Origin of the sequence: Pseudomonas sp. zjy_15 (assembly GCF_043101865.1) — a bacterium.
Taxonomy (GTDB): Bacteria; Pseudomonadota; Gammaproteobacteria; order Pseudomonadales; family Pseudomonadaceae; genus Aquipseudomonas; species Aquipseudomonas putida_Y.
Window position 1 is genome coordinate 1 of the sequence record NZ_JBICII010000060.1, and the last position, 57,671, is coordinate 57,671.

The window sequence follows — 57,671 nt, forward strand, 5'->3', positions numbered from 1 at the left end:
CTGAGGCCCTATCTTTTAGAAGGTGGGGTTCATGGATCGCACTCACCACGCGGTGGTCGGCGTTGTACTGCACTTCCAGCTCGCGGCCGAGCACGTCGGTGGCCCAGCTGGTGCGGCTATCGAGATCGTAGCGGAAGTGGTAGTGCTCGCCGTCGCTGGTCCAGTGTTCGACCACGCGCGGCTTGTCGCCCAGGGTTTGCCAACGGTAGTGGCAGCCCAGCCCCAGCGCGTTGCTGTGGGTCACCATCAGGCCGTCTGCGTAGCTGAAGCTGCGCACGGTGTCGCCGTTGCGGTTGATCACCGCGCTCAGCTGGCCCTGTTCGTCGTAGCGGTACTGGGTAAGCGTTTCCACCGCTTCGTTGTTCACCACACGTTTGATGCCGGTCAGGCGCCCCAGCGGGTTGTCGTAGTGCAGGTGCACGCGGGTACAGCCGGTGATTCATTGCAGCGGCACTTCGCTGTTGGTGTCCGGTACTTCACCGAAGTAGAAAAAGAGAAAGAACAGGCTGTCGCGGTTTTGGGGGTGTAGTGGCTGCCCTCCGAGCTGACTGCACTTATACAATACTCTTAAGCACAACCTAGGGACTCCATGTTAACAAGAGGCTGGCTCTACCAATATCTAGCAGAGCCAGATAAACCTGCATACTATTAAACAGCCGGCACTGACGCAACGTCCACCCGAAAGGCAATGTTCGAAACATTATTATGGCCAAGATCAAAAAAATCGCACCCTTCAATATTCGCCATATTTCGATTGAATCGATGCCACCCCATCACCACCCACCTCAGTTTTCTTCCATCATTTCAACGTCATCGGGCAGCGACGCTAAAATCAAAGAATAAAAATCATCGAAACCTTCTGCTATTTTATAAAGATGACCGCTATCACCTTGCTCCGCTATATCATATTTATTAATGGAGTCAGATTCGTGCAAGTGGGTTCTATCCCAATAATAAACCCCTTCTCGCCCAGGCTCAGTAACTATCACGTAAGGGTTCCCCCCCCCATCTTCCCCAATCGCCAAAGCGCCATTAACAAATGCCAACTCAGAAATAAATTCTTGATTAAAGCTAATAATATCGTTGCATTCCTCTCCCGGTATAACCCCAAACAAACGATCAAAACTCACCTCCCCGTCTTGAACAGACTTCAACGGCAACTGCCCAAAATCAGGATCAGTCAAATAAAAACCATTCATGCGTACCAGTATGTTTCTATACGCACTAGGCAAAGTAACATTAACTGCTGCCTCAAGTGAGTTTATCTCAGCATCAGTCAAACCAGCTTTGTAAACTATAGGCATTTTTCGACCCTATTAACAGCTTGACTTCATATTCTTAACACCACCCGAATGGGTGAACCTGTTGTGAATTTTTTTAGGAACTTCCTGCATCGTCTTCATATTCTCGTGATGATGCCAAGTATTTTTCGAATAGTCTGCCTTACCCTGAGGTGCAAGTGCATCTGCCTTGCCAAAATCACCACCAGGATTTTTACCGTGATTCCCCTTCAAGTCAGGAACATCAACTTGCTGTCGTTCAAAAGGAGTAAAGTCAGGATGGCCGTCGGGATACCTTACTACATTACCCTCCCAATCTTTATAGACCCATGTTCGCCCGTCAATCTCCATATGCACAGAACCACCTTTATCTAGCCATTTGGCAACATCAGGGGAATGTGAAGGCTTTGCACTCCATCCCCAAGGATCAATCCAAGATATCGGATTGACTCCATAGCTATACAGGTTAGCTCCTCCCAATAATCCAATTGGGTCTTGATTCACAAATCGTCCAACTTCTGGATCGTAGAATCGAAAAGTATTGTAGTGCAGGCTCGATTCGCAATCAAAATATTGACCTTGGAATCGTATATTCTGCTCCACCTCACTAACTACTAGCTGCTCTACCGAGCCCCACGAGCGATAGGTCGCCTGCCAAACGATCTCACCCTCGCTATTGGTCAGCTCGATCGGCGTACCGATCTGATCGGTATGGAAGTAATAAAGCTTTTGCTCCTCCCCTTCAGCCTGATCGACTCGCGCCAGCGGCGCATAGCTACCCGGCTCATACAGGTACAAACTGCTCTGTCCCGGCACCTCCTCCTGCAACATCCGCAGCCCTTGCCAAAGAAAGCGTTTCTGCTCGGCCTTGCCATTGATCTCCGACTGCTTGGCCACCCGCCGTCCGAGGCTGTCGTACCGGTACTCGCCTCGGCTTTCCAGCTTGCCGTTAACCAACGTCTCCGCCCGCACCAGCCGGTTCTCGCAGTCATAGCTGAAGTGCTGCAGCTTGCTGTGCCCCGAGCGCTTCTCGATCAGGTTGCCCCACGGGTCGTAGCGGTACTCCTGATCCCGCCACTGTTTGATCCGGTTGTCCTTGACCTTGTCGAACTGCCGCGCATTGAAGTCCAGGCGGTTGGCTGCCGGGTCGTAGCGGAATTCCTCGCTGCCGATCAACGAGCCGGTATCGCGACTGCGCAACTGGCCGTTGGCTTCGTACTCGTACTTGATCTCGCCGCGTAGCTTGTCGAGGGTACGCAGCAGTTCACCGGCCGGGTCGTACTGGTAACGGCGGTGGATCGGGTTGTAGGCGTGCTCGACCAGCAACGAGGTATTGATGCCAGTGTTATGCACCTGCGAAAGCTTGTCGGCCGGCAAGGTCGAGGCAAACTGCCAGGCCTTGCGCCCCATGGCGTCATAACCGAAGCAACTGGTGAGCTTGCCCTGGGTCCGGTACACCTCGCGATGCAGGTCATCGCGCTCCATGTCGCTGATCACCTGGCCGTCCAGGTTCATCTGGTGCAGGTGGCCGCTGCCGTAATACAGGTGATTGACCTTGCGCCCATCCGGGAGGGTCAGCGTGGTCAGGTTGCTGAGCGGGTCGTACTCGTAGCCAAGCGTGCCGTCAGGGCTGATTTCTTTGGTCAGACGGCCGAGCAGATCGTAGGTGTACTTAAGCTTTTCTTCTGTGATCCCAAGCTGCTTGCCGATCCCGGTCGGTTGCCGCTCGATGCTCAGCAGTCGGTCGCCGTCGTCGTAGACGAAGTCTTGCCGCGCATCGCTATTGAGCTTGGCAATCAAACGGCCAATGGCATCACGCTCAAAGAGCGTATGGCGCTCTGGCCGCTCGGCATTCTCGCCATAGCCAATCTCATCCAGTCGTGTGAGATGGCCACCGACGTTGTAGCTGAAACGCCGGGTCAGGTTATCCACCCGCACTTCTTCGCTCAGCCGGTCCGACACGTCGTAGGCAAAGCTGTACGTGGCGTTGTTCTCGTTGACCAGCGCGGTCAGGCGAATGGCCTTGTCGTACTCGTAGCGAACCCGCTGGCCCTTGGCATCCTGGCGGCTGCTCGGCAGGCCGCGGGCCGTGCGCATCAGGCGAGTGGTCTGGCCCTTGCCGTCGGTGTGGCTGAGCACCTGACCGTAGACGTTGTAGGTGAAGGTTTCCGTGGTGCCGTCCGGGTGACTGATGCGCAGCACTTCGCCGTCGGGCTTGCGCGCGAGCGTGGTGGTCTGGTTCAGCGCGTCCGTTACTGCGACCAGGTGCTGGCGTTCGTCATAGCGGTAGTACGTGCTCTTGCCCGAGCAGTCCTGATAGCGTTCGACCTGGGCCAGGGTGTTCCACCACAGGTACTTGGACTTGTAGGTCGCATCGATGATGGTGTGCGGCAGGCCGTCATCGCTGTTCAGGTACTCGGTCATCTGGCCGAGGGCATCGAATTCGGCGAGCAGGTTGCCCTTGTCGTCGTAGCGCGCTCGCCAGGTGCTGCCATCCGGGTAGCTGACCTGGGTCACCAGCGTGGTCAGGTGGTGATATTCGTACTGGGTCTTGCGGCCGAGCGGATCGGTTTCTTCGAGCAGGCGGGAGAACTCGTCGTACTTGAATTGCAGGCGGTTACCGTCCGGCAAGGTCAGGCCGACCATGTTGCCGTGTTCGTCCAGCTCGATGGCGTAACACTCGCCGCCATAGTCGCGGCTGGCGACCACGCGGTGGTCGGCGTTGTACTGCACTTCCAGCTCGCGGCCGAGCACGTCGGTGGCCCAGCTGGTGCGGCTATCGAGATCGTAGCGGAAGTGGTAGTGCTCGCCGTCGCTGGTCCAGTGTTCGACCACGCGTGGCTTGTCGCCCTGGGTTTGCCAACGGTAGTGGCAGCCCAGCCCCAGCGCGTTGCTGTGGGTCACCATCAGGCCGTCGGCGTAGCTGAAGCTGCGCACGGTGTCGCCGTTGCGGTTGATCACCGCGCTCAGCTGGCCGTGTTCGTCGTAGCGGTACTGGGTAAGCGTTTCCACCGCTTCGTTGTTCACCACGCGCTTGATGTCGGTCAGGCGACCCAGCGGGTTGTCGTAGTGCAGGTGCACGCGGGTGCCGCCGGTGGCGCTGATGTCGGTCAGTGTGCCGTCGGGCGTGCGGGTGAAGTGCAGGAAGTGGCCGAGGACGTTCTCGATACGCTGCAGCGGCACTTCGGTGTTGGTGTCTGGCACTTCGCCGAAGTAGAAGAACAGGTTGTCGAGGGTCTGCAGGATGTAGTGGCCGCCCTCGGTGCACACCAGGTACACCTGCTCGTGCGGGTTGTAGATGCGCTGCCCCGGTTGCAGGGTCACGAACGGGACTTCGCGGCCCTGGTTGTCGGTGAGGTAGATGAATGCCCCCTGGCGGCGCAGGCTCTGCTCCCAGGGCAGCACCCAGCCGCGGCCGAGTACGCTGTCGACCGTCAGGTCGCTGGCGTAGAAGCGCGACCACTCGATCGGCATCAGGCCCGGCAGGCTGAAGTCGATTTCATCGGGGATCAGCTTGCGGCCCGTCGTGAGGTCGACGGGGTTGCCGACCAGGCCGCCGATAGCCTTGCGGGCCACGGGCTCGACCACGTAACGGCTGGCCACCTCACCGGCGACGAAGCCGGCCGTGAACTTCAGGGCGCAAGGCATGACGGCTTTCATGCCGGCCTGGGTACCCGCCTTGATCAGTTGGGCGATACCGCCTGCGGCACCGGCGATGGCCATCAGCACATCCACGGTGGTGCGCAGCCACTCCGGGACTTCATCGTCCACGGGCAGGTAACGGTAGGTGCCGCCGCCGATGATGACGTTGTCCGAACCACCGGAAATGGTGGCGCCGCAGGTCAGCTTGTCGCCCTTGCGCGCGGCGGCGACGCTGTTGATGAAGACGTTGGTCGAGCCTTCGGCAATCTGCACCGGCCCTGGGTGCTTGTCGCAGGCACCGATGCTTTTTTCGACGCGGGCGGCCTTGCGGCTGTTGATGAACACGTTGGGTGAGGCAGTGGTTATCGTCCCTGAGGGGGACGAGAACATACTGCCTATCGCCTCTCCGGCGGCGGTCAGCAAGCTGCCCCCGATGCCGGCTGCGAGGCCGGCCAGCAAGGCCACGCCGAACCCGCAGGTGAACGTGGCGATGGCCACCGTGGCCACCAGCGCAATCCCCAGGGCGGCCCCGATCAGGAAGCCCCCCAGCGCGCTGGTGTGCGATATCTCGTCGCCGAACCTGGCCGCTTCGAACATGAGGGGTTACTCCTGTTCGCCGGACTCGGCGCTGGTTTCGGACGGGGCACGCGGGGTGAAGCTGGCCAACAGGTTGTCCCAGTCCTGGTTCTGCTGGGCACTGAAGTCGGCCTGTGCAGTGGTGGAGAAGATCAGGGCACGCCCGGGGCTGATGATGAAGGCGGCCTGGCGCTGGTACAGCGGGCGGCCCTGGTTCATGTAATAGGCGTCGATCTGGATGCCGGCAATGGGTGCGGTAACCGAGAGCGTGACGGCCCTGTTGCCCATGCGGGTGTAGCCGCGCAGCTTGGAGGTGAGCAGCTTGACCTGGCGATCGACATAGGCCTGCAGCGCTTCGTCCGGCAGCAAGGTGTCACGCGAGATGGTGATGCTCAAGGGTGCTGGAACACTGGCACCCAAGACGAACATGTTGACCGTGCGGTCCTCGAAACCTGCCGGCAGCGCAATGCCGCCTTCCTGTAATTCGTAATCCATGCAATGAAAATTCCTGATAGCGAAAAAATCGGGGTCAGCCCTGCGCGAAGCCATCGAGCATGCGGTCGAACTCGGCCAGCCACTGGCTCAGGCCGGGCTTGCTGGGGTCGATCACGCTGGAGATATCCAGCCATTGCAGCGAATCGCTGCCGGCGATGGGCACCAGTGCGCCGACCAGGCGACCGTGCCGAGGCTCGTGGCCGGCATTGAAGTGAAAGTCCACGACCTTGGCCGGGTTCCCAGCCAGGAGGCAGTCACGTTGGCGAATCACGCGCAGTTGCGGGTTCAATTCGCGCAAAGCCTCGACTGCGCTCTGGAACAGTTGCTCCAGCGGCTGCCTGGCGCGTACATCACGGCGGCGGATGCTGAGGCTGACCGGCTCGCCTTCATGCTCGAGGGTGGTCTGGATGTCGCGAAAACGAAAGCCGAGCGGAAACTGCAAGGAGAACCCTGCGAAGGTGAAAGCGCTGGCTACATCCTGCAACACGGCTGGCACCGTTTTCGGCTCGGGCACAGGCTCCGGCACATGAGCAGCTTCCGCCAGACTGGCCAGCCGCACAGCCTCCTCTTGCGCTGCGCGCCTGGCGGAGAGACGGTCGTAGATCGAGGGCTTGTACATGAACCTTGCCTCAGTCGTTGATCCGCACTGCGGCGCCAGTGATCTGGGTGGTGTCGGTACTGGTGGTCACGATGACCTTGCCTTTGATCTCGATGCCTTCCGGGGTCAGCGTGATGCTGCTGTCGCCCACCTGCAGGATGATGTGCTGCTTGGCGGCCACCTGGATGAACTGGTTATCGACCTGCAGGGTGTAGGAACCTTCGGTCACTTGCACCACGGTGTCTTTCTTGACCGTTTCGGTGTGCGTACCGCCAACAGTAATCGAGCGGTTATTCCCCACATCATGGGTCTCATCCAGCTCGATCTCGGTATCCATGTTGCGCTCGGCATGCATGATGATCTGCTCGGCGCCGGCCTTGTCCTCGAAGCGGAAGAAGTTGGCGGTACCGCCGTCGCCCTTCATCGACCGCGTCAGGAACCCACTCTGGGTCTTGTTCGCCGGCAGCGACCATGGCGGGGTGTTGGTGCTGTTGTACAGGCTGCCCATGATCAGCGGCCGGTCCGGGTTGCCGTCCAGGAACACCACCACCACTTCGTCGCCTACACGTGGGATCTGGATGCTGCCGAAGCCACCGCTGGCGCCGGACTGGGCGACACGTACCCAGCAGGAGCTGTGATCGTTGTATTTGCCATTGCGGTCCCAGTGGAACTGGACTTTCACCCGGCCCAGTTCGTCGGTGAAGATCTCCTCACCCGGTGGGCCGACGATGATCGCGGTCTGCGGGCCGGCAATGGTCGGTTTGGGCGTACTCAGCTGCGGGCGGAACGGGATCTTCTTGCGCACGCAACTGAAGGTGTTGAAGTAGCTGGCCTGCTGGCCGGTAAGGTAGTTGTTGTGGCCTTCGCTTTCCACGCTCATCAGCAGGAACTGACGGTCTTCTACCGGCCCCTGGTCGTGGATGTAGTGCTGCAGCAGTTCGAAGGTGTAGCCCGGCTTCATGGCCCGGCAGTTGCTGGCACCTTCGAACTTCTTGCCGCGCAGCTCCAGCGCCTCGATGCGCAGGCGCAGCAGGGTTTCGCCTTCGTCATAGGTACCGTGGGTGTACTGGCCGGGGAAGTCGTAGATCTCGAAGTTCTCGACATCGCCCTGATTGTTCACGCTGTTCAGCGCCACCGGCAGGCGGTTGTTCGGTTGGCGGTAGTCAAAGGTTTGCGTGGCCATCTTGCCGGATTGCAGTTGACGGTTGCCGCTCCACTGGGTGATAGAGTCGGCGGTCTCGGTGACCGAGGCGCTGTGGAAGCGGATTTGCGGTTGCTCGGGGATGGCCACCAGCGTGCTGGAGTCATCGCAGATGATCATGGTGTGGCCTTCGGCGGTGTGCTCGAAGTAGTAGAACATCCCCTCTTCCTCCAGCAGGCGCTGGACGAAGTTGAAGTCGGTTTCGCGGTACTGGGTGATGTACGTGTAGCGCTTCTGTGGCCGGGTCAGGCGAAACTCGTGGCGGGAAAACGCCGGGCATAGGGCGAACACTTCGGTAACCACTTCCTCGACCGTGTTGCCCTGGAAGATCCGCGTGTCGAAGCGGTTCTTCAGCATCGAGAACCAAGGGTTGAGGGTAGCGGTATAGCGCGCCATGCCGCCGTCGCTCCCGATGCTGGCAAAGCGTGTGAGGTAGCCGGTTATGTACCGCGGGCCGCCTTCGGCCAGTTCGATCTCGATGCTGACGTGCTGGCCCATCATGGATTTGAGCGGCACGCCGGAGTCTTCGCAGACCAGCAGCAGTTCGTAGTTGAACGCCCGCGACAGGGCTTCGGTGCCCTTGAAGGTTTCCAGCAGCAGCTCCTGCTCGGGGTTGGCCAGGTTGTGAAACTTGAACAGGCGGCGGTTCTGTGGCGACAGCAGCGCGGAGGCCAAGTCCATGATCATGCGAAATCTCCTTGAAAACACGGCCAGCACGCGCTTGCGATGCTCAGCTGCAACCCTGATCTTGCGGGCGTATTCTGCATGCGCGCATAACGCGCGTGCTTGCGGAATCATGCGACTGCCTACAGAAAGGAAAGTGCCATCATGCATTGAAATAAATGCGACAGGGTTCACATTCCCGAATGCCAGGCAGGCAGAAAGGCCCAAAGGAAACACCGGCAAAAGCTGCCCTGTCAACTCACTACAGGCCTAGGAAAACCGGGCAATACCGCCCTGCAAGGCAATGTCATATCGCCATCCTTCATCCTCCTCACTGGCGCCCGGAAGCGCCCCCGGCAATCGCCGAACGGCCCGTCGCAGAAGGTTCTTGAGGTGTCAATCAGCGCCCATGCCTGACAGCTCCCACTCGAACTGTCTCGCTACCTGACGCATCAACTCCACTGGCGGAGAAAAATGTTTCATAACGTGGATTGGTTCAAACTTTTTGCCACTGGCCAATTCCGCCAAATGGCCATCGCGAACGCGGCCGTAATGGCACTTGCGGGATGCGGTCAGCCACAAAGCCGTGCAGCGATGCTCAATTGCCATCATTGCCGCGCACGCCTGTCATGAGAACAATGGGCTCTCCGCCGGACTTCGCCCCCATCCTGAGGTCTGAAGCGACATGCTGCGCTCGCCGCCGAGCGCCGCCACTTCCATGGACAGTGAAGCGAAAATGGATCTTTTAGCCAACATCCCCAGTTGGGGAGACATCGAACGCAATCTCGAGCAGAAATTCAGCGAGCTCAACCAGAGCGTCGATAGCGGCCTGAACAGCGCCCATGAGGCCTGGGACGGTTTCAGCCGGCGAGTGAGCAATGGCGCCAACCAGGCCTATGGCTACCTCAGTGGCCAGCGTATCGACAACGTGCGCCAGGCCATGGCCCTGTCCTACCCGATCATTCAGGACAACCTCAAGCGCAAGTGGTCCTCGATAGGTATCGAGCAAATCCTGCCGGTGCTGCTGCAACTGGTCAAAGAGGTGTCGATGATCCTCGGTGGCAGTGTGGCGGTTGGCTCGCTCGCCGGTGGCGTGGCCGGGGCGTTCGCCTTTGGCGTCGGCGCGGCGCCGGGCGCGGTGGCCGGCGCCGGCATTGGCCTGCAGGTCGGCAACCTGATCCTCATGGGCCTGGGGCTGTCCGCCATCGCCGAGTATTTTTATCAGGGCCTGCCGGCCTGCCTGTCGACCCTTCAGCAAGGCATGGCCACGGCCTGGTTCGCCGAGGATGGCCTCAAGCCCGCTGGCCTGGACCCGAGCGGCGGTTCCGCGGCGCAGGCCCAGGAGCGTGTCGAGCGTGCGGCGCGCCAACTGGCCCGCGGCCAGGAGCAACTGGTGTTGCTGCTGCTGACGGCCATTGTAACCTACCTGACCCGCGGGCAGATAAAGGCGGGCATTCAGAGGAATATGGAAACGCCCGCCATACGCAGTGCCCGGCTGCAGGCGGAAATGTCCAACAAGCAACTGGCCGCCTGGCTGGCAAAGAACGAGCAAAAGCTGCTGGCACATGCTGAACTTCAAGCACGTGACGCCACACCATTCAAGCGTGCAGAGACTGAACCACTACCTGCCAACGGACGCTCTCGCGAGCTATCGCAGAAGGCTGTTGAGCCGCCAAAACCCAAATACAAACCTGGATTCACCGAAGAAGATATTCTTGCAATCGCCAAAGGCGAAAGGCCCGACCCCACCACTTATCTAGACCCAGATTATGTCGCGCAACACTTGGCCCAATTCGAAAATGGCGCCTCACGCTTCATGACCCAGACCAACCTTGAGAAATACGGCATCGCACAGAGAGATGGTACGTCGTTCATCATGCCAGGCCACGAAGCAACCGAACTACTTGCCAAGACAGCAGGTGACAAGCGCGCGTTGGAGCAAGCCCTTGGCTTGCCTGAGAATTTTCTTGATACCAATGCACTGGTCCGGGTAGACATCCCTGATCCGAAGCAGTTGAATCTACGGATTCCATCAGGAAATGAAGCCGGTGCAAACGAATTCTGGATCCCTGGTGGCAAGCTACCTGACGGCAACAGTGAAGCCGTCATAGACGCGGCGGGTATTTCCGCCAAGATGTTCAGCACCTCTCCCCTTTTTTGAAGGCCCCCTATGAAATTCAAAGATCTTTTCATCAGTCGTCAACACATGTACTCAATCGGCATCGAAGAAGACGCTGGCCAGTATTACGTTTCGTTCCCCGTCAGCAACGGCATGGTTGACTACGAAGAATATTACGCCATCGCTCCAGCTACATTTGATGCCTTCATGGATGACCCTGATTCGGCGCTGGCTTTCGTGATAAAATGCCGCAAAAGACAACTCGATGAATTACTAATCATCAAGCCAGGAAAAAATCGGGGCACGGCCATCTAGTGCCACATAGATAAATGCTGACTAAATCCGACATTGCATGAACGTTTGACCCTGCCAACAAATGAGTGGCGCCCTCTTACGTTGCGGTGAAGTGGTGCATTTCCTTACCCCAATCAGGACTGACCATGAACACCGAAACACTCAAGCAAAAATTACTCAAGCTTCGCTTGATCATCGACAGCCTGATGGCGCAAGACCCTGCCGCGATGAAGCTGAGCGTCGAACTGGAGCCACTGCTGAAAGCCGCAGGTGCGTCCAGGTCGATGGGCGGTGAGTTGCCTACCTTGGTCAGGCTCAAAGCGAGTACGGCGGAGAAAACCGACAAGGTGACAGTTGATAAGCCGCAGCAACTTGGAGACGGGGCGACGTGGACGTACAGCGGCGCCCCTCTGGACTATGCATACTCGGGCATTAAATGGACAAGCACACACTGAAAATTACAGCCAGAGCGCTTCGCGAAAAGCTTGAAACTATCAAGGACCAGAATCCTGACGCCATGACCATGCTCAACCTACTTCGCGACCTTCTGTTGAAATCTGAGAACGGTGAAATCCACGCCCCTTTAGAGGCGCGAGACATCTCCTGGTATCGTTATCTACAGGAAACAAACTTACAAGACGACCATGAACTTAGCGAGGCTTTTGCCAAATTCTATATGGCGTTAATCAATGGACAAGAATGGAGTTCATTTAAAAAATTCCAGGCTAAAAGCCACCGAGCATAAACTGACCTGTTAACGCTCGAACTACTGCGATTTTGCCGGGCTGCAGTTGACGCGTTGAGAGCCATTACCTGATCAAAGGTGCTATCACTCACTGCCAGATAGCAGCTCGTCCATTTCATCCCCCTGAGGCGCGAGTTCAAACAACCGGCTTGCCAGTTCACAAATGTGCCGCGACCAGGCAACCTTGGCCACCCATTCCGGCGGCATGCCCGACACCCCATACAAGGCGCCCGCAATCTGCCCTGCCGTCGCCGCCACGCTGTCGGCATCATCGGCAAGGTTGGCAGCCAACAGAATCGCATCCCTGAAATTGTCCGTATTCCACACAGCCCAGAGAGCTGCTTCCAAGGTATCGACCACATACCCTGACGAGCGAATCTGCTCACGGGTTTTGTGCTTGTACTCCCCGGCATTGATGATCAAGGCCCGGGGCTGCAGGGGGCGCACCTTCGGCGACAACGCCTCTTCCTTGTCCGCGCCATTGAGCGCCAAATGCAGCTGTGCACCGAACAACTTGCAGCACTCCGAGACCTCAATCGCGCGATGGGTCACGCTGCTCTGCGTCACACTCTCCCACCAGGTTGCCGACAGCGAGTGGCGTCGGAAAATGGCCGTAGGCGCGAGCCGTATCAACGAACCGTTGCCCGCTGTCGAGGCCTCGAGATTGCCCATCCACGCAAGCCCTTGGGCCTCCCACCCTTCCAGGGCTCGGCGGGTGACATTGCCGATGTCGAAGCAGCGGCCATTGGCGCTGTTTTCGCCCTGCCGGTACCAGCGCACCATGGCATCGGCAAAGGTCGCGAAATCGAACTTGCCTTGGCTTGCGTAGGTGTCTGCCAGGCACAGGGCCATGCTGGTATCGTCGGTCCACTCACCTGGCGCGAGGCGGAACGGCCCACCGCCGACCATGTCGCTGACCTGCCCCTGATCGCGGCGCCGGAACTCCAGGGTAGTGCCTACCGCATCACCAATCGCCAGGCCCAGCAATGCACCCTGCGCGCGGTCTATCGCCTGGCCTGGTGTCAACGTGCAGGATAGGTCGCTCAGCCAGGCGGGCTTTGTCCGCGGCAGCCTCGGTGCATCGGGCTCCGGCATGTAGGCCATGCGCTGTTGCAACTGCGGCGATAGTTCGGGGAGCAAATGGGCGTAACGCTTTGCGTAGTCGCTCAGGATTGCATCCGGGCTTCTCAGGTCGATCATGCTGATTCCTTGCAGTAGGTTGCTCTCGTCCATGCGCTCATTTTGCTTGACCTGCACTACCCCGGCAATGACCCGAGCAGGCCGCCGACCATGAGGATGGCACCGGCTACGCCGGTGTTCGCGGGCGTGCCCGCTCCCACAGTGATCGCGCACGTTTTCAAGGTTTTCGGTGGGACCGTTGCCTCTGCAGGTGCGGCACAGGCCCGGGGGGCGACGCTATTTCCGAGGGAGCGCGCGAGCTTTCAAAAGTCACCATCCAAACGGATGGATCACGCTTGATAACACTCTTTCCGCGCGGCACATTCCGTCGCATTGCCATCATCCTGAGGCGCCTCGCCAACACCTCCGCGAGAAAGCGGACAGCGCAAAAAATGAGACCGGATTCACTTTTTGCAAAAAACTTTTGCCAAGGATTTTTATCGCTTTCCCGCCCCTCGCACACCCACGTTTTCGGGCCTGAACCCCGATTTCTCGCGCCCGAAACCCTCAGTCAATATCACGACGCCATCATTGCGTCACATCACAAAACAGGGAAAAAATCGCCCCCCCTCGCGGGAACTTCTTCCGCAGCGAAGTGCCCTACTCGACATTGCTGGCAACACGATATTCATGTGCCAGCACTCAAGTTTGCCGCCGTCGAGAGGCGCAATTTCAGGTCCACGCCACCGGCGTTTCAGGACGATCAAGCAGGCACATGGACGATGCACCAATGACACAGACATTCGATGTCGAAGCACTGATCAAGCTGCGTAGCCAGACGCGGGTGATCTCCGATGCGCTGAAGGCGCAGGCGGCGGATTACCTTGCCACCGTGGCACCGCTGATCCGTCCGCAAACCCTGTTTGGCGAATACCTGCAAGGCGCACAGCGCAGCAGCGGGCGCGAAACCCAGGGTCACTTCCAGGCCCTGGTCGAACTCTACGAACGCATCGGCTCGGCTGCGCCGTTCCAGTTGGTCACCGAGCTGGAAGTACCGCTCAACCTGATCAGCACCACCCCCGCACTGTTCCCGCTGGAATACGACAAAACCCTGGAACACAGCGGCCAGGTCATCCGCATCACCAGCCCGACCCGCTGGGTAGTGGGCTTCCACGCCTTCGACCTGGCGCGGTTTCGCAACGTCATCAAAGACCCCAACCGCAGCAGCGCCGAGCTGTACCGCTTCGTGGTGCACTACCTGGTGCTGTTCTACTGCTTGAGCAAGTCGCCTGGCCTTGGCCGGCTGTTCGAGGGCCTGCGCTACAGCCTCAGCTTCGAACGCCTCAAGGGCTTTGGCGACCTGCCGTTCTGCGTCATCAGCTCGCCGGTGCGCTCGGAACTGCCCGACGACTCGGTCATCCGCAGCAGCACGCAGATTGCCGGCAACACCAGCTTCGAAGAACTGGTGGGCCGCGACAACATTCTGGAAATGAACGACGAAATCCGTCAGCGCCTGCTGCTGACGATCGAAGGACTGTAACGCGCAGCGCCCGGCACCGGGCCGCGCAATGATTCGCAGCGAATTGCTCGCACTGGAGAACACGATGGCGAAGAAGGAAAGCACTCAGCACAAACTCGACCGCGTTCGCGCGCCTCGGGTCCATATCACCTACGACGTGGACATCGGCGATGCCATCGAGAAAAAGGAGCTGCCCTTCGTCGTCGGCGTACTGGGTGACTTCTCCGGCAACCCGCTGGAGCCGCTGCCCAAGCTCAAGGACCGCAAGTTCGTGTACATCGACCGCGACAACTTCAACGGTGTACTCAAGGGCATCAAGCCACGCCTGACCTACCGCGTCGACAACACCCTGGCCAAGAACGGTACCCAGCTGGGCGTGGAGCTGAACTTCAACAGCCTCGAAGACTTCGAGCCACAGAACGTGGTCAAGCAGGTCGAGCCGCTGCGCAAGCTGCTGGAAGTGCGCAACAAGCTGGCCGACCTGCGCAACAAGATGGGCGGCAACGACAAGCTCGAAGAGCTGCTGATGGACGTGCTGCAGAACACCGAAAAGCTCAAGACCTTGGGCAAGGAATTCGGCCGTGAAGCCGAAGTGAAAGACCCGTCCAGCGACGATCGCGCCTGAGCAGGAGCCCGAACATGACCGACAAGCAAACCGCACCGCAACAGGCCGGCGACCTGGTCGAAGTGGAAAACTTCGCACCACAGCCCTCGCTGCTCGACAGCATCATTTCGCAAAGCCGCGTGGCCCGCTCCGACACCGAGCGCAACCGCACCCGCGACCTGATTGGCGAACTGGTGAACCAGGTGCTCGAGGGTGAGATGACCCCGAGCAAGGACCTGATCGCCGTGCTCGATTCGCGCATCGCCGAGATCGACGCGATGCTCTCCGAGCAGATGAACGAGATCATGCACGCCCGCGAGTTCCAGCAGTTGGAAGCCTCCTGGCGCGGCCTGAAATACCAGGTAGACCAGACCGAGACCAGCACCACGCTGAAGATCCACCTGCTCAATGCCTCGAAGAAAGACCTGGTACGCGACCTGAAGGCCGCCAGCGAATTCGACCAGAGCGCGCTGTTCAAGAAGGTCTACGAAGAAGAGTACGGCACCTTCGGTGGCGCGCCTTTCGGCATGTTGATCGGTGACTACGAGTTCAACCGCAACCCCGAAGACATGTACCTGCTCGAAGAAATCTCGCACGTCGCGGCGGCGGCGCACGCGCCGTTTATCTCGGCCGCTTCGTCCGAGCTGTTCGGCTGGGACTCGTTCACCGAGATGTCCGGCCCGCGTGACCTGGCGAAGATCTTCGACACTGTGGAATATGCCAAGTGGAAGTCGTTCCGCGCCTCGGAAGACTCGCGTTACGTCGGCCTCACCCTGCCCCACGTGCTCGGTCGTCTGCCGTATGGCCCGGATACCACCCCGGTGGAAGAGTTCAACTTCGTCGAAAGCGTCGATGGCCGCGACCACAACAAATACCTGTGGATGAACGCCGCCTACGCCCTCGGCACCCGCGTCACCGATGCCTTCGCCCGCTACGGCTGGTGCGTGGCCATCCGCGGCGTGGAAGGTGGCGGCCTGGTCGAAGGCCTGCCAACCCATACCTTCAAGACCGACGACGGCGAAATCGCCCTCAAGTGCCCGACCGAAATCGCCATCACCGACCGCCGCGAAAAAGAGCTGTCGGACCTGGGCTTCATCCCCCTGGTGCACTGCAAGGGCACCGACTATGCCGCGTTCTTCGGCACCCAGTCGGCGCAGAAACAGAAGCAGTACAACACCGACATCGCCAACGCCAACGCACGCCTGTCGGCCCAGCTGCAATACATCTTCGCCACTTCGCGCATCGCCCATTACATGAAGGCGATCATGCGCGACAAGATCGGCAGCTTCGCCTCGCGCATGGATGTCGAGCGCTTCCTCAACCAGTGGCTGGCCAGCTACGTGCTGCTCGACGATACCGCCAGCCAGGAGGCCAAGGCCAAGTTCCCGCTGCGCGAAGCCCGCGCCGAGGTGTTCGAAGTGCCCGGCAAGCCAGGCGTGTACAAGGCCGTCACCTATCTGCGCCCGCACTACCAGCTGGATGAACTGACCGCCTCGCTGCGGCTGGTTGCCGAGCTGCCACAGGGCGCGCGCGGCTGACAGGCCGTTGTGTACAGGGATGACACATGAGTAACCAGGCCCGCCTGCTGCCCTCGCTGCTCGACCGACTGCTGGACGACCGTCCCTACCAGTCGGCCGAGCCCGCAGCGCAGCGCACCTGCTCGCTGGCCGAGTACAAGGCCAGCATCGTCCGCGACCTCGAAGTACTGGTGAACACCCGCCAGTCCCTGGTCGCCGAAGAGCTCGACGGCTTCAGCCAGCTCGGTGGTTCCATCCTTGAATACGGCATGCCGGACTTCATCAGCCGCAGCGTGCTCGACCCGCACGATCGTCGCCTGATCCAGCAACAGCTGGAGCGGGCGATCAGCACCGGAGACCGGCGCTTTCGCCGGGTCCGTGTTCAGCTGTTGGCCCAGCAGAACGGCCACCGCATGTTGACCTTCCGCGTGGACGCCGTGTTGCGTCTGCAGGACATCAGCCGCCAGGTGTCATTCGACGCCGTGCTGCAGGTCAACACCCAGGAATACAAAGTGCAGAACCTCAACTGATGCTCGACGAACTGCTGCCCTACTACGAAAAGGAACTGTCGCACCTGCGCTTTCTCGGCCAGGAGTTTGCCGCGCAGTACCCGAAGATCGCTTCGCGGTTGCTGATCGAGGGCGACAACTGCGAAGACCCGCACACCGAGCGCCTGATCGAGGCGTTCTCGTTCCTGTCTGCGCGGGTGCACAAGAAGCTCGATGACGAGTTTCCGGAAATCGTCGAATCCTTCCTCGAGGTGCTGTACCCCCACTACCTGCGCCCTACTCCGTCGATGTCGATTGTCGAACTGAGCCTGGGCAGGCACGAGAAAGTCACCGAAGCCTACCGCGTGGCGCGCCATACCGAGATGCATGCCAATCCCGTGGAAGGCGTGGTGTGCAAGTTCCGCACCTGCTACCCGGTAGAGCTGTGGCCGATTGCCGTGCAGCAGGCCTCGTTCACAGAAATGGAACGTTCGGCCTTCAACGGGCACAGCGCCGACCTGGTCGCTCGTCTGCGCATCCGCCTGGCAGCCACTGGTGATGCCCTGTTCGGGCAGATGGACATGAACCGTCTGCGGTTCTTCCTCGACGGCGAAGCGACGCTGATGCTGCAGCTGTACGAACTGCTGTTCAACAACCTCGCCAAGGCCACGCTGAGCTTCGATGACCAGGGCCGCAGCCGCGAGGTAGCGCTGCCGGCCGATGCCCTGAAAGCCGTGGGCTACGCCCGCGACGAAGGCCTGGTGGACTACTCCGAACGCTCATTCCTGGGCTACCGCCTGCTGCACGAGTATTTCACCTTCCCCGACAAGTTCATGTTCTTCGACCTCAGTGGATTTGCCCGCATCCTGCAGGGCAAGGCCATCGAGCAGGTAGAGCTCAACTTCTATTTCTCCGACTACGACCTCAGCGAGCGCCTGGCGCGGCTGACCCAGAACATCGGGCGCAACAACTTCAAGCTCAACTGCACGCCGATCATCAACCTGTTCCGCCAGCAGGCCGAGCCGATCAAGCTGACCCACACCCAGCACGAATACCCGGTCACCCCTGATACACGGCTGCACAACGCGGCAGAAGTGGTCTCGATCGACCGGGTACGGCGGGTGCGCAAACTCGGCGGTATCGACCAGGTCGCCACCTGCCAGCCGTTTTTCGAACCCCGGGGCGAGCAAGACCCACACAGCAGCTTCTGGGTCGCGCGTCGGCGAAATCAGGGTGACGCCACTGCCATGAGCATCCGCGTGGTCGACCGCGATCTGGAGCTGATCGATGCCAGCAGCGACACCCTCAGTATCGGCCTTACCTGCAGCAACCGCGACGTGCCGCTGATGCTGCCGTTCGGTGGCGAACGGGGCGATTTCACCATTCCCGCCAACTCGGTGATCAAGGATATCCGCTGCCTGCGCAAGCCCACCGCCACGGTGCGTGTGCCCTTGGGCAAGGGCCTGATCTGGCGGTTGATCGCCCACTTGTCGCTGAACCATCTGTCGCTGGTCAGCCAAGGCCGCGAAGTGCTGCTGGAGCTGTTGTCGCTGTACAACTACCGCAATGTCTCCGCCATTCGCAAACAGATCAACGGCATCAAGGCGATCAGCAGCGAACCGGTGGTCGCGCGCATCGGCCACCCGCGGCCTAATTTCGTGCGCGGCGTCGGCATCACCCTGACCCTGGATGAAAGCCAGTTCATCGGCAGCGGCGTGTTTCTGTTCGGCAAGGTGCTGGATCACTTCTTCGGCCAGTACTGCTCGATGAACAGCTTCACCCAACTGACCCTGCGCACCCAACAACGAGAAAAGAGAGTCGTACAATGGCCAGCACGCACCGGCGATCAGCCCCTGGTCTGATCGATCAGGCCCGAGCCGAGCCGCACCGATTCGAATTCTTCCAATTGGTGCGCCTGCTCCGCCTGCACTACAGCCGCACCGGGCGCATGGACCTGGCAACCCGGCCGCACGAAGACCCGCTGCGTTTCCGTACCCAGCTGTCGCTGGCGTTCCCGGCCAGCGAGGTCAGCGACCTGCACTTCGAGCGCGAAGGCAAGGTGTCGCCAGCAGGCTTACCGCTGTCGGAAGTGCAGGTCACCTTCATGGGCCTGGTCGGGCCGTCAGGCGTGCTGCCGCGCCCTTACACCGAGCTGCTGCTCGAGCGCCACGTGCAGTATCGCGACGATGCCGCCCATGCGTTTCTCGACATCTTCTCGCACCGCATGACCACGCTGTTCTACGAGGCCTGGCAAAAATACAAATTCCACATCGAGCACGAGCGCAATGGCACATCGGGCTTCGATGGCTACCTGCTCAACCTGGTTGGCCTCGGGCCGCGCGCCCAGAAACTGAAGTTCGAAGAGCAACCGTCAGCATTGCGTCGTGAGCTGTTCAGCTATTTTGCCGGCCTGCTCAGCCAGAAGCCGCGCAATGCGTTGAACCTTGAACGCATGCTCGGCTTCTATTTCTCGCTGCCGATCAAGGTCCAGCCGTTCGCCGGGCGCTGGCTGCACCTGCATCCCGAACAATGCACCCAGCTCGGCCGCCGCAATGCCCAGCTTGGCCAAAGCGCCGTCGCCGGCAACCGGGTCTGGGACTACCAGTCATGCATCCGTATCGAGCTGGGCCCGCTGAACCTGGCCGACTACCAGCGCTTCCAGCCGGGCACCGCCTGCTACCGCAAGCTGGTCGAGCTGGTGCGCTTCTATATAGGTGCCGAACTGGATTTCGAAATTGCCCCGCGCCTCAAGCGCGAGGCGATGCCACGCGCCCAACTGGGCCGCAGCGGCAATGTCGCCCTGGGCTGGCTGGGTTGGCTCAAACGCCCTGGTCGCGACGCGGAGCCTTCGCGTTGCGCCGTCTTCCACATTCCTTACGATGGGGTCGCCTTGTGAACCTGAAGTCTCTGTTCGCCAAGCTCAACGAAACCAGCCGCACGGCCACCGAAAGCGCGGCGGCCCTGTGCCTGTCGGAGCACCACTACGACGTGGAAGTGGAGCACCTGCTGCTGCAATTGCTCGACAACAACGACAGCGACCTGGCGCCGATCCTGCGCCACTACGAAGTCGTCGCCGAACGCCTGCAGGCGCAGTTGGTCACCGCCCTGGGCACCTTCAAGAAAGGTAATACCCGCACCCCGGCGCTGTCGCCACACATTACCCGCATGATCGAGCAAGCCTGGTTGCTGGCCTCGATCGAATACGGCGTAGGCCAGGTGCGCAGCGCCCACCTGCTGCAGGCGCTGCTTGACGATGCTGAACTGCGTCGCGTGGTGATCGCCTCGGCGCCAGAGCTGGAAAAAATCAACGCCGATGACCTGCGCCTGAACCTTTCCGCGCTGGTGGAGGGTAGCGCCGAATCCAGGCAGGCCAGCCCACTGGCCAGCCCAGCGGCGCCAGTGAGCACGTCGGGCAAGGCCAGCGGCAAGACCCCGGCACTGGACCAGTACACGGTCAACCTTACCCAAAGCGCCCGCGAAGGCCGCATCGACCCGGTGCTGGGCCGTGAGTTCGAAGTACGGCAGATGGTCGACATCCTCACCCGCCGCCGGCAGAACAACCCGATCCTCACGGGCGAAGCCGGGGTCGGAAAAACCGCCGTGGTCGAAGGCCTGGCGCTGCGCATTGCCCAGGGTGACGTGCCGGCGGTGCTCAAGGACGTTGCCCTGCACACCCTCGACCTGGGCCTGTTACAGGCCGGCGCCGGGGTCAAGGGCGAGTTCGAGAACCGCCTCAAGGCAGTGATCGAAGAGGTCAAGCGCAGCCTGCACCCGATCATCCTGTTCATCGACGAAGCCCACACCCTGATCGGCTCCGGCGGCCAGGCCGGGCAGAACGACGCCGCCAACCTGCTGAAACCGGCCCTGGCCCGTGGCGAGTTGCGTACCATCGCTGCCACGACCTGGGCCGAATACAAGAAGTACTTCGAGAAGGACGCCGCCCTCGCCCGCCGCTTCCAGGTGGTCAAAGTGGAAGAGCCCGATGAAGACAAGGCCATTCACATGCTGCGCGGCCTGCTCGGCAAGATGCGCGAGCACCACAAGGTGGCGGTGATGGACGAAGCGCTGGTGCAGGCGGTACGCCTGTCCAACCGCTACATCACCGGCCGCCAGCTGCCCGACAAGGCGGTCAGCGTGCTCGACACGGCCTGTGCACGCATTGCCCTGGCGCAATCTTCGCTGCCCGGCGCACTGGAAGACTGCCGCAGACAGATCGACAACCTGCAGGCGGAAATCGGCGTGCTCGGCCACGAAGCCGGCAAGGGGCACGACCATGCCCGCCGCCTGGAAGCGCTGCAGGCTGCCCTGCAGGCCGAGCAGCAGCAGGAACAGCAGCTCAATGCCCAGTGGCAGCAAGAGCTGGAGCTGGTCGAACAGCTCAAGGCACTGGACGCCGCCAACGATGCCGACGCCCAACAGCTCAATACCCTGCGTGCCGAGCTGGCGCGCGTGCAAGGCGAGCAGCCACTGGTCCACGCGCTGGTCGACAGCGGCGCCATCGCCCAGGTCATCAGTGGCTGGACCGGCATCCCGCTGGGCAAGATGCTGCGTGACGAAATCGATACCGTGCAGCGCCTGCCGGCCCTGCTAGGTGAACGCGTGCTGGGCCAGGACCACGCCCTGCATGAGATCGGCAAGCGCATCAAGATTTCCCGAGCGCGCATGGAAGACCCGAACAAGCCGATTGGCGTGTTCCTGCTGCTAGGCCCCAGCGGTGTCGGCAAGACCGAAACCGCCCTGGCCCTGGCCGACACTTTGTACGGCGGCGAGCGCAACCTGATCACCATCAACATGTCCGAGTACCAAGAGGCCCACACCGTGTCGAGCCTCAAGGGTTCGCCACCCGGCTACGTCGGCTACGGCGAAGGCGGCGTGCTGACCGAAGCGGTGCGCCGCAAGCCGTACAGTGTGGTGCTGCTCGACGAGGTGGAAAAAGCCCATCCCGACGTGCTGGAACTGTTCTTCCAGGTGTTCGACAAGGGCGTGCTGGACGATGGCGAAGGCCGCGAGATCAATTTCCGCAACACGGTGATCATCCTCACCTCCAACACCGGCACCGAGCGCATCATGCAGACCTGCCTGAACGCCACCGAGCTGCCGACGCCCGAGGCGATCGTGGAAGACCTGCGCGACCAGCTCAACCATGTGTTCAAGCCAGCCTTCCTCGGTCGCCTGAACATCGTGCCGTTCTACCCGGTGCAGGACCAGATCCTCGAGCGCATCGTCGCCCTCAAGCTCGAACGCATCGCCAAGCGCTTCGCCCGCAACCACCAGGCCGAGCTCAGCTATGACCAGGCACTGGTCAAGGCCATCGCCGCCCGCTGCACCGAGGTCGACAGCGGCGCACGCAACATCGACAACATCCTGTCCCAGACCCTGATGCCCGAACTCGCCCAGCGCGTGCTCGAGCGCATGGCCCAGGACGCGCCGATCCAGCACCTTGCGATCGAGCTGGGCAGCGATGGCGATTTTGCCTATCGCCTGGCCTGACCAGTACCCGGAGGTTTTGCCGTGATGCAACACAAGCACATCGTCCTCAAACGCCTGACTGCAGCCGCCTTGCTGGTAGCGCTGGCCGGCTGCGGGGTCACCGACCGTATCGGCAAACGCATGGAAGACAGTTGGGCGGCCGACATGCTGGCCGACAGCGAAAAGGTCATCCTGACCTCCGACGGCGGCAACCAGCTCAACCCCGATGCCGAGGGCAACCCGCTGTCGGTGGTGATGCGCGTGTACCAGCTGACCGACCTCGAGCGCTTCGCGGCTACCGATGCCGAGACCCTGTGGGACGCCCCGCAGAAAGCCTTGGGCAGCACCCTGGTGGAGACCCGCGAGATTACCCTGTTGCCTGGCATCGGCCAGATCGACCAGTGGCCGCTGGCCAAGAGCGCGCGCTACGTCGGCGTGGCGGCGTTCTTCCGCGATGAGCAGGACGCGCGCTGGAAAGTCGCCTTCGACGCCAATTCGCTGCGCAAGGACGGTATCTGGTTCTCCTCCGACGGCCTGCGGGTGCTGGTGGACAACACCGAAATCAGCGCCATGCGGGGCGTGGACGTACTGAACAAACCGCCGACCGCCGACCAGCTTGCCGCTGCGCAGAAGGCCAAGGATGCCGAGGCGACCCTTAGCGACAAGGTGCAGGACGCGGTCGTCGACAAAGCCACCGACGCCGCCAGCCAGTCGGCCAGCAACGCCATGGATTCAACCTTCAATTCTTTAGTGGATAGCGTCAAATGAGCAAGCAGAGCCGGGTGATGTGGTCGGAAGGCATGTTCCTGCTGCCCCAACACTTCCAGTATCAGGACGAATTCCATCAGCACCAGTTGGCTGAGGCGACCCTGCGCAGCACTCCTTTCCATTGGGGAGTTCAGGCGCTGCAGGTGGACGAGGACGCCCTGGCCACTGGTTCACTGCAGCTCAAGCGCCTGAAGCTGGTGTTCCCCGATGGCAGCCTCTACGACGCGCCGCAGCACGATCCGCTGCCGGCCGCGCGCGACCTCAAGGATCTGCTCAAGGCCAACGACCTGAAGGTGTATGCTGCGCTCAAGCTGCCCGAGCCATTCGGCCGCAACTACGTCGAGGATGGCCACGAACACAAGGCTGCTCGGCGCTTTCGCAAGCAGTTCGACACCCTGCCCGACCTTAATGAAGGCGAGCTGGAGAACGAAATCACCAGCTTGCGCCTGAACGTCGTACTGCTGGTCGACGGTGACAGCCTCGACGGTTACAGCCACTGCCCCCTGGCCAAGCTGACACGCAACAGCATGGGCGGTTTCAACCTTGACCCGCATTTCGTCCACCCCACCTTGCACCTGGGCAGCCACGAGACCATTGCCGGCATCGGCAAGCGCCTGCTCGGCGCCCTGCAGGCCAAGAGCAAGGCGCTTTCCGGCCGGCGCCGCGAGCGCGCCGACCAGATCGCCGAGTTCGGCTCCAGCGATGTCACCCTGTTCTGGCTGCTGAACACGGTCAACCGTGCCCACCCGCAGCTGGCTCATCTACTGGCCCACCCGCGCCTGCACCCGGAGCGCCTGTACCTGTTCCTGGCCGACCTGGCCGGCGGCCTGCTGACCTTCACCCTGGACACCCAGCTCTGCGACATCCCCGAGTACGACCACCACGACCCGGCCGCGTCGCTGGTCAAGCTCGACGAAATGATCCGGGTGATGCTCGACAACGTCGTGCCCAACCAGTGCATTGTCATCAACCTGACCCAGACCAAGCCATCGCACTGGCAAGGCCAACTGCACGACCCGCGGCTGGCCGAAGCCGACTTCTATATCGCCGTGCACGCCGACATGCCCGGCGCCAGCCTGCTGGAGCTGGTGCCCCGCGCGTTCAAGGTCGGTTCGCCGGAAGACATTGAAGTGGTGGTCAACAGCGCCATGCCGGGTGTCACCCTCAATCATGCCGCGCGGCTGCCAAACGCGATTCCGGTGCGCCTGGACAACCAGTACTTCGCCATCGAGCCACACGGCACTGTGTATGAGCGAATGATCAGCGCCCAGGCCATCTGCTTCTATGCGCCCAGCGCCTTTACCAACCTCAAGCTTGAACTGATGGCGGTGCTCAAATGACCGAAGCCGTACTGCAACAGGGCGCCGTCCCGGCTGCCAGCGACAAACCGACGCTCAAGGACCTGGTCCAGGACTTCATCAGCATGGCGTTGATCGTACGTCGCGGCCGCCAGGTCACCTCGGTGCAGGCCTTCGAAGGTAGCGTCGAACGCTTCTTCGCCAACCTGGAACGTGATGCCCGTGCCGCCAACTACAGCGTCGAGCAGGTCAAGGACAGCCAATACGCGTTGTGCGCCTTCCTCGACGAAAGCGTACTGCGCTCGGACGACAACGCGCTGCGTCGGCACTTCGAGCTGCAGCCGTTGCAGTTCCGCTATTTCGGCGTGCACCTGGCCGGCGAAGGCTTCTTCGAGAAGGTCGAGGCGCTGCGCGCCGACGTCAAGCAGAACATCGACGTACTCGAGGTTTACCACCTGTGCCTGGCACTGGGCTTCGAGGGCAAGTTCAGCCTCGGGCAGAAAGACCAACTGCGTTACCTGGCCAATACCCTGGGCCAGGATATTGCCCGCTACCGCAAGGCGCCCAAAGCCCTGTCACCGGACTGGGCACTGCCCGACCCGGTGTCGCAGATGCTGCGCCATGAAGTACCGCTGTGGGTGTATCTGGCGCTGATCGCGTTGGTCTGCGTCGCCGTGTACCTGACGCTGGACTGGTTGCTGGACAAGGACGTCGCCGCCCTGTCCGAACAAATCCGCCAGCTGTTCAGTGCCTGAGCACATACCAGGTAGCCGAGTCAGGAAGACATGAAAACATTACTGCGTCTGTTGAAAAGTTTCTGGGTGCTGCTGCCACTGCTGTGGCTGGCTAGCCTGTTGATTTGCTGGCTGGCCGCGCCGCTGGTGCCTTGGCTGCGTCATCACGTGCCTGAAGCGCTGGCAATCATCAGTGCCTGCTTCCTGCTGGTAATCGTGCTGCGCCAATACCAGCGCATTCGCGCCGAACACAACCTGGAGAACCTGCTGCAGATCGAGGTCGACCGCTCGTGGAATGCCACTGGCGAGTTCCGTGACCAGCAGGTGCTGCGTGAGCGCCTGAAGCACGCCATCGCCATGCTGCGCACCGACCGCTCCGCGGGTGGCGGCGGCAAGGCGGCGCTGTCCGACCTGCCCTGGTACCTGGTGGTCGGCATGTCGGCGGCCGGCAAGACCTCGCTGCTGACCCATTCCGGTCTGTCGGCCAGTATCGCTACGGCCAACGACAGTGAAAGCGGTACCCAGCACTGCGACTGGTACTTCAGCCCCGACGCCGTGATGATCGACACCGCCGGGCGCTACCTGCGCGACGACCAGTCGGCCAGCGAGTTCTCGGCCTTTCTGCGCATGCTGCGTAAGCAACGCGGCAAAGCGGCGATCAATGGCCTGGTCCTGGTGGTCAGCCTGCCCGAGCTGCTGGCGGCTAACAGCGATGAGCGCAATGCCCTCGCGGCCCAGCTGGTGGCCCGGGTGGAAGAATACGCCGAATGTCTCGATGCCAACCCGCCGGTTTACCTGATGCTGAGCAAGACCGACCAGTTGCCGGGCTTCAGCCAGGCTTTCGACGGCCTCGACCTGCACGATCGCCAGCAGCCGCTGGGCATGACCTTTGGCCTTTCGGAAATCCGCACCAACGGCCTGCACGCGGTGCTGCAGACGCGCCTGAAGAAGCTGCAAGCTCATATTCGCCAGCACGTCGACGCGCAGATGATCGCCCTCGGTGCCGAAGCCGACAGCACCCTGCTGAATTTCCCACAGTACTTCGCGGCCCTCAGCGGTGTGCTCGAGCAATTCCTCGAACACTTCACCCGCGGCCATCGCGGCGGTGCCCCGCTGCTGCTGCGTGGCCTGTACTTCACCAGTGCACTGCAGAACGGGCAGCAACTGGGGCAGGTCTATGAAGACGTCATCGCCGACGAATTCGCCCTGCAGGCCGCCTACGATGAGCAGGCCGGGCACGTCGGCAAGGCCCTGGGCAACCGCAGCTACTTCATCACCGACACTTTCCGCCAGGTGATCTTCCCCGACCGCGATCTGATCCTTTACCAGTCGCGCCTGGGCCGCCAGGCTGCGTTCAGCCCACTGCTACTGGGCCTGGCCGCCGCCACCGGGTTGCTGTTCATCGGTTGGCAAGCGCTGTCGTTCGCCAATAACCGTCAGTGGCTGGACAGCCTGCGCGGGCAGCTGGCGCACATCGAGCAGGCAGCAGACCGCGAGCAGCAGCTGGCCGCAGGCAAGGGCCTGGAAGTGCTGCGTGAACAGATGGCCAACGTCGAAGCCCATCGCCTGCAGGGAGTGCCCTTGCAGCTGGGTGGTGGCCTGTACCAGGGTGAGGCGATTCACAAGGTGACCCGCAGCGCCTACCTGGCGCAGTTGCGCAGCCAGGCGCTGGAACCGATCGCACGCAACCTGCAAGTGCAGATGCGGGCGTTCAACACCTTCGCCAACGGTATCAACCAGGAGCTGGAATTCACCCCGGCCCCGCTGCCGAAGAAACGCACTGGCAAGCCGCTGGCCCCTGCCGTTGCAGCCAGGGCAAAGGCCGCGCTGGGCAACACCCGTGCTGGCGCCTATGCCGCCAAGGTCAACCTCGCCACTGCCAGCGATGGCGCCGAGCTGTCCGCCGCCACCGGTGGGCTGTCACTGTCCGAAGAAATGCTCGGACGCCTCGACGAGCAGCAGGTGGCGTCGATCATCGAGGCCTACAACACCCTCAAGCTATACCTGTTGCTGACCGAGCCCCAGGGCCATCCAGACCCGGCCTTCGTCGCTGCCAGCCTGCCCCAGGCCTGGGCCAGCGCCGCCGCCGAAGGCACCGCGGCCGACGAAGGCGTGATCGCGGAAAATGCCCCGCTGTACGTGCAGTTGCTGGAACAGGGCCAGGCGCCGTCGTTGCCGCGCAACGAACAGCTGATCAACGAAACCCGGCAGAACCTCAAGTCGTTCATGATTTCCAGCTCGCTGGTCGATCGCGAGTACCTGCGCCTGCAGCTCGAGTCGAGCCGACAGTTCCCGGCACTGAACCTCAACGACCTGGTCCCGCAACCGGGCCGCGCGCTGTTGTATGGAACCGCTGGCGTGCCGGCGATCTACACCCGCCAGGGCTGGGACACCTTCGTCAAGCCCGAGCTGATCAAGCTGGTGTCGGGCAACCTGCGCAACGAATCGGACTGGGTGCTGGACGGCGAAGGTGGCGATGCCATCGTGCAGAAGGCCAACTTCGTGCGCGAGTTCATGACCCGCTACAAGCGCGACTACACCCAGGCCTGGTACAAGATGGTCAGCAGCGTTGGCGTGCGCCACTTCGCCGACCTAGCCTCGGCGACCCGGCAATTGGGGCTGCTGAGCGACGTGCAGAACTCACCCGTGAAGAACCTGTTGCAGGCGGTCAACGACAATACCCGGTGGGACCTGCCGGTCAAGCAAGCCATCCCGGCCCCCGGCAACACCCGCGATGATGGTTTCTGGAGCAAGGTCACCGGTCTGTTCGACGCCAACGACACCCTGCCCGCCAACGTCGCCCCGGTCCTGCCGGCGGTGGACGACGGTAGCCTGGCCAAGCGCTTCGAGCCGGTGGCGCGGGTGTTCGCCGAAAACAACGCCGAAGGCGCCGACAGCACCATCATGGACCGCTACCTGGCCGCCTTGCGCAAGCTCAAGGTACGCATGAACAACATCCAGCGCTCGCAGGATGTGGGCAAGAGCAGCAAACAGTTGATCAGCGAGACCCTGGAAGGCCAGCCGAGCGAAATCACTACCGTGCGCAACTACGTGGAAAGCAGCGTCGACACCAGCCAGGATGGCCTGTCGCGCTCGCTGCAGGGGCTGTTCAGCCTGCCCATCCAGTATGCCTGGGCGACCCTGCGCGATCCGGCCGGCCAGCAGATCGCCAAGGCCTGGGCGCAGCAGATCGCCAAGCCCTGGGAGCAGGTGATGGCACACCGTTACCCGATTGCCGGCAGCAGCCGCAACGAGGCTTCGGTGAAAGACCTGCAACGCTTCGTGGATCCCGACAGCGGGCTGCTGCCGGCCTTCAAGCGCAACGAAATCGGCAACCTGGCCGGTGGCGAAGGTCTGGGTGTGGGCGATGGCAAGGGGCCGGCGCTGGTCAACCCTGGCATGCTCAACAGCATCGACAAGGCCAGCTCCGTGGGCCAGGTAATCGCCAGCCTGTCGGACCGTGACAACGGCTTCGAAATCATGCTGGAGCCTTCAGCCAACTTCACCGACATCGTCTTCACCCTCGATGGCCAGGAGCAGCACTACCGCAACGGCCGCAGCAGCTGGAACCGCTTCGCCTGGCCGGGCAACAGCAACGCTCCGGGCGCGCGCCTGGACGTCGTCACCCTGAGCGGCACACGGGTCACCGTGTTCGACTTCCCTGGGCGGTGGGGCCTGCTGCGCATGAACGAGAGCGCTCGGGTCGACGACCTTGACGGCATTCAGCAACGCTTCAGCTGGAACACCGCCAGCGGCCGCGTAAGCCTTGTCGTGCGCAATTTCGGTGGGGTCAAGCTGACCGATCTGGGTGACGTCAAGGCCCTGAGCGCCCTCAACAGCAGGGGCGCGCAATGATCGGTTGCTTCGGCAAGCTGCCGTCGAGCGCAGATTTCGTCAGCCTGCATGGGGCGGCGGAAGAAGTCTGCGAGTTCGACGCCTGGTTGCAGTCATCGCTGGCAGCCATGCGCTACCGCGATGACTGGCAGGCGTTGTTCGACGCGCTGCCGATGTGTTTTTTCACCTACCGCGCACGCAACGGCAACTGGCTACTGGGTGGCCTGCTCAGCTCACGCGATGCCAGCCAGCGGCGCTACCCGTTCTTCATCTTCCAGTTGCTCAAGGGCGATGACAATACTGGGCTGGTCAACCCGTTCACGCTTGGCGAGCTGTTCAGCGCGCAGATCAAGCCGATGCTGCACCAGGCCGTGCAAGGCGCCGACTGCACCCGCCTGTTCGAACGGATCAAGGCCTTGCGCCCGCTGCAGCGCCAGGACCTGGACCTGTTCCGCCGGGTGCACGCCAAGTTCCTGCATGATTTCAGCTTCGCGGATGTGGCCCGTGCCCTTCATGGGTCCTGGCCTGGTTTCGACAGTGCCACTGCCCTCGCCCACCTGCAGCTCGGCCGTGCCTCGCTGCAGGGCGACTTTGCAGGCGGCATCGAATTGCCGTTGCCGGCCGAACGTGGCCTTAAAAACCCCACTGCCGACCTGTGGCTGACCTGGTTGGCCCGCATGAGCGAACACCGAGAGCTGCCGGCAGTGAGCCTGTTGGCCGACGACTTCATGCACCCGCAGCTGTATTGCTTCCCGGCGCGCCACGCCAGTTGTGCCTACCGCCTGCTCAGTGGCTGTGCCGACCCGCGCCAGCACCTGGAGTTGCTCAGCCCGCTGACAACGGTGCCACGGCTGCACGATTACGACCGCCCCCTTGAACATGTCATCGACCAGTTCGTCGATGCACTGGATGCGACGCCTGTATGAACAAGCTCAAGTACTACTGCCTGCGCTACCAACCCTACCTGCTGGGCGTGGCGTTCTTCCTGGCGATCTTCCTGGTCTGGGCCATCGGCCGAGCCTTCGGCTTCGCCTCGCTGCACAGCCTGCTGGCCGGGATCGGCGTGTTTCTGCTGCTGTCGGCGGGCTATGTACTGCTGCTGTACCGCGGAGTGGGTCAGCACCACAACCTTGAAGGCCTGCTGCGCGACGACGCCGACCAGGCCGTACTCAGTGCAGCCCCGGCCGACCGGGAAGAAGTCAGCCTGTTGCGCGAGCGCCTGCTGCAGAGCATCGAGCGCCTGCACAGCAACAAGCCGCGCGGTACCTCGACCAAGGATGCGTTGTATGCCCTGCCCTGGTACCTGGTCATTGGCCAGCCTGCCGCCGGCAAGAGCACGATGATCCTGCAGTCGGGCCTGAACTTCCCCTATGCCGAGCGCGAAGGCGTGCGGGTCGCGGGCCTGGGCGGCACGCGCAACTGCGACTGGTTCTTCAGCTCTGAAGCGGTACTGCTGGACACTGCCGGGCGTTACATGAACAGCCCCGAGGAAGCCGGCAAGTGGCGCGGCTTTTTGCAACTGCTGCGCCAGCACCGCCAGCGCCGTCCCCTTAACGGCTTGATCGTCAGCGTCAGCATCGCCGATATCCTGCATGGCTCGGTCGAAGACCAGGAGCGCGTGGCCAAGCGCCTGCGCGAACGCATTCAGGAAAGCTGCGCGCTGCTGGAAGTGCGCCTGCCAATCTACCTGGTGTTCACCAAGTGCGACCTGATCCCTGGTTTCACCGCGTTCTATCGCCAACTGGACGACGCGGCTCGTGGTGAAGTGATGGGTAAAACCTTCTCTCACAAGGGTTACGAGCAAGCCGACTGGGGCCAGCGCTTCAGCATTGCGATGGACGAGCTGACCCGTTACTGGGGGCAGATGGCGAGCCAGCAGCTGGTGCAGCAGGACATACAAGTCACCCGGCGGAACGACGCTGCCTACCGCTTCCCGCTGGAGCTGGCCGCGCTCAAGCCGCGCCTGCATCAGTTCGTCGACAGCCTGCTGCGTGCCAACCCTTACCAGAATGCCGAAATGCTGCGCGGTTTCTATTTCACCGCGGCGCTGCAGGCAGACGAGGCTCAGTGGGGTTGCCACGGCCAGCATGTGGCCGAACGCTTCGCGCTCGAACACGCAGAAGGTACGGGCACTGCCGGCAGCCAGCCAGCGCCGCTGTTCATCAACAGCCTGTTCCGCAAAGTGATCATTCCCGACCAGCATTTGGTGGCGCTTTACACCAGCAACCACCGTGAACGCCGGCGCAAGGCCGGGTGGGTTGGCGCAGCCGGCCTCGCGGCACTGGTGCTGTGCAGCCTGTGGGGCTGGTCGTACCTGAACAACCGCGCCACCCTGGCCAGCATTGCCGGCGAACTAGCCCAGGCCAAGGCCGACGACCAGGCGTCCAGCGGCCAGTATACCGCCTGGCGAAGCCTCGACCGCTTGCGCTTCTGGGCTGCTCAATACCATGAGCAACACCACGCAAAGGGCGTGCCCCTCGGCATGCGCCTGGGCCTGTACCAGGGCCATGAGGTCGAGCCGCTGCTGCGCGACCGCTACTTCGCCACGTTGCAGAATGTGATGCTAAAGCCCACGGCCGATAATCTGACCCGTACCCTGTACCTGCTGACCACGCTCAAGGTCTACCAGCGCAACACCCGTGAACTGCAGCCAGTGAGCGGCATTGACAGCGTAGAGGCCGAGGCCCTGCCCCATGACAACCGCGCCCAGTCGATCGCCAATTTCGGAAAGGCGGCCCTGGACACTTATGTGATGCTTTCTCCGGGCCAGCGCGAGCATGCCGACCCGGCGTTTCTCAAGGCGCACCTGCCGGACTACTGGTACCCGGCCATCGCCCGCCATACCGGCAACAGCATGGCCGCCGCTGGCAGCGAGGCCGGTGGCAACCAGGACTACCTGTACGCCAGCCGCCAGATCACGTTCTACAGCGACCAGATTCGTGAACCAGATGTACCGCGCATTCTCGACAACGCCTTCCTGATGTCCAGTTCGCGCAACTACATCGATAGCCTGCGGGCCCAGTCACTGCGCGCGATCGAGACCATCACGCTGGAATCCGACACCCTGTTCGCCTTCGGCCGCGCCGACTTCCAGAGCCTGAAAAACGAAGGCCAGAACCAGCTGAGCGCAATTGCCAGCAAGCTGCTGAACACGCCAAATATCGGCAAGATCATCATCTCGGGGCACGCCGACCAACTGGGTGACAGGCAGAGCAATCTGCAGGTTTCGAAACAACGGGCACAAACCATCCGCACCTATCTGGTTGGCAAGGGCGTACCTGCCGAACTGATGGTCGCGCAGGGCGAAGGCAGCCGCAAACCGTTGGTCAACTGCGACATGCAACAACCGCGAACGCAGTTGATCAAGTGCCTGGAGCCCAACCGCCGGGTGGAAATCGAAGTGCGTGGGCTTAACTGAGCCACGCCGCAATAACCGGTCGCCGGGGCCTCACAGGATGAGGCCCGGGCGGCGGCAAGCTACCTCTGCCGGCGCGCCCGGCGAGGTCAAAACCAAGGGGCGCATGAGCAACCCTTTACATGTTGTTAATGGAGAGTTTCACAATGGCATTTGACGCGTATATCCAAATCGACGGCATCCCAGGCGAAGTACTGGATGAAAAACACAAGGACTGGATCGAAGTGCTGGGCTACGAGTACGGCGCCACCCAGGCTACGTCGGCAACCGCCAGCTCCTCGGGCGGTGCGTCCTCCGAGCGCGTTGCCCTGAGCGACTTCAAGATCCGCAAGGCAGTCGACAAGGCATCGGCCAAACTGTTCGAACACTGCTGCACCGGCAAGCACATTGCCAAGCTGAAGCTGAACGTGAACCGCGCCGGTGGCGACAAGGTCACCTACCTGACCATCGACATGGAAGAAGTGGTGGTCTCTTCGGTCAAGTTTGTCGCCGGTGGCAACCAGAATGGTGAAGACAAGGCGGTCAGTGACCTGCCAATTGAAGAAATCAGCTTCAACTTTGCCCGCATCAAGACTACCTACACTCAGCAGAACCGCACCGACGGCCAGGCCGGCGGCAACATCGTCGGTGGCTGGGACCGCACCGCGAACAAAGTGTTTGCCTAAGCACGTGCCAAACCATGGGCCGCTTCGGCGGCCTGTGTTCTGCAGCGCGCCGGGTTTTCTGGCGCGCTGTTCATTAGCCATGTCCAGAGTGTTCTATGCCTGAAATTCTCAATGACCTCTCGCTGGCCACACTGGTCGCCCCTATCGAGGGTGGCAGTGGCGAAGACTTGAGCTTCTCTGCCTTGTTCGACCAGATCAAGGAGGCACGCCGGGCGGACCCTGACTACCTCACCCAGGGCGACTGGCAAACCGACTTGAAGACTGCCGACTGGGAGCAGGTGATCAACCTGTCGGCTCAGGGGCTTGCGCAGCAAAGCAAAGACCTGATGCTGGTGGCCTGGCTCTGCGAGGGGCTGGCCCAGCGTGAACACTTCGAAGGCATCACCTTTGGCCTTGAGCTGACCGAACAGCTCCTGGTTGCGTTCTGGGAAACGCTGTACCCAACGCTCGAAGACGGCCTGGACGAGCGCGCGGCGCGACTGTCCTGGCTGAAGACCACGCTCACCGACATTGCCGGTGGCTTGCCCATTATCCAGGGGCAGAATTTCGGCGTGTTGCGCTATGACGAATCACGCCATGTAGAAAACCTCGCCTTGCAAAACCCCAAGGCGATGCAGACAGCGCTGAACGAAGGCAAGATCAACGCCGAGATCTTCCAGCGCTCGGTAGCGCTTACCGACACCGATTACCTGCGCGCCAAGGCCCAGCAGATCGCTACCAGCCTGAATGCATGCAAACGCCTGCAGGCCAGCGCCGACCGCTTGTTCGGCCACGAGGCGCCCAGCTTTGCCAGCCTTGCCGACATGCTTTCGCGTGCCAGCCAGCTGGCGGAAAAACTGCTCAAGGACCGCGGCGTAGAGCTACACCCCGCCATCCCGGAGGAAGCACAGCCACAGGCCACGGGCGCCAACCTCCACGAAGCAGGTGAACCGATGAATGCCACGCCCCCGACGACCGCGCCTGCAGCCCTGCGCACCACCCCGCTGACCCGCGACGAGGCATTCACCATGCTTGCGGGCATCGCCCAGTACTTCAAACAGAGCGAACCGCAAAGCCCGGTACCCTACCTGATCGAACGTGCGATCAAGTGGGGCAACATGCCGTTGGAAGGCTGGTTGAGTGACGTGATCAAGGACAACAACGTGGTGGACAACATCCGCGATGTGCTGGGCACCCGCTAGGGTTGGTATGAAAAGCCTTGAGACGAAGTCAGACAAGGCGAAAACAGCCGGCTCCCTGCCCCCCACTGGCTCCATCGGGTAGGTTCCTTGACTGCTGCCCACACAAGGGCGCTGCAATTGCTGTTAACTTGAGCGCCCTGCTCAGCTTCAGACAAGGACTGCTTCATGCCTCCAAGCCCGACCACCCCAAGCGGTTACATCCGCGTCCGTGGCGCCCGCGAGCACAACCTGAAGAACATCGATGTCGATATTCCTCGCGATGCCTTGGTGGTGTTCACCGGCGTGTCCGGCTCGGGTAAGTCTTCACTGGCGTTCTCCACGCTGTATGCCGAAGCCCAGCGGCGTTATTTCGAATCGGTGGCGCCCTATGCCCGGCGCCTGATCGACCAGGTTGGCGTGCCGGACGTAGATGCCATCGACGGGCTGCCGCCGGCGGTGGCCCTGCAGCAGCAACGCGGCACGCCGAGTGCACGTTCCTCGGTGGGTAGCGTGACCACTTTGTCCAGCTCGATCCGCATGCTCTACTCCCGCGCTGGCCACTACCCGGCCGGGCAAGCGATGCTGTACGCCGAAGACTTTTCTCCGAACACGCCCCAGGGCGCTTGCCCGCAATGCCATGGCCTGGGCCGTGTCTACGAGGTGACCGAAGCGACCATGGTCCCCGACCCGTCGCTGACCATCCGTGAGCGTGCGGTGGCGGCGTGGCCAATGGCCTGGCAAGGGCAAAACCTGCGCGACATTCTGGTCACGCTGGGCTATGACGTCGATATCCCTTGGCGCGACCTGCCCCAGGCACAGCGCGACTGGATCCTGTTCACTGAAGAGACACCCACCGCCCCCGTGTATGCCGGCCTGACCCCGGCGCAGACCCGCGAAGCCCTCAAGCGCAAACTGGAGCCCAGCTATCAAGGCACGTTCATGGGTGCACGGCGTTACGTGCTGCATACTTTCATGCACTCGCAGAGCGCGCAGATGCGCAAGCGTGTGTCCCAGTACATGCGCCCCAGCCCCTGCCCGCTGTGCCAGGGCAAACGCCTGAAGCGCGAAGCGCTGGGCGTGACCTTCGCCGGGCTGGACATCGCCGAACTGTCGCACCTGTCGTTGCAGGCGCTGGCCGAGGTGTTCCGCAAGGTGGCGGCAGCCGACTACCTGACCCAACAGCAGGACGAGCTGACCCTGGAAAAACGCCTGGCGGCCCAACGCATCGCCAACGAGCTGCTGGAACGTATTGATACGCTGCTTGACCTCGGCCTCGGTTACCTGGCCCTGGAGCGCAGTACCCCGACCTTGTCTTCCGGTGAACTGCAACGCCTGCGCCTGGCCACCCAGCTGAATTCGCAGCTGTTTGGGGTGGTCTACGTACTCGACGAGCCGTCGGCCGGCTTGCACCCGGCCGACAGTGAAGCGCTGTTCGAAGCCCTGCAGCGCCTGAAACAGGCTGGCAACTCGGTGTATGTGGTGGAGCACGACCTGGACACCATGCGCCGCGCCGACTGGCTGGTGGATGTAGGGCCAGCTGCCGGCGAGCACGGTGGCACCATCCTCTACAGCGGGCCGCCTGCCGGCCTGGCCGAGGTGCAACAGTCATGCACCCGCACCTACCTGTTCAATGCCCCGGTACAGGCCACACGCGCCCCCCGCCAGGCCCGCGACTGGCTGAAGCTTGAAGGCATCACACGCAATAACCTCGATAACCTGAGCGCCGCATTTCCGCTGGGCTGCTTTACCGCCGTTACCGGTATTTCCGGCTCGGGCAAATCCAGCCTGGTCAGCCAGGCCCTGCTGGAACTGGTGGGGGCACACCTGGGCCATGCCGAGCAACGTAGCGAGCCCGAAGCGCAAAGCCTGGAAGACGAACCTGAACAGACCAGCAGCGGCCACGTGAGCGCCGGGCTTGGCAGCATCAAGCGGCTGGTGCAAGTTGACCAGAAGCCGATCGGCCGCACGCCGCGCTCCAACCTGGCCACCTACACTGGCCTGTTCGACCACGTGCGCAAACTCTTCGCAGCTACCGAGCAGGCCAAGGCACAGGGCTTCGACGCCGGGCGCTTTTCCTTCAACGTTGCCAAGGGCCGGTGCGCCACCTGCGAGGGTGAGGGTTTCGTCAGCGTCGAGTTGCTGTTCATGCCCAGCGTGTACGCGCCTTGCCCGACCTGCCAGGGTGCCCGCTACAACCCCGAAACCCTGGCGGTGAGCTGGCAAGGCATGAACATCGCGCAAGTGCTGCAGTTGACCGTCGACCAGGCCCTGCAGGTTTTTGCCGAACAACCGCCTGCCCGCCGTTGCCTGCAAGTGCTACAGGATATCGGCCTGGGCTACTTGCGTCTGGGCCAACCGGCCACCGAGCTGTCCGGTGGTGAAGCGCAGCGCATCAAGCTGGCGACCGAACTGCAGCGCATGGCCCGCGGGGCAACCCTGTATGTGCTGGATGAACCCACCAACGGCTTGCACCCGCAGGACATCGACCGGCTGCTGGTACAGCTGAACCGCCTGGTAGAAAGCGGACATAGCGTGGTGGTGGTCGAACATGACATGCGAGTGGTGGCGCAGAGCGACTGGGTGATCGATATCGGGCCGGGGGCTGGCGATGCCGGGGGCAAGGTGGTGGTCAGTGGCACGCCGCAGGTGGTGGCGGCATGCACCGACAGCCGCACGGCGGCGTTTCTGGCCAAGGCCTTGTGACCCCTGCGCATTGCCAGGTTGCTGGGCCGCCGGCTAGCGCGCATTGACTCAACGGAAATTGCTGTCGTTGCCAATGGCCTACATCCACCAAGCCAGCACCACCGGCAACCAGGCAAACGACAGCACCGTAGAACACATCACCAGGTTCGCCACCTGCTCTGGCTCACGGTTGGCCCGCACCGCCATCAGGTAGTTGAACACGGCTACCGGCATCGCTGACTGCACCATCAGCACCGCACGCTCCAGGCTGTCCATACCCAGTACCGCGCCCACTGCCCAGCCCACCGCAGCCCCCAGGCCAATGCGCAATCCGCCCAGCAGCATGCCGCTGCCCACGTGACGCAGGCGAATGCTGGCCAGTGATACCCCCAAGGTCAGCAACATGAGCGGGATGGTCATACCGCCCAGCAGGTCTACGGTGTTGGCCAACCAACGCGGGAGTTCGAAATCGAGAAATATGATGGGCATGGCGCCGGCCAGGCTGATGACGATAGGGTTGCGCAGCAGCGCCTTGAGCGAAGCCGCCGTGCCGGAGATGGCCATGCCGATGGTGAACTGAACGATGGACAGGGTCAGGAAAAATGCCACGGCCAACGCCAGGCCATGCTCACCGAAGGCATACAGACTGATCGGCAGGCCCATGTTGCCTGTATTAGGGAACATGAACGCCGGCAGCAGTACCCGCCAGTGCATGCCCGACGCGCGACACACGAGCAAAGCGGCCAAGGCCATCCCCAGGGTGCACAGCAAGCAGGCCACGGCCATGCTGGTAAAAGCATTCGGGTTCAACTCGGTACGACTGAGGGTAGACAGCACCAGCGAAGGGGTACCGACGGTCATCACCACCCGGGCGATGAAATCGGTGGGGTAATCCAGGCCCTTGCGGGCCCAGGCAAAGCCAATTCCGGCGACGATGAAAACCGGAGCCAGGACTGCGAACAGCGACGCGAACATGGAGGCCTTCCTTGTTGGGGGGGTCAGCATTATGCAGCACTCTGCAAGATTGCCGTGCCGATCTCACCGCACGCAGGAGCAGCCATCGATAATGTCTGTGGAAGACATGTTCATGTCGCGCTGAGACTGCGGCGTCTCGTCGCACACCCATACCCCTTGGCAAAAGCGTCCAAGCCCGTAGAATCCCGCTTCCTTTTCGCCCGTCGCCTTGAACGGTGGCAACCAGCAGCAATGACAGAGTCAGCGCCTGAACACATGAACGCACATGTGAAGTAGGCTCAACCCTCCCCGCCCGGCCAATCTCCCATAGCGCCCAGCGGTTGAGTCTTGCCCAGGTCGCATCCGTGTCGCCACTCGCCCCTTGCCGGGTCGAGCCGGTGTGCGCGCCGAGAAGGTGCTCATTCCGCTCATCCAACTAGAGGTACGTATGTCTCCGCGTTTGCTGGCCATGGCGCTGGCGCCCCTGCTCGGGCTGTTCATCATTGCCCTGGGCAACGGCTTCATGTCTTCCCTGACCACCCTGCGCCTGGGCGCCGCCGGTGAGTCTGCCACTACCATTGGTATCGTCTCGTCGACTTACTTCATCGGCCTGACCCTCGGCGCCATCTTCAACGACCGGCTGATCCTGCGCATCGGCCACATCCGCGCCTATACCAGCTTCGCCTCGCTGATCGCCGTGACCATCCTGCTGCAAGGGTTGTTCTACGAGGTCACCTGGTGGTCGGTGCTGCGCCTGATCAACGGCTGGGCGGCAGTCGGCGTGTTTCTGGTGATCGAAAGCTGGCTGCTGCTGGCCGGTGACGCAAAAATTCGTGGCCGCCTGCTGGCGCTGTACATGATCGCCTTCTACGGCGCCGGGGTGATCGCCCAGGCCGGCCTTGGCGAAATCACCCAGCTAGGCGATACCGCCCCGTTCATGCTGGCCGGCGTGCTGGCCGCCCTGTCGGTGTTACCGATCGTGATCCTGCCGCGGGTGTCGCCGCTGCTGGACCAGGTCGAGCCCCTCAAGCCCCGCCAGTTGCTGGGTGTGGCACCGTCGGGCCTGGTCGGCTGCTTCGGCTCGGGTGTAGCGATTGCCGGCATCTATGCGCTGCTGCCACTGTACCTGCAACGCATCGGCCTGGAGGTGGGTGAGGTCGGCAACATGATGGCCTGGGTGATCCTTGGCGCGATGCTGCTGCAATACCCGGTCGGGCGCTGGTCCGACCGCAAGGACCGCCTTGATGTGCTGCTCGCGCTTGCCGCGTTGTGCGTTGTCCTGTCGCTTGTAACGGTGTTCCTGCCATCGGACTCGTTCCTGCTACCGGCCATGCTGTTCCTGTTGGGTGGTGGCGTGTTCACCCTGTACCCGGTGGCGGTCAGCCATGCGGCCGACCGCGCGCCTTCCGATGCGCTGGTACCGATGATCCAGGGCCTGCTACTGATCAACTCGCTGGGTTCGGCCATGGCCCCAGTGGCCATTTCACCGATGATGACCGAGTTTGGTGAGGCCGGGTTGTTCTGGGCGTTTGCCGTGGTCAACCTGACCATGGTGTGCTTCTTCATGTGGCGCCGCGGCAAGCGCCCGGCAGCAGAGCACCCTGCCCCGTTCACCGCGTCGACCACCTTCTCGCCAACTGGCGCCGAGCTGCGGGTGACCGAAGACCTGATGCATGCCGCGCAGGAGCATCCGCCGCTGGAGCCAGTCGAAACCCCGGCGCCCGCACAGCACTCGGCATCCTGATGATTGCAGGGGCCGCTCTGCGGCCCAATCGCGCTACCAGGCCGTTCCCACAGAAGATCCCATTCCCTTCTGCGGGCGGCCTTGGGTGTGACGGGGATTTACAGCCCCTCAGAATTTGCCACTCGTCGCCCAGAAGGCACCCCGCCAGCCGCCGCCAGCCAAACGAATGACTGATCATCCGCAAAGGAGAAGTCCCATGATCCGCATTCGCCCGCTATCCCTGTGCCTGGCGCTCGCCCTGACCAGCCTCACCGGCACTGCCTTCGCCGCCACCGACACCCATACCGACAGCCATCCGCAAACCGACCCCTCTGGCGGCAAGACCGTCGGTGAAGGCAGCAGCGTCAACAGCCCCGGCAGCGGCAAAGGTAACGACAGCAGTGACACAGGCAGCAACACCGATGCCGCCGACGGTGCCGCTGGCGGCTCCAACAATACCGGCGAAGGCACCGGCTCTGGTGCCGGTGCCAGCGGCGGCACTGCCGAGGACCAGGACAGCCGCTGAAGCCGAGCTGGACTAAACTGAGCCCTGACGCCCTGCCAAGGATTGACCATGCACCTCAGACACTGGCTGTTCGCTGCTTTGCTGCCGTGTACTGCGTTAGCTGCCGCAGGCAACCAAGGCGCGATGTCGATCAGTTCCTCGTCATTCACCGATGGCGGCGTCATCGCCCTGCAACAGGTCGGCCCGGACCCGGCATGCGGCGCCGGCGAAGAGCGGACCCCGCAACTGAGCTGGGACAACTTGCCCGCAGGTACGCGGTCGCTGGCCCTGATCATGTTCGACCCGGACGGTGGCAAGGGCGTTGGTGTGGTGCACTGGATTGCCTACAACATCGATCCCGAACAGGATGGGCTCAAGGCAGGCACGGCAGGGCTGAGCGGGCCATCCGTGACAGTGGGCCGCAACTCCCGTGGCACCCTCAGCTACCGCGGCCCCTGTCCACCCGCCGGCGACAACCCCCATCATTACGCACTGACCCTGATCGCCACCGACCTGCCCTTGGGTACCTTGCCTGAAGGGCTGGATCGCAGCGGCCTGCTGCAACTGCTGCAAGGCCACGCCCTGGGGGCTCAAAGCCTGGTCGGGCGATACGGTCATTGAACCAGTCAGTACAAAAACAAATGATTGACCCCATAGCATTTATCCATTGAATGGCCCGTGCGAACTGAAGTAAGCTCGGGCTCATTCACTGGAGAGCAACATGCCGAAACACACCCGCAACCACGCCAACCATACCGGTCGCAGCCTGCGCCCTGTGCTGGCCGTTGTCGGCTGCGTGGCACCTGCCAGCTATTACTTTGGGTATTGGTTTAGCCACTAGGCGCCGATACCCATCCGGCGTCCACCTTCGAGGGGCCGCCGAACATGAGAATACTCAAACCCCCGGTCGGCTCCCCGACCGGGGGTTTTGCTTTTCAGGCCTTTGACCAACACCGATTCACGTTGAGGACAGATTCATGAACTACGCCACTTATTACTACGCAAACACCTCTGCCTGGCGATTTAGCCAACCCCGCTCGGGCCAGCCTGCCGCCTCCGATCGGTCTTCCACAGGTGGCAATGCAGCAGCCAATACGAATTCAACGATCTGTCGAACACCTCGATAGGGCCGACAATGCGGGCCTGAACCCGCTGTCCGCCCAGGGAAAAACGCCATGCACGCTTCCAGCCTCGCCCTGCCCCTGACCCAGCCGCAAGCGGCCAACACCACTGTCAGCAAGCGCCTGCCCAGCCCGCACCTGCTCAAGCAGCAGATGCCACTGCCCAGCGAACTGGCCCAACAAGTCCAGGCCCATCGCCTGGCCATCCGCGACATCCTCGAAGGCCGCGACCCGCGCCTGCTGGTCATCGTCGGCCCCTGCTCGATCCATGACCCACGCGCGGCCCTGGAATACGCCGACCGCCTGGCCGCCCTTGGCCGCGAAGTCAACGACAAACTGCTGCTGGTGATGCGCGCCTACGTCGAAAAACCGCGTACTACAGTGGGCTGGAAAGGCCTGGCCTACGACCCGCACCTCGATGGCAGTGACGACATGCACGCGGGTATCGCTTTGTCCCGCGGGCTGATGCTGAGCATGATCGAACGCGGCCTGCCGATCGCTACCGAGTTGCTGCAACCAATGGCCGCCGGCTACTTCGATGACCTGCTGGCTTGGGCGGCGATCGGCGCACGCACCACCGAATCGCAAATCCACCGCGAAATGGTCAGTGGCCTGGAACTGCCGGTCGGCTTCAAGAACGGTACGGACGGCGGCATCGCCATCGCCAGCGACGCCATGCGCAGCGCTGCCCACCCCCACCGGCACTTCGGTATGGATGCACAGGGCCACCCGGCGATCATCGAGACCTTGGGCAACCCGGACACACACCTTGTACTGCGCGGCGGCCACAAAGGCCCGAACTACGATGCCAACAGCATCGCCATGGCCCGCCAGGCGTTGGCCAAGGCCGGCCTGCAGGCACGGATCATGGTCGATTGCAGCCACGCCAACAGCGGCAAGGACCCGGCGCGCCAGCCAGCGGTCTTCAATGAGGTGCTGGAGCAGCGCCTGGCCGGCGACCGTTCGCTGGTCGGCGTGATGATCGAAGGGCACTTGTTCGATGGCTGCCAGGCGCTGGGCAAGGGCGCACTCAAATACGGTGTGTCGATTACCGACGGCTGCCTGGGCTGGGCCTCGACCGAAACCCTGTTGCGTGAGGCGGCACAAAAACTGTAGGCCAATGGTTGCAAGCCTGGCGAGACATACCCCGGACAAGTGCGCTAGGCTTGCCTTTTTTACCCCCAAGGAGCAGTACCCATGGCCCGTGCAACCGCCCGCCACATTCTGGTCAGCAGCGAAGACAAGTGCAACGAACTGAAAGCCCAGATCGAAGCAGGCGCCGACTTCGCTGAAATCGCCAAAGCCAACTCCACCTGCCCGTCCAGTCGTCAGGGCGGTGACCTGGGCTCGTTCGGCCCAGGCCAGATGGTCAAGGAATTCGACACCGTGGTCTTCAGCGCCCCGGTCAACACCGTGCAAGGCCCGGTGAAAACCCAGTTCGGCTACCACCTGCTGGAAGTGACCAGCCGCCAGGACTGATTCACCCCTCCCGGTGATCAGCCCCCCTGTGGGAGCGGGTTTACCCGCGAAGAGGCCAGACCAGACAACCTCGTTGCCTGCTCCGACGCATTCGCGGGTGAACCCGCTCCCACAAGTATTGTGGGGGCTTGTATTTTCGTGCGTGGGCTTTACGGTCCAGGCGGCTACCACCCACGCCCTCACCGTCTACGGTGAAGCCCCCCGCTACGCCGCCAGCTTCCGGCATTTCGACTATGTAAACCCCGACGCCCCCAAGGGCGGCATCTTGCGCCGCTCGGCCATCGAGATCGGCCAGTTCGACCACATCCTGCCCTACATCGACAAAGGCATCGGTGTCAGCGAAGTCGATGGTCTGCTGTACGCGCCACTGGCGGTACGCTCGTACGATGAGCCCTATACCGTTTACGGCCTGATCGCCCGACGCATGGAGCGCGGCTCCAATGATGAGTGGCTGCGTTTCGACATCGACCCGCGCGCCACCTTCGCCGATGGCAAGCCGGTGCGCGCCGAAGACGTGCGTTTCACCTTCGAACTGCTGATGAGCAAGGGCAGCCTCAAATACCGTACCCAGTTTGCCGACGTGACCGGCGTGACCGTGGAAAGCCTGCACAGCGTACGATTCGACTTGAAGCCCGAGCACGGCCGCACCCTGGCGCTGGACCTCGCAAGCCTGCCGGTAATGCCCGAGCACGATTGGCAGCAGCGCGATTTTGCCAACGGTGCCGGCTTCGACAAGCCGGTCGGCAGCGGACCATACCGCATCGGGCGCATCGATAACGGCCGCAGCATCACCTTTGAACGCGACCCTGCATGGTGGGCACGTGACCTGCCGGCCAACCGTGGCCGCTACAATTTCGACAAGCTGCGCATCGAGTACTTCGGCGACACCGAAGTGGCGCGCCAGGTACTCAAAGGCGGTGGCTACGACTATAACCGCGAGTTCTCCGCCACGGCCTACACCTTGGGCTACAACGGTGCGCAACTGGACGACGGCCGCCTGCAACGCGCCCACCTGGCCCCGGCCAAACCGCAGGTGGCCCAGGGTTTCGTGTTCAACCTCGACCGGCAGCAGTTCAAGGACCGCCGTGTGCGCCAGGCGCTGGGTATGTTGTGGGACTACGAGTGGAGCAACCGGCAGATGATGCGCAACCTGTACATCCGCCAGCAAAGCGTGTTCTCCAATACCCCTCTGGCCGCTCGCCAGCTGCCGGATGCGGGGGAGTTGAAGCTGCTCGCCCCTTTGCGCGGCCAAGTGCCAGATGACGTTTTCACCACGGTGTTCACCGCCCCGGTCACCGACGGCTCGGGGATCATCCGTCAACAGCAGTTGCAGGCCCTGGCCCTGCTCGAACAAGCCGGCTGGCACCCCGAAGGCGACCGCCTGGTGAATAGCCAGGGCACGCCGCTGGCGTTCACATTCCTCAATGGCCAGGCGGGCCTTGAACGCCTGCTGCTGCCGTGGAAGCGCAACCTGGCCCAGATCGGCGTGAGCCTGAACATCCGCAACGTCGACTCGGCCCAGTACGTCAATCGGCTGATGGCGCGCGATTACGACATGATCGTCACCGGCTACCCGGTCACCCTGTCGCCGGGTGCCGAGTTGTACAACTACTTTGGCTCGGCGGCCGCTCACGACCCCGGCTCGAACAACCTGATGGTCCTGCAGGACCCGGCCGTAGACCATCTGATCGACGGCCTGGTCGGCGCCGACACCCAGGCCGACATGCTGCGCCACGCCCATGCCCTGGACCGCGTGCTGCAATGGAATTACTACTGGATCCCCAACTATTACCCGCCGGGCAGCTCTACCGTCTGGTGGAACCGCTTCGGTCGGCCCAAGGTCCAGGCCACTTACGACGAAGGGCTGGACACCTGGTGGGAGGTCAGCCCTACCCCGCTGACCAACGCGCAAATGGCCGAACGCCGGAATTCCTCGCCATGACCGCTTATATCCTGCGCCGCCTGTTGCTGATCATTCCGACGCTGCTGGCAATCCTGCTGGTCAATTTCGCCATCGTCCAGGCCGCGCCGGGTGGCCCGGTGGAGCAAGCCGTGGCGCGCCTGCAGGGCATCGGTGGCGGCGCACCTGGCGCGCGCGCAGAAGTGGTTCATGGCGAATCCCGCGCCACCCGCGGCCTGGACCCGAAACTGATCGAAGAGATCAAGCGCCAGTACGGCTTTGACAAATCCGCCCCCGAACGCTTGTGGTTGATGCTCGGCCAATATGCCCGGCTGGACTTTGGCAACAGCTTTTTCCGTGGCGCGAAAGTCACCGACCTGATTCTCGACAAGTTGCCGGTCACCCTGTCACTGGGCTTCTGGGCCACGCTGATCACCTACCTGGTGTCGATCCCGCTGGGCATCCGCAAGGCAATGCGCCATGGCAGCCGCTTCGATGCCTGGAGTAGCGCATTGATCGTGATCGGTTACGCCCTGCCTTCGTTCCTGTTCGCGCTCTTGCTGATCGTACTGTTTGCCGGCGGCACTTCGCTCAGCTGGTTCCCGGTACGCGGCCTGGTCTCGGACAATTTCGACGAGCTCAGCCTGCTGGGCAAGGTCGCCGACTACTTCTGGCACCTGGTGCTGCCGGTCGCCGCCCTGGTGATCGGAGGGTTCGCCACCCTCACGCTGCTGACCAAGAATGCCTTCCTCGACGAGGTTTCCCGCCAATACGTGGTCACTGCCCGGGCCAAGGGCCTCAGCGAACGCCGCGTGCTGTATGGCCATGTCTTGCGCAACGCCATGCTGCTGGTGGTGGCCGGGCTGCCACAGGCGCTTATCACGGTATTTTTCGCCGGTTCGTTGCTGATCGAGGTGATCTTCTCGCTCGATGGCCTTGGCCGCATGAGCTATGAGGCCGCCGTGTCGCGGGATTACCCGGTGGTGTTCGGCACGCTGTTCATCTTTACCCTGGCGGGCCTGCTGATTCGCCTGATCGGTGACCTGTCTTACACGTTGCTCGACCCGCGCATCGACTTCGATACGAGGGCGCACTGATGCTATCGCCCCTGTCGCGCCGTCGCCTGCAACGCTTTCGTCGCCACCGCCTGGGCTGGGTGTCGCTGTGGTTGTTTGCCGGCCTTCTGTTGCTGAGCCTGGGTGCCGAACTGGTGGCCAACGACAAGCCACTGTTGCTCGGCTACAAGGGCGAACTGTACGTTCCGGCGCTCAAACGCTACACCGAGCAGCAGTTCGGCGGGCAACTGCCGTTTCAGCCCGACTACCGCAGCGCCTATGTGCGCCAACTGATCGCTGAACAGGGTGGCTGGATGCTGTTCGCACCTATCCCGTTCAGTGCCGATACACCAAATTACGACCTGCAGGTGCCCACCCCCAGCCCGCCCAGCGCCAGCAACTGGCTGGGCACCGACGACCAGGGCCGTGACGTGCTGGCGCGGGTGCTTTATGGCACGCGGGTATCGCTGCTGTTCGCCTTCGCCCTGACCGTGGTCAGTGTGCTCATCGGCGTGGCGGCAGGCGCCCTGCAAGGCTACCACGGGGGCTGGGTCGACCTGCTCGGCCAGCGTTTGCTGGAGGTATGGTCGGGGTTGCCCGTGTTGTATCTGCTGATCATCCTCAGCGGTTTTGTCGAACCGGATTTCTGGTGGCTGCTGGGAATCATGGCGCTGTTTTCCTGGCTGACCCTGGTCGATGTGGTGCGCGCCGAGTTCCTGCGCGGGCGCAATCTGGAGTATGTAAAGGCTGCGCGGGCGCTGGGGTTACCGGACAGTCAGGTCATGCTGCGGCATATCTTGCCCAATGCCATGAATGCCACGCTGACCTATGTGCCGTTCATGCTGACCGGGGCGATTACCACACTGACCGCGCTGGACTTTCTGGGCTTTGGCATGCCAGCGGGCAGCGCCTCGCTGGGCGAGCTGGTGACCCAGGGCAAGCAGCACCTGGAGGCACCGTGGTTGGGCTTTACCGCGTTCTTTGCGCTGGCGGTGATCCTGTCACTGCTGGTGTTTATCGGGGATGCCCTGCGTGAGGCGTTTGACCCCCGACGATAAGTTTTCAGGCCCGGTCTTTTCGCGGGCTTGTGCCAATACATGATTCAGGATGTTCACCCATGCACGACAGCGACAGCCTCAAGGACTACCCCCAGGTACGGCAACTGGCGATCCGCTCGCTGTTCGAGATCATCGAACAGTCCAGTGAGGGCACGGTGATCGTCGACCGCCAGGCACGCATCGTCTGGATGAACGAACGCTATGCCCGACGCTTTGGCCTGGCCGACGCCGCCAGCGCCATCGGCCAGCCGTGTGAAGCGGTGATCCCCGGCAGCCTGATGCGCGACGTGGTGAGCGATGGGCGGCCCATCCTGCTGGACATGCTCGACACGCAGAACGAGCCGTTGGTGGTCATGCGCCTGCCCATCCACGACGACCAGGGCACGCTGATCGGCGCCATCGGCTTTGCCCTGTTCGACGAACTGCGCAGCCTGTCACCGCTGCTCAAACGCTACGCCAGCATGCAGCAGGAACTGGCCTCGACCCGCTCGCAACTGCGCGCCCGCCAGGCCAAATACAGCTTCGCCCAGTTCGTAGGCAGCAGCGCGCCCAGCCTGGAAGCCAAGCGACGCGCCCGGCGCGGCGCAGGCAGCGATTCACCCGTGTTGCTGCTGGGCGAAACCGGCACCGGCAAGGAACTGCTGGCCCACGCCATTCACGCAGCCTCAGCACGGGCGCACAAGGCCTTTGTCAGCATCAACAGCGCAGCCATCCCGGAGACGCTGCTGGAAGCCGAATTCTTCGGCACTGCGCCGGGTGCTTTTACCGGCGCCGACCGCAAAGGCCGCAGCGGCAAGCTGCAACTGGCCGAAGGCGGCACGCTGTTCCTCGACGAGATCGGCGACATGCCGCTGGCCCTGCAGAGCAAGCTGCTGCGGGTGCTGCAGGAAAAGGAATACGAGCCGGTCGGGTCCAACCAGATGCTGCGCAGCGATGTGCGCATCATCGCCGCCACCTCCATCGACCTGCAGGCCGCCATGGCCCGCGGGGCCTTCCGCGCCGACCTGTATTACCGGCTGAATGTGCTGCCGATCGATGTCCCGCCGTTGCGGCAACGGCTGGAGGACCTGCCGGCGCTGTGCGAAGCCATATTGGCTGAGCTGGGCAGCCAGTACGAGCTGGAAGCTGAAGCGCAGCAACTGCTGGCCAGGCATGCCTGGCCGGGGAACATTCGCGAGCTGCGCAATGTGCTGGAGCGCACGACCTTGCTGGCGGATGAGCCCCGGCTGGGGGTTGCGGACCTGCGTGCGGCACTGGGGCCATTGAGCCCGCTGGCTGAGGCGCCCAAACGGCAGACCTACCGCGAGGCGTGCGAGGCCTTTGAACGCGGCCTGATTGCCGGGGCGCTGGCCGAACAGGGAGGAAAAGTACCAGAGGCAGCGGCAGCCCTAGGGCTGGGGCGGTCGACGCTGTACAAGAAGATGGCGGCACTTGGTCTCTGATTGGAGACTCTTGTTTCTTATTTGAGATTACCGCCAGAGCTCCGCCCTTTACCGGAGGCAAGCCAGCGATGGGCTGTAAAGCAGCCCCTGGCGTCTCTGAATGTAGACATAGACTTCTAACAAAACCCTTTAACCCTTAAAAATCAGCCAGTTACATAGTTGGCACGATTCCCGCTATCTCCTGCTCAACGATAAAAACAAGACTCACCCAGGAGACCCACCCCGATGACCGTGCTCATCGCACTCGCCGCTCTGGCCTTGCTGATGCTGGCCGCCTACCGCGGTTACAGCGTAATCCTCTTCGCCCCCATCGCCGCCCTCGGCGCTGTCCTGCTCACCGACCCTTCTGCCGTCGCCCCTGCTTTCACCGGGGTGTTCATGGAGAAAATGGTCGGTTTCATCAAACTGTACTTCCCGGTATTCCTGCTGGGCGCGGTGTTCGGCAAGCTGATCGAGCTGTCCGGCTTCTCCCGCTCGATCGTCGCCGCGGCCATCCGCCTGCTCGGCACCCGCCAGGCGATGCTGGTCATCGTACTGGTCTGTGCCCTGCTCACTTACGGCGGTGTTTCGCTGTTCGTGGTGGTGTTCGCGGTGTACCCGTTCGCCGCCGAAATGTTCCGTCAGAGCAACATCCCCAAACGCCTGATCCCGGCCACCATCGCCCTGGGCGCATTCTCGTTCACCATGGACGCCCTGCCCGGCACCCCACAGATCCAGAACATCATCCCCAGCACCTTCTTCAACACCACCGCCTGGGCCGCACCGTGGCTGGGCCTGATCGGCACGCTGTTCGTGTTCTTTACCGGCATGGCCTACCTGCAGCGCCAGCGCAACAAGGCCCTGCGCGCCGGTGAAGGTTATGGCACCGACTTGCGCAACGAACCGGAAACCGCTGCCGACCTGAGCCTGCCCAACCCTTGGCTGGCGCTGTCGCCGCTGATACTGGTGGGGGTGATGAACCTGGTGTTCACCCACTGGATACCGCATTGGTACGGCCCCAGTCACAGCCTGCAATTGCCAGGCATGAGTGCACCGGTACAAAGCGACGTGACCAAGCTGACGGCCATCTGGGCTGTGCAGGCCGCGTTGCTGGTGGGCATCCTGATGGTCCTGGTGTGCGCCTTTGGCGCCATTCGTACACGCTTGGCCGAGGGCACCAAAAGCGCGGTGGGCGGTGCCTTGCTGGCAGCCATGAACACCGCCTCGGAATACGGCTTTGGCGCGGTAATCGCGTCGCTGCCGGGTTTTCTGGTGCTGGCCGACGCCCTGCGCGGCATCCCCAACCCATTGGTGAACGAAGCCATCACCGTGACCTTGCTGGCCGGCATCACCGGCTCCGCCTCGGGCGGCATGAGCATCGCCCTGGCCGCCATGGGCGACACGTTCATCGCCGCCGCCCACGCGGCCGACATCCCGCTGGAAGTGCTGCACCGGGTAGCCGCCATGGCCAGCGGCGGCATGGACACCCTGCCACACAACGGCGCGGTGATCACCTTGCTGGCGGTGACCGGCCTCACCCACCGCGAGGCTTACAAGGACATTTTTGGTATCACCCTGATCAAGACCCTGGCGGTGTTCGTGGTCATCGCCACGTTCTACGCCACTGGCATCGTCTAAGGAGCATTGCATGACCCTTGAAGGCAAAACTGCACTCGTCACCGGTTCCACCAGCGGCATTGGCCTGGGCATCGCCCAGGTATTGGCCCGGGCTGGCGCCAACATCGTGCTCAACGGCTTTGGCGACCCGGGCCCCGCCATGGCGGAAATTGCCCGGCACGGGGTGAAGGTTGTGCATCACCCGGCCGACCTGTCGGATGTGATCCAGATCGAGGCCTTGTTCAACCTGGCCGAACGAGCGTTCGGCGGCGTCGACATCCTGGTCAACAACGCCGGTATCCAGCATGTGGCACCGGTTGAGCAGTTCCCGCCGGAAAGCTGGGACAAGATCATCGCCCTGAACCTGTCGGCCGTATTCCATGGCACGCGCCTGGCGCTGCCGGGCATGCGCACACGCAACTGGGGGCGCATCATCAATATCGCTTCGGTGCATGGCCTGGTCGGCTCGATGGGCAAGGCAGCCTACGTGGCAGCCAAGCATGGTGTGGTCGGCCTGACCAAGGTGGTCGGCCTGGAAACCGCCACCAGTCATGTCACCTGCAATGCCATCTGCCCGGGCTGGGTGCTGACGCCTCTGGTGCAAAAGCAGATCGACGATCGTGCAGCCAAGGGTGGCGATCGGCTGCAAGCGCAGCACGATCTGCTGGCAGAAAAGCAACCGTCGCTGGCTTTCGTCACCCCCGAACACCTCGGTGAGCTGGTACTCTTTCTGTGCAGCGAGGCCGGTAGCCAGGTTCGCGGCGCCGCCTGGAACGTCGATGGTGGCTGGTTGGCCCAGTGACGGGCGGCCTGGGCCTGGCGACGGCCGCGCATTCGTTTATCAGCAAGGAGGCCTTATGCGCCCTACCCCAATGACCGCGATTCTAGCCTTGAGCCTGGCCACTGTCGCACCTGCGATGGCCGCCAGCCTGAAGGACATCGCGCCCTACCCCGAGGCGGAAAAAGGCTTCAGCCGGCAGGTCATCCACCTGCCGGCCCAGGCCGATGAGTCGGCCTATAAACTGGAAATCCTCGCTGGCAAGACCCTGCAGGTCGACTGCAATCGCCAGCGCCTGGGCGGCACCCTTGAAGAACGCACCCTGGAAGGCTGGGGCTACAGTTACTATCGCCTGGACAACGTCAGCGGCCCGGCCAGCACACTGATGGCCTGCCCGGACGGCAAGAAGACCGAAGCCTTCGTGCCGGTGGTCGGCGACGGCTTCCTGCTGCGCTACAACAGCAAGCTGCCGGTGGTGGTGTATGCGCCCAAGGATGTCGAAGTGCGCTACCGCGTGTGGTCGGCATCGCAGGATGTGCAAAAGGCTAAAGTAGAGTAAGCAGAACCGCTTTCTCTGCAGGATCAGCTTCTTCGCAACACAAGGCTGATCCTGCACTGAGCCTGCTTTGTTCCGGTAAAGGAGATTCGGCATGAACGATGTGCTCTGGCGCCCGTCCACAACGCAGATCGAGGCCAGCCGGATGGATGCCTTCCGCCGCCGGGTCAACCTGCGCTACAACCTGCAACTCGACGATTACCAGGCCCTGCACGGCTGGAGCATCGAACAGCGCGGCGCCTTCTGGCAAACCCTTGCCGAGTATTTCCACGTGCATTGGCATACCCCGCCCAGCCAGGTGCTCACCGAAGGGCCGCAGATGCCCGATGCACGGTGGTTCGCCAATGCCACCCTGAACTTTGCCGAACACCTGCTGCGCCGCCGCGACGACCGCCCGGCCGTGGTCGCCGTACGCGAAGACGGCCAGCGCGAAGTGTTCAGCCATGCTGAACTGGCCGCACAGGTGGCCGGGCTGCAAACGGCATTCAAGGCCGCAGGTATCGTCCCGGGCGACCGGGTAGCGGCCATCATGCCCAATACCTGGCAAACACTGGTGGCCATGCTCGCCTGCACCAGCCTTGGCGCAGTCTGGTCTTCCTCCTCGCCCGAATTCGGCGTGCACGGCATCATCGACCGCTTCGGCCAGATCGAACCCAAGCTGCTGATCGTCTGCGCCGGTTACCAGTATGCAGGCAAGGCCATCGACCAGGTGACCAAGGTCAACCAGGTGTGCGCGCAGCTGCCTGGCCTGGAGCAACTGATCGTGGTGCCCCATACCCGTAAAGGCACGCGTGCCGACGAGTTCCAGGCAGCCAACGTCAGCCTGTGGGATGACTTCTTCCAGCCCGGCGGCGAGCCCCGTTTCACCCCGCTGCCGTTCGACCACCCGCTGTACATCCTCTATTCCAGTGGCACCACCGGCGTGCCCAAGTGCATTGTCCATCGCGCCGGAGGCGTGCTGTTGCAACACCTCAAGGAACACGGCCTGCACAACGACCTGAAGGCCGACGACGTGCTGTTCTACTACACCACCTGCGGCTGGATGATGTGGAACTGGCTGGCCAGCGGTCTGGCGGTGGGTGCCACGCTGGTGCTGTACGACGGCTCGCCGTTCCACCCGGGCCCCGGGCGCCTTCTGGACCTGATAGAGGCCGAGGGCATCCACGCCTTCGGCACCAGCGCCAAGTACCTGGCGGCACTGGAGCAGGCAGGCCTGGAACCCGCCACCAGCCACTGCCTGACCAGCCTGCGGCTGCTGATGTCCACCGGTTCGCCGCTGTCACCGCACAGCTATGACTATGTGTACGACAAGATCAAGGCCGACCTGTGGCTCGTGTCCATGTCGGGCGGTACGGATATCGTCTCCTGCTTCGTGCTGGGCAACCCGACCCTGCCTGTGCGTCGCGGCGAAATCCAGTGCAAGGGCCTGGGTATGGCGGTGGAGGTGTGGAACGAGCAGGGTCAGCCCGTGGTGGACGAAAAAGGCGAGCTGGTGTGCACGCGCAACTTCCCCTCGATGCCACTCGGTTTCTGGAACGACCCGGACGGCCGCCGTTACCACGATGCCTACTTCAGCCAGTTTCCGGGGGTGTGGGCCCAGGGCGACTACGCCGAGCAGCGTGCCAGCGGGGGCATGGTGATCCACGGTCGCTCCGACGCCGTGCTCAACCCGGGCGGTGTGCGCATTGGCACGGCGGAGATCTACCGCCAGGTGGAAAAGGTCGAACAGGTTGTGGAAAGCGTGGCCATCGGCCAGGACTGGAACGGGGATGTGCGGGTGGTGCTGTTCGTGCGCCTGCAAGAAGGCCTGCAGCTGGATGAAGCCTTGCGCCAGCACATCCGCCAGGTAATACGCCAGTACACCACACCCCGCCATGTGCCGGCGGTGATCGCCCAGGTCAGCGACATACCGCGCACCATCAGTGGCAAGCTGGTGGAACTGGCGATTCGCGATGTGGTGCATGGGCGGCCGGTGAAGAACACCGATGCCCTGGCCAACCCGGAGGCGCTGGAGCAGTTTCGCGATCGCGCTGAGCTGAAGAGCTGAAGAGCTGAAGAGCTGACATTCATCGCGGCCATTTGAGCGCGATCGCTTCAACGGGATTCAATCAGGCATAATGCCGCCTTTTTTCCCGATACACAGGTAGCCCATGAAAGCCCAAGCCCGCCACATACTGGTCAAGACCGCTGACGAAGCCGAAAAGCTCAAGCAGCGCATCGCCAACGGCGAGGCTTTCGACGTGCTCGCCAAAAAGTTCTCTCTTTGCCCATCCGGCAAGCGGGGTGGTGACCTGGGCGAAATCCGCCCAGGGCAGATGGTCGGTGCCATCGACCAGGTGATTTTCAAGAAGCCTTTGCGTGTGGTACACGGGCCGATCAAGAGCAAATTCGGCTACCACCTGGTGCAAACGTTCTACCGCGACTAATGAGCTAGCCTTTTGCCACCTGACATTTTTGCCAGTTGTGATCGTGACGCACTCCTCTATACAACCCCGGTAACCCTGCACACCACGCGTGGTGCGCAGGTCCCCCTGGTGAATGGAGGTTTTCCTGATGCGTCTACGCCTGATGCTGACCCTGGGTTCGCTGCCGCTGCTGGGCATAGTCACGCCCGCGGCACACGCGGCTTGCACCATCTCACCCGGCCCGGGTAACGACACCTACACCTGTGACAGCGGCACTGCGCCCTCGCTGGTGGACACCAACGGTGATAACCGCCTGGTATTCCCGGCATCCGGTAGCGGCGCCATCACCGGCGACGTAACCTTCGGCGCCGGCAGAGACAGCATCGACATGGCCTCTGGCAGCGTCGGCGGCAACATCCACCAGGGCGCCGGCATCGATGACTTCGCCATGAGCAGCGGCGTCATCGAAGGCAACCTCAACCAGGGTGATGGCCTGGACACCTTTCACATGACCGGTGGCTGGATCAAGGGCACGTTCGACAGCGGCGACTATGCCGAAATGGACGACGGGCGTATCGGCAACGTCAACATGCGGCTGGACGAGAACACCTTCATCATGCGTGGCGGCAGCGTCGACCGGAACGTCATCGCGGCCTTCGACAAGGACTACATCGAAGTCTTCGATGGCAACGTCGGCGGCAATATCAGCGTCAGCGGTGGCGATGACCAGGTCCTGATGCATGGCGGCCAGGTTGGTGGTGATGTGCTGCTGAGCACTGGCAACGACCGCTTCACCTGGGACGGTGGCCGTATTGGCGGGCGCGTGGATGCGGGGCCAGGTAATGACACGGCACTGCTCAAAGGCCTCACGCCCGAGGTACTGAGTATCACGTTGGACGGCGGCGGAGGTAACGACAGCCTGACGTTCGATGCCAGCCAGCCGGCAGGCGGTGCCCACTATGTGAACTGGGAGCGCGTGGCGCTGAACAACGGCAGCCGGCTGGCACTGGATGACACGCTGGTACTGGGCGACAGTGACAGCAGCACGGGCAGCCTCACCCTCGACGCCAGCAGCAGCATCACTTCACGCCAAGGGGTGATCACTGCGTTTGCCCCAGGCCAGCGCGCCGCAATCAGCAACGCAGGCACACTTGACCTCACCGCCGGCAATGATGCCATGGGCCGCTTGAGCATCGAGGGCGATTACACCGGCAACAACGGCGCCCTGCGCCTGAACAGCGTGCTGGCCGGCGATGGCGCTGCTTCCGATCGTCTGGTGATCAGCCGCGGCGCGATCGCTGGCTCTACACAGGTGCTCATCAACAACCTCAACGGCGCAGGTGCAGCGACTGCGCAGAACGGCATCCAGGTGGTCGAAGCCCTTGACGGCGCCACCAGCACGGCCACCGCCTTTGTACAGCCCCAGAGGCTATCGGCCGGTGCCTACGACTATCGGCTGTTCAAAGGGGGTGTCACTGCTGGCAGTGAAAACAGCTGGTACCTGCGCTCGACGCTGGTTGCGCCGCCCGCTCCAGCCCCTGTGCCGGCACCGGGCGAGGCGCCGGTGATCGCCCCGGCCGTCACCCCGCCCGTCGCTGCGCCCGCGCCCGGCCAGGCCGAGCTGCCTGCCCCAGTGCAGGGCGAAAGCCTGCCACTGTACCGCCCCGAGGTCCCGGTTTATGCCGCAGCGCCACGGGGTGCCGCGATCATCGCCCGTCAGGCATTGGGCACCTTTCACCAGCGCCAGGGCGACCATCTGTTACTCCAGGGTGAAGGCGCCCTGCCCGCCAGCTGGGGGCAAGCCTACGGTGGCGCGCTGCGCCAGCAATGGAGCGGCACGGTCAGCCCGAGGCTGGATGGCGACTTGTACGGTTTCAAGGTGGGCCAGGATCTGTATGCCAAGGTTGGCGAGAATGGTTACCGCCAGCATGTTGGTATCTACGTAAGCCACAGCCGCCTGGACGCCGACGTCAAAGGGTTTGCCCTGGCCGTTCACGACCGCGGCGTGGGCGACCTGAAGCTCGATGGCGATAGCGTGGGCACCTACTGGACGCTGGTCGGGCCACAGGGCACGTACCTGGACGCGGTGTTGCAGTACACCCACCTGGATGGCCGCGCCCGCTCCGATCGTGGCGACACGCTGAACCTCGACGGCCACGCCTGGACAGCTTCACTGGAATCGGGCTACCCCATCACCCTGTCCGAGCGCTGGCGCGTGGAACCGCAAGCTCAACTGATTGCGCAAAAGGTCGCGCTGGACAGCGCCAGCGACAGCGTCTCGCATATCAGTCATGACGCCCAGGTCGAGCTGACTGGCCGCCTGGGCCTGCGCCTGGAGGGTGCGTTCACGGGGAGCAGCGGGCGCCTGTTACAGCCCTATGCGCAGGTCAACCTGTGGCACGGCGACGGTGGGCGCGACACCTTGACCTTCGATGACGCTGACAAGATCAAGACCGATTACCGCTATACCTCAGTGCAACTGGAAAGCGGTGTGGTAGCGCAGGTCAACGAAGCGCTGAGCCTGCATGGCGGCGTGCAGTACACCGCCAACCTGGACAGCCGCCAGCAGGAAGCCAGCGGCGTGAACCTGGGCGTGCGCTGGCAGTTCTAGCGGCGCGCAGCCAGCAGACCGAGACCCGCGCAGCCCAGCAAGGACGCGCTGACCCGGTTGAACATCCGGCGTGGGCCGGGCTGGCTGAACCAACGCTGCATGTAGGCGCCCAGGCCTGAGTAGATGGCGATGGCCGCCCATTCCAGCAGCAGGAACAACACCCCCAGCCAAAGGAACTGCTCACTCACCGGGGTGCTGCTACCGACCGAGACGAACTGCGGCAGGAAGGCGGTAAAGATCAGGATGGCCTTGGGGTTACCTAGCGACTGGAAATATAGATTCAATAATAACCACCCCCGCCCCTGAAACGGGCCTTGAGCCGTATCCATTGCTCTAAATGGCTTTCTCGCTATACTGTATAGACATACAGCATAGTGAGTAGTGACCATGACGGCCAACATCATTACCTTCCCGGCACCGAGCAAGGAAGAAGGGATCCCGAAAGAGATGGAAGAATTTTTCGCCGACCTCCCCTTAGGTTTCCGTTCAGAGCACTGCGAGCCTTCACGCCTAGCCCTTGAGTGGAGTGTAGAAGCACTCGCATTTCGTTCGGGCGTTTCACCAGACGCGATCCGCACGGTCGAGCTTGGAAATGAGCTGCGACGCGTCACAATGCAGGCACTCGCCTTTTCGCTTGAAGCGGAAGGGCTCATTTTCTTCCCTGGTCACCCTCCCCTACGCTCTGACGACTGCCGAGGCGCTACACCTGATCCCAGAACCAGAAGCGACTACCACTTGATCGAATGATAGAGCGATCGAGGACCAGGCGGGCCATCCGGACCGCCGCTGCTTTGAGCCTAAGGGGGATAGGGATTTGAACCCGCCCGGGAATCTCGATAGCCCTCCAGAGGCCAGCACAAAAGGCTAATCTGGCTTTGGGTGATGGCCTGGAAGGGCCCAACACGCCCTACTATTTGCCCTAAATCTCCCCTAAGAATTCTCATATCTGGAGCATGCGAATGGATGGACAAGCCTGCGGGCATGAGCGCCCCATCAGGGAGTGGCCGTTTAAACGCACAGCTGACAGAACCCAGAGATGAAGAGCTCCAATGATGGATTGGGCATAGTCTTTTAACATGCCCGACTACTAAAGACCTGCGAGCGTATCACCGTAAAAGCGTATCAATTCTGTACCGACCCCCTTACCCGACTGCTCGCTTTACCTTCACAATCAGAAGCTACCTATGATTTTTGCCATCAAAATAGTAGCATCCCTCCGGCTGGAGCCGCCATCTCGACCCAAACCACCTCAACCAGGGTCCGGTTCCAAATCGACCATATTATCGTTAGCCCATAAACAATAAGGATGCGACCGTGAGCGATTTTTATATAGAGAGAGTATACGCTAAAAATTATCGCCAGTTTTCAACTCTCGACGTTAGCTTCAACAAAGGCTTTAACTTTATCACGGGCCCTAATGGGTCTGGCAAGACATCTATACTTGCCTGTATTGCACACTGCCTTCATCACGGCACTTATAGCTACTCTCGCTTCCAAGAAAACGTTGAATTCTGGACTGACGTAACAATACCGACTGATAAATTTCGCATTGGCATGGGGTCCGGTAGCATAAATCCAATAGGTTATCGCGAAAACGCATTAA

General features: G+C 62.2%; 44 protein-coding genes and 2 pseudogenes (1 of these 46 running past the window's edge). 37 read left to right on the forward strand and 9 right to left on the reverse strand.

Annotation, left to right across the window (positions count from 1 at the left end; translation table 11 throughout):
• The 6 genes and pseudogenes from ACF8EF_RS11505 to tssI form a co-directional block, all read right to left on the reverse strand.
• Positions 1–549, reverse strand: a pseudogene (locus tag ACF8EF_RS11505) (type IV secretion protein Rhs); the annotation flags it as partial.
• 236 nt (positions 550–785) lie between these two features.
• Positions 786–1,304: an SMI1/KNR4 family protein gene (locus tag ACF8EF_RS11510; protein WP_392461111.1), complete on the reverse strand. Its 519-nt coding sequence runs from the start codon at positions 1,302–1,304 to the stop codon at positions 786–788.
• A 12-nt stretch (positions 1,305–1,316) separates the two neighbouring features.
• Positions 1,317–5,519 carry an RHS repeat-associated core domain-containing protein gene (locus ACF8EF_RS11515; protein ID WP_392461110.1) on the reverse strand — a complete coding sequence of 1,401 codons (4,203 nt, stop codon included), beginning with the start codon at positions 5,517–5,519 and terminating at the stop codon, positions 1,317–1,319.
• Between the two features lie 6 nt (positions 5,520–5,525).
• Positions 5,526–5,993 (reverse strand): DcrB-related protein, encoded by a 468-nt coding sequence (locus tag ACF8EF_RS11520; protein WP_392461109.1) that lies wholly within the window; start codon positions 5,991–5,993, stop codon positions 5,526–5,528.
• A 34-nt stretch (positions 5,994–6,027) separates the two neighbouring features.
• Positions 6,028–6,612, reverse strand: a complete 585-nt coding sequence (locus ACF8EF_RS11525; protein ID WP_121783550.1) for a hypothetical protein — start codon at positions 6,610–6,612, stop codon at positions 6,028–6,030.
• Between the two features lie 10 nt (positions 6,613–6,622).
• Complete coding sequence (tssI, locus tag ACF8EF_RS11530) at positions 6,623–8,479, reverse strand: type VI secretion system tip protein TssI/VgrG (protein ID WP_323601221.1); 1,857 nt, start codon at positions 8,477–8,479, stop codon at positions 6,623–6,625.
• Positions 8,480–9,191: 712 nt separating this feature from the next.
• Here tssI and ACF8EF_RS11535 point away from each other — a divergent pair.
• The 4 genes from ACF8EF_RS11535 (at position 9,192) to ACF8EF_RS11550 (ending at position 11,613) form a co-directional block, all read left to right on the forward strand.
• Positions 9,192–10,616 carry a DUF6861 domain-containing protein gene (locus ACF8EF_RS11535; RefSeq protein ID WP_392529101.1) on the forward strand — a complete coding sequence of 475 codons (1,425 nt, stop codon included), beginning with the start codon at positions 9,192–9,194 and terminating at the stop codon, positions 10,614–10,616.
• A 9-nt stretch (positions 10,617–10,625) separates the two neighbouring features.
• A complete protein-coding gene (locus tag ACF8EF_RS11540; protein ID WP_020190029.1) occupies positions 10,626–10,889 on the forward strand; it encodes a hypothetical protein in 264 nt (87 codons plus the stop codon).
• 125 nt (positions 10,890–11,014) lie between these two features.
• Positions 11,015–11,323, forward strand: a complete 309-nt coding sequence (locus ACF8EF_RS11545) for a hypothetical protein (RefSeq protein ID WP_392461107.1) — start codon at positions 11,015–11,017, stop codon at positions 11,321–11,323.
• Positions 11,305–11,613: a hypothetical protein gene (locus tag ACF8EF_RS11550; RefSeq protein WP_392461106.1), complete on the forward strand. Its 309-nt coding sequence runs from the start codon at positions 11,305–11,307 to the stop codon at positions 11,611–11,613. The genes ACF8EF_RS11545 and ACF8EF_RS11550 overlap by 19 nt, the downstream gene beginning before the upstream one ends.
• Before the next feature lie 84 nt (positions 11,614–11,697).
• Here ACF8EF_RS11550 and tri1 read toward each other — a convergent pair whose 3' ends face one another.
• Positions 11,698–12,813 carry an ADP-ribosylarginine hydrolase Tri1 gene (gene tri1 / locus ACF8EF_RS11555; protein WP_392461114.1) on the reverse strand — a complete coding sequence of 372 codons (1,116 nt, stop codon included), beginning with the start codon at positions 12,811–12,813 and terminating at the stop codon, positions 11,698–11,700.
• A 709-nt stretch (positions 12,814–13,522) separates the two neighbouring features.
• Between tri1 and ACF8EF_RS11560 the strand changes: the two genes are divergently transcribed.
• The 16 genes from ACF8EF_RS11560 to ACF8EF_RS11635 all read left to right on the forward strand — a co-directional run bounded on the left by ACF8EF_RS11560 (position 13,523) and on the right by ACF8EF_RS11635 (position 36,906).
• The gene (locus ACF8EF_RS11560; protein WP_339443094.1) at positions 13,523–14,272 is read left to right on the forward strand and encodes a hypothetical protein; all 750 of its coding nucleotides are present in this window, start codon (positions 13,523–13,525) and stop codon (positions 14,270–14,272) included.
• Positions 14,273–14,336: 64 nt separating this feature from the next.
• Positions 14,337–14,876 carry a type VI secretion system contractile sheath small subunit gene (gene tssB, locus ACF8EF_RS11565; RefSeq protein WP_003248358.1) on the forward strand — a complete coding sequence of 180 codons (540 nt, stop codon included), beginning with the start codon at positions 14,337–14,339 and terminating at the stop codon, positions 14,874–14,876.
• Positions 14,877–14,890: 14 nt separating this feature from the next.
• A complete protein-coding gene (tssC, locus tag ACF8EF_RS11570) occupies positions 14,891–16,393 on the forward strand; it encodes a type VI secretion system contractile sheath large subunit (protein WP_003248356.1) in 1,503 nt (500 codons plus the stop codon).
• 26 nt (positions 16,394–16,419) lie between these two features.
• Entirely contained in the window at positions 16,420–16,902 is a 483-nt protein-coding gene (tssE, locus tag ACF8EF_RS11575; RefSeq protein ID WP_003248355.1) for a type VI secretion system baseplate subunit TssE, read from the forward strand.
• On the forward strand, positions 16,902–18,722 hold the full coding sequence (gene tssF, locus ACF8EF_RS11580; RefSeq protein WP_176684538.1) for a type VI secretion system baseplate subunit TssF: 1,821 nt from the start codon (positions 16,902–16,904) through the stop codon (positions 18,720–18,722). The genes tssE and tssF overlap by 1 nt, the downstream gene beginning before the upstream one ends.
• Positions 18,686–19,756, forward strand: coding sequence for a type VI secretion system baseplate subunit TssG (gene tssG, locus ACF8EF_RS11585; protein WP_392461105.1), 1,071 nt, complete (start codon positions 18,686–18,688; stop codon positions 19,754–19,756). Before tssF ends, tssG begins: the two co-directional genes overlap by 37 nt.
• Positions 19,753–22,350, forward strand: coding sequence for a type VI secretion system ATPase TssH (gene tssH / locus ACF8EF_RS11590; protein WP_392461104.1), 2,598 nt, complete (start codon positions 19,753–19,755; stop codon positions 22,348–22,350). Before tssG ends, tssH begins: the two co-directional genes overlap by 4 nt.
• Before the next feature lie 24 nt (positions 22,351–22,374).
• On the forward strand, positions 22,375–23,097 hold the full coding sequence (gene tssJ, locus ACF8EF_RS11595) for a type VI secretion system lipoprotein TssJ (RefSeq protein WP_176684541.1): 723 nt from the start codon (positions 22,375–22,377) through the stop codon (positions 23,095–23,097).
• Entirely contained in the window at positions 23,094–24,437 is a 1,344-nt protein-coding gene (gene tssK / locus ACF8EF_RS11600; protein ID WP_392461103.1) for a type VI secretion system baseplate subunit TssK, read from the forward strand. The genes tssJ and tssK overlap by 4 nt, the downstream gene beginning before the upstream one ends.
• A complete protein-coding gene (gene icmH, locus ACF8EF_RS11605) occupies positions 24,434–25,150 on the forward strand; it encodes a type IVB secretion system protein IcmH/DotU (RefSeq protein ID WP_176684543.1) in 717 nt (238 codons plus the stop codon). The genes tssK and icmH overlap by 4 nt, the downstream gene beginning before the upstream one ends.
• Before the next feature lie 30 nt (positions 25,151–25,180).
• Positions 25,181–28,984, forward strand: coding sequence for a type VI secretion protein IcmF/TssM N-terminal domain-containing protein (locus ACF8EF_RS11610; RefSeq protein ID WP_392461102.1), 3,804 nt, complete (start codon positions 25,181–25,183; stop codon positions 28,982–28,984).
• Positions 28,981–29,889 (forward strand): type VI secretion system-associated protein TagF, encoded by a 909-nt coding sequence (tagF, locus tag ACF8EF_RS11615; protein WP_176684545.1) that lies wholly within the window; start codon positions 28,981–28,983, stop codon positions 29,887–29,889. Before ACF8EF_RS11610 ends, tagF begins: the two co-directional genes overlap by 4 nt.
• A complete protein-coding gene (tssM, locus tag ACF8EF_RS11620; RefSeq protein ID WP_392461101.1) occupies positions 29,886–32,381 on the forward strand; it encodes a type VI secretion system membrane subunit TssM in 2,496 nt (831 codons plus the stop codon). The genes tagF and tssM overlap by 4 nt, the downstream gene beginning before the upstream one ends.
• A 143-nt stretch (positions 32,382–32,524) precedes the next feature.
• Complete coding sequence (locus tag ACF8EF_RS11625; protein WP_176684547.1) at positions 32,525–33,043, forward strand: type VI secretion system tube protein Hcp; 519 nt, start codon at positions 32,525–32,527, stop codon at positions 33,041–33,043.
• Positions 33,044–33,138: 95 nt separating this feature from the next.
• Positions 33,139–34,224 (forward strand): type VI secretion system protein TssA, encoded by a 1,086-nt coding sequence (tssA, locus tag ACF8EF_RS11630; protein WP_021785677.1) that lies wholly within the window; start codon positions 33,139–33,141, stop codon positions 34,222–34,224.
• Positions 34,225–34,389: 165 nt separating this feature from the next.
• Positions 34,390–36,906 (forward strand): excinuclease ABC subunit A, encoded by a 2,517-nt coding sequence (locus ACF8EF_RS11635; protein ID WP_392461100.1) that lies wholly within the window; start codon positions 34,390–34,392, stop codon positions 36,904–36,906.
• A gap of 78 nt (positions 36,907–36,984) precedes the next feature.
• Here the strand turns inward: ACF8EF_RS11635 and ACF8EF_RS11640 are convergent, their stop codons facing one another.
• Positions 36,985–37,860: an AEC family transporter gene (locus ACF8EF_RS11640; RefSeq protein WP_176684549.1), complete on the reverse strand. Its 876-nt coding sequence runs from the start codon at positions 37,858–37,860 to the stop codon at positions 36,985–36,987.
• A gap of 427 nt (positions 37,861–38,287) precedes the next feature.
• On the opposite strand from ACF8EF_RS11640, the gene ACF8EF_RS11645 reads away from it, so the two are divergent.
• The 15 genes from ACF8EF_RS11645 (at position 38,288) to ACF8EF_RS11715 (ending at position 56,068) form a co-directional block, all read left to right on the forward strand.
• Entirely contained in the window at positions 38,288–39,583 is a 1,296-nt protein-coding gene (locus tag ACF8EF_RS11645) for an MFS transporter (RefSeq protein ID WP_021785674.1), read from the forward strand.
• 196 nt (positions 39,584–39,779) lie between these two features.
• Complete coding sequence (locus ACF8EF_RS11650; protein WP_176684550.1) at positions 39,780–40,088, forward strand: hypothetical protein; 309 nt, start codon at positions 39,780–39,782, stop codon at positions 40,086–40,088.
• A gap of 48 nt (positions 40,089–40,136) precedes the next feature.
• The gene (locus ACF8EF_RS11655; protein ID WP_176684551.1) at positions 40,137–40,688 is read left to right on the forward strand and encodes a YbhB/YbcL family Raf kinase inhibitor-like protein; all 552 of its coding nucleotides are present in this window, start codon (positions 40,137–40,139) and stop codon (positions 40,686–40,688) included.
• Between the two features lie 554 nt (positions 40,689–41,242).
• Positions 41,243–42,304 carry a 3-deoxy-7-phosphoheptulonate synthase gene (locus ACF8EF_RS11660; protein ID WP_392461099.1) on the forward strand — a complete coding sequence of 354 codons (1,062 nt, stop codon included), beginning with the start codon at positions 41,243–41,245 and terminating at the stop codon, positions 42,302–42,304.
• Between the two features lie 81 nt (positions 42,305–42,385).
• Entirely contained in the window at positions 42,386–42,667 is a 282-nt protein-coding gene (locus tag ACF8EF_RS11665; protein ID WP_003248318.1) for a peptidylprolyl isomerase, read from the forward strand.
• 142 nt (positions 42,668–42,809) lie between these two features.
• Positions 42,810–44,609, forward strand: coding sequence for an extracellular solute-binding protein (locus ACF8EF_RS11670; RefSeq protein WP_392461098.1), 1,800 nt, complete (start codon positions 42,810–42,812; stop codon positions 44,607–44,609).
• Entirely contained in the window at positions 44,606–45,664 is a 1,059-nt protein-coding gene (locus ACF8EF_RS11675) for a microcin C ABC transporter permease YejB (protein ID WP_021785668.1), read from the forward strand. The genes ACF8EF_RS11670 and ACF8EF_RS11675 overlap by 4 nt, the downstream gene beginning before the upstream one ends.
• The gene (locus ACF8EF_RS11680; protein WP_176684554.1) at positions 45,664–46,680 is read left to right on the forward strand and encodes an ABC transporter permease; all 1,017 of its coding nucleotides are present in this window, start codon (positions 45,664–45,666) and stop codon (positions 46,678–46,680) included. The genes ACF8EF_RS11675 and ACF8EF_RS11680 overlap by 1 nt, the downstream gene beginning before the upstream one ends.
• A 59-nt stretch (positions 46,681–46,739) precedes the next feature.
• Positions 46,740–48,122, forward strand: a complete 1,383-nt coding sequence (locus tag ACF8EF_RS11685) for a sigma-54 interaction domain-containing protein (protein WP_392461097.1) — start codon at positions 46,740–46,742, stop codon at positions 48,120–48,122.
• A gap of 225 nt (positions 48,123–48,347) precedes the next feature.
• Positions 48,348–49,739, forward strand: coding sequence for a GntP family permease (locus ACF8EF_RS11690; protein ID WP_339534483.1), 1,392 nt, complete (start codon positions 48,348–48,350; stop codon positions 49,737–49,739).
• A gap of 10 nt (positions 49,740–49,749) precedes the next feature.
• On the forward strand, positions 49,750–50,520 hold the full coding sequence (gene hbdH, locus ACF8EF_RS11695; RefSeq protein ID WP_392461096.1) for a 3-hydroxybutyrate dehydrogenase: 771 nt from the start codon (positions 49,750–49,752) through the stop codon (positions 50,518–50,520).
• Between the two features lie 55 nt (positions 50,521–50,575).
• Entirely contained in the window at positions 50,576–51,055 is a 480-nt protein-coding gene (gene eco / locus ACF8EF_RS11700; protein ID WP_176684557.1) for a serine protease inhibitor ecotin, read from the forward strand.
• A gap of 91 nt (positions 51,056–51,146) precedes the next feature.
• Entirely contained in the window at positions 51,147–53,099 is a 1,953-nt protein-coding gene (locus ACF8EF_RS11705; RefSeq protein ID WP_392461095.1) for an acetoacetate--CoA ligase, read from the forward strand.
• A 103-nt stretch (positions 53,100–53,202) separates the two neighbouring features.
• The gene (locus ACF8EF_RS11710) at positions 53,203–53,478 is read left to right on the forward strand and encodes a peptidylprolyl isomerase (RefSeq protein ID WP_010953969.1); all 276 of its coding nucleotides are present in this window, start codon (positions 53,203–53,205) and stop codon (positions 53,476–53,478) included.
• Between the two features lie 112 nt (positions 53,479–53,590).
• The gene (locus ACF8EF_RS11715) at positions 53,591–56,068 is read left to right on the forward strand and encodes an autotransporter outer membrane beta-barrel domain-containing protein (protein WP_392461094.1); all 2,478 of its coding nucleotides are present in this window, start codon (positions 53,591–53,593) and stop codon (positions 56,066–56,068) included.
• Here the strand turns inward: ACF8EF_RS11715 and ACF8EF_RS11720 are convergent.
• Positions 56,065–56,331, reverse strand: a pseudogene (locus ACF8EF_RS11720) (LysE family transporter); the annotation flags it as partial. The gene ACF8EF_RS11715 and the pseudogene ACF8EF_RS11720 sit on opposite strands and share 4 nt — an antisense overlap.
• Before the next feature lie 184 nt (positions 56,332–56,515).
• Here ACF8EF_RS11720 and ACF8EF_RS11725 point away from each other — a divergent pair.
• Positions 56,516–56,815: an XRE family transcriptional regulator gene (locus ACF8EF_RS11725; protein WP_392529102.1), complete on the forward strand. Its 300-nt coding sequence runs from the start codon at positions 56,516–56,518 to the stop codon at positions 56,813–56,815.
• A gap of 567 nt (positions 56,816–57,382) precedes the next feature.
• A protein-coding gene (locus ACF8EF_RS11730; RefSeq protein ID WP_392529096.1) for an AAA family ATPase crosses the window boundary here: on the forward strand, positions 57,383–57,671 show its 5' portion. 956 nt of this gene lie beyond the right edge of the window; the window shows 289 of its 1,245 coding nt (coding positions 1–289); its start codon is at positions 57,383–57,385; the stop codon falls past the right edge of the window.

Bases quoted from the DNA above. Each gene is read 5' to 3' on its own strand.
- ACF8EF_RS11510 (WP_392461111.1), bottom strand. From the start codon at position 1,304: ATGCCTATAGTTTACAAAGCTGGTTTGACTGATGCTGAGATAAACTCA.
- ACF8EF_RS11515 (WP_392461110.1), bottom strand. From the start codon at position 5,519: ATGTTCGAAGCGGCCAGGTTCGGCGACGAGATATCGCACACCAGCGCG.
- ACF8EF_RS11520 (WP_392461109.1), bottom strand. From the start codon at position 5,993: ATGGATTACGAATTACAGGAAGGCGGCATTGCGCTGCCGGCAGGTTTC.
- ACF8EF_RS11525 (WP_121783550.1), bottom strand. From the start codon at position 6,612: ATGTACAAGCCCTCGATCTACGACCGTCTCTCCGCCAGGCGCGCAGCG.
- tssI (WP_323601221.1), bottom strand. From the start codon at position 8,479: ATGATCATGGACTTGGCCTCCGCGCTGCTGTCGCCACAGAACCGCCGC.
- ACF8EF_RS11535 (WP_392529101.1), top strand. From the start codon at position 9,192: ATGGATCTTTTAGCCAACATCCCCAGTTGGGGAGACATCGAACGCAAT.
- ACF8EF_RS11540 (WP_020190029.1), top strand. From the start codon at position 10,626: ATGAAATTCAAAGATCTTTTCATCAGTCGTCAACACATGTACTCAATC.
- ACF8EF_RS11545 (WP_392461107.1), top strand. From the start codon at position 11,015: ATGAACACCGAAACACTCAAGCAAAAATTACTCAAGCTTCGCTTGATC.
- ACF8EF_RS11550 (WP_392461106.1), top strand. From the start codon at position 11,305: ATGGACAAGCACACACTGAAAATTACAGCCAGAGCGCTTCGCGAAAAG.
- tri1 (WP_392461114.1), bottom strand. From the start codon at position 12,813: ATGATCGACCTGAGAAGCCCGGATGCAATCCTGAGCGACTACGCAAAG.
- ACF8EF_RS11560 (WP_339443094.1), top strand. From the start codon at position 13,523: ATGACACAGACATTCGATGTCGAAGCACTGATCAAGCTGCGTAGCCAG.
- tssB (WP_003248358.1), top strand. From the start codon at position 14,337: ATGGCGAAGAAGGAAAGCACTCAGCACAAACTCGACCGCGTTCGCGCG.
- tssC (WP_003248356.1), top strand. From the start codon at position 14,891: ATGACCGACAAGCAAACCGCACCGCAACAGGCCGGCGACCTGGTCGAA.
- tssE (WP_003248355.1), top strand. From the start codon at position 16,420: ATGAGTAACCAGGCCCGCCTGCTGCCCTCGCTGCTCGACCGACTGCTG.
- tssF (WP_176684538.1), top strand. From the start codon at position 16,902: ATGCTCGACGAACTGCTGCCCTACTACGAAAAGGAACTGTCGCACCTG.
- tssG (WP_392461105.1), top strand. From the start codon at position 18,686: ATGGCCAGCACGCACCGGCGATCAGCCCCTGGTCTGATCGATCAGGCC.
- tssJ (WP_176684541.1), top strand. From the start codon at position 22,375: ATGCAACACAAGCACATCGTCCTCAAACGCCTGACTGCAGCCGCCTTG.
- tssK (WP_392461103.1), top strand. From the start codon at position 23,094: ATGAGCAAGCAGAGCCGGGTGATGTGGTCGGAAGGCATGTTCCTGCTG.
- icmH (WP_176684543.1), top strand. From the start codon at position 24,434: ATGACCGAAGCCGTACTGCAACAGGGCGCCGTCCCGGCTGCCAGCGAC.
- ACF8EF_RS11610 (WP_392461102.1), top strand. From the start codon at position 25,181: ATGAAAACATTACTGCGTCTGTTGAAAAGTTTCTGGGTGCTGCTGCCA.
- tagF (WP_176684545.1), top strand. From the start codon at position 28,981: ATGATCGGTTGCTTCGGCAAGCTGCCGTCGAGCGCAGATTTCGTCAGC.
- tssM (WP_392461101.1), top strand. From the start codon at position 29,886: ATGAACAAGCTCAAGTACTACTGCCTGCGCTACCAACCCTACCTGCTG.
- ACF8EF_RS11625 (WP_176684547.1), top strand. From the start codon at position 32,525: ATGGCATTTGACGCGTATATCCAAATCGACGGCATCCCAGGCGAAGTA.
- tssA (WP_021785677.1), top strand. From the start codon at position 33,139: ATGCCTGAAATTCTCAATGACCTCTCGCTGGCCACACTGGTCGCCCCT.
- ACF8EF_RS11635 (WP_392461100.1), top strand. From the start codon at position 34,390: ATGCCTCCAAGCCCGACCACCCCAAGCGGTTACATCCGCGTCCGTGGC.
- ACF8EF_RS11640 (WP_176684549.1), bottom strand. From the start codon at position 37,860: ATGTTCGCGTCGCTGTTCGCAGTCCTGGCTCCGGTTTTCATCGTCGCC.
- ACF8EF_RS11645 (WP_021785674.1), top strand. From the start codon at position 38,288: ATGTCTCCGCGTTTGCTGGCCATGGCGCTGGCGCCCCTGCTCGGGCTG.
- ACF8EF_RS11650 (WP_176684550.1), top strand. From the start codon at position 39,780: ATGATCCGCATTCGCCCGCTATCCCTGTGCCTGGCGCTCGCCCTGACC.
- ACF8EF_RS11655 (WP_176684551.1), top strand. From the start codon at position 40,137: ATGCACCTCAGACACTGGCTGTTCGCTGCTTTGCTGCCGTGTACTGCG.
- ACF8EF_RS11660 (WP_392461099.1), top strand. From the start codon at position 41,243: ATGCACGCTTCCAGCCTCGCCCTGCCCCTGACCCAGCCGCAAGCGGCC.
- ACF8EF_RS11665 (WP_003248318.1), top strand. From the start codon at position 42,386: ATGGCCCGTGCAACCGCCCGCCACATTCTGGTCAGCAGCGAAGACAAG.
- ACF8EF_RS11675 (WP_021785668.1), top strand. From the start codon at position 44,606: ATGACCGCTTATATCCTGCGCCGCCTGTTGCTGATCATTCCGACGCTG.
- ACF8EF_RS11680 (WP_176684554.1), top strand. From the start codon at position 45,664: ATGCTATCGCCCCTGTCGCGCCGTCGCCTGCAACGCTTTCGTCGCCAC.
- ACF8EF_RS11685 (WP_392461097.1), top strand. From the start codon at position 46,740: ATGCACGACAGCGACAGCCTCAAGGACTACCCCCAGGTACGGCAACTG.
- ACF8EF_RS11690 (WP_339534483.1), top strand. From the start codon at position 48,348: ATGACCGTGCTCATCGCACTCGCCGCTCTGGCCTTGCTGATGCTGGCC.
- hbdH (WP_392461096.1), top strand. From the start codon at position 49,750: ATGACCCTTGAAGGCAAAACTGCACTCGTCACCGGTTCCACCAGCGGC.
- eco (WP_176684557.1), top strand. From the start codon at position 50,576: ATGCGCCCTACCCCAATGACCGCGATTCTAGCCTTGAGCCTGGCCACT.
- ACF8EF_RS11705 (WP_392461095.1), top strand. From the start codon at position 51,147: ATGAACGATGTGCTCTGGCGCCCGTCCACAACGCAGATCGAGGCCAGC.
- ACF8EF_RS11710 (WP_010953969.1), top strand. From the start codon at position 53,203: ATGAAAGCCCAAGCCCGCCACATACTGGTCAAGACCGCTGACGAAGCC.
- ACF8EF_RS11715 (WP_392461094.1), top strand. From the start codon at position 53,591: ATGGAGGTTTTCCTGATGCGTCTACGCCTGATGCTGACCCTGGGTTCG.
- ACF8EF_RS11725 (WP_392529102.1), top strand. From the start codon at position 56,516: ATGGAAGAATTTTTCGCCGACCTCCCCTTAGGTTTCCGTTCAGAGCAC.